Source organism: Streptomyces sp. NPDC058289, from assembly GCF_042880975.1.
GTDB classification, from domain to species: domain Bacteria; phylum Actinomycetota; class Actinomycetes; order Streptomycetales; family Streptomycetaceae; genus Streptomyces; species Streptomyces stoeckheimensis.
The window spans coordinates 1-51,138 of sequence record NZ_JBHVYI010000065.1; the positions used below are offsets into that span (position 1 = coordinate 1).

General features: G+C 70.9%; 45 protein-coding genes. 15 read left to right on the plus strand and 30 right to left on the minus strand.

Annotation, left to right across the window (positions count from 1 at the left end):
- Window positions 1-48: 48 nt before the first annotated feature.
- Both ACFVX6_RS28240 and ACFVX6_RS28245 read right to left on the minus strand, forming a co-directional pair.
- Entirely contained in the window at window positions 49-1,503 is a 1,455-nt protein-coding gene (locus ACFVX6_RS28240) for an alkaline phosphatase PhoX (protein ID WP_389696101.1), read from the minus strand.
- A gap of 166 nt (window positions 1,504-1,669) precedes the next feature.
- Window positions 1,670-3,214: a hypothetical protein gene (locus ACFVX6_RS28245; protein ID WP_389696102.1), complete on the minus strand. Its 1,545-nt coding sequence runs from the start codon at window positions 3,212-3,214 to the stop codon at window positions 1,670-1,672.
- 311 nt (window positions 3,215-3,525) lie between these two features.
- On the opposite strand from ACFVX6_RS28245, the gene ACFVX6_RS28250 reads away from it, so the two are divergent.
- The 3 genes from ACFVX6_RS28250 to ACFVX6_RS28260 all read left to right on the plus strand — a co-directional run bounded on the left by ACFVX6_RS28250 (window position 3,526) and on the right by ACFVX6_RS28260 (window position 6,338).
- On the plus strand, window positions 3,526-5,367 hold the full coding sequence (locus ACFVX6_RS28250) for an endonuclease/exonuclease/phosphatase family protein (protein ID WP_389696163.1): 1,842 nt from the start codon (window positions 3,526-3,528) through the stop codon (window positions 5,365-5,367).
- Window positions 5,368-5,426: 59 nt separating this feature from the next.
- The gene (locus tag ACFVX6_RS28255) at window positions 5,427-5,906 is read left to right on the plus strand and encodes a GNAT family N-acetyltransferase (protein WP_389696104.1); all 480 of its coding nucleotides are present in this window, start codon (window positions 5,427-5,429) and stop codon (window positions 5,904-5,906) included.
- A 177-nt stretch (window positions 5,907-6,083) separates the two neighbouring features.
- Window positions 6,084-6,338, plus strand: a complete 255-nt coding sequence (locus tag ACFVX6_RS28260; protein ID WP_266876878.1) for a hypothetical protein — start codon at window positions 6,084-6,086, stop codon at window positions 6,336-6,338.
- A 144-nt stretch (window positions 6,339-6,482) separates the two neighbouring features.
- On the opposite strand, the gene dapD is transcribed toward ACFVX6_RS28260, so the two are convergent.
- Together dapD and ACFVX6_RS28270 are read right to left on the minus strand one after the other, a co-directional pair.
- Window positions 6,483-7,463: a 2,3,4,5-tetrahydropyridine-2,6-dicarboxylate N-succinyltransferase gene (dapD, locus tag ACFVX6_RS28265; protein WP_112449505.1), complete on the minus strand. Its 981-nt coding sequence runs from the start codon at window positions 7,461-7,463 to the stop codon at window positions 6,483-6,485.
- Window positions 7,464-7,472: 9 nt separating this feature from the next.
- On the minus strand, window positions 7,473-8,795 hold the full coding sequence (locus ACFVX6_RS28270; RefSeq protein ID WP_389696165.1) for an MFS transporter: 1,323 nt from the start codon (window positions 8,793-8,795) through the stop codon (window positions 7,473-7,475).
- Between the two features lie 86 nt (window positions 8,796-8,881).
- Between ACFVX6_RS28270 and ACFVX6_RS28275 the strand changes: the two genes are divergently transcribed.
- Complete coding sequence (locus ACFVX6_RS28275; protein WP_389696107.1) at window positions 8,882-9,754, plus strand: winged helix-turn-helix transcriptional regulator; 873 nt, start codon at window positions 8,882-8,884, stop codon at window positions 9,752-9,754.
- 43 nt (window positions 9,755-9,797) lie between these two features.
- Here ACFVX6_RS28275 and ACFVX6_RS28280 read toward each other — a convergent pair whose 3' ends face one another.
- Window positions 9,798-10,346, minus strand: a complete 549-nt coding sequence (locus ACFVX6_RS28280; RefSeq protein WP_389696109.1) for a TetR/AcrR family transcriptional regulator — start codon at window positions 10,344-10,346, stop codon at window positions 9,798-9,800.
- Between the two features lie 190 nt (window positions 10,347-10,536).
- Between ACFVX6_RS28280 and ACFVX6_RS28285 the strand changes: the two genes are divergently transcribed.
- Window positions 10,537-12,198, plus strand: coding sequence for a hypothetical protein (locus ACFVX6_RS28285; protein ID WP_389696111.1), 1,662 nt, complete (start codon window positions 10,537-10,539; stop codon window positions 12,196-12,198).
- A gap of 49 nt (window positions 12,199-12,247) precedes the next feature.
- Here ACFVX6_RS28285 and ACFVX6_RS28290 read toward each other — a convergent pair whose 3' ends face one another.
- A complete protein-coding gene (locus ACFVX6_RS28290; protein ID WP_389696113.1) occupies window positions 12,248-12,571 on the minus strand; it encodes a DMT family transporter in 324 nt (107 codons plus the stop codon).
- Between the two features lie 610 nt (window positions 12,572-13,181).
- On the opposite strand from ACFVX6_RS28290, the gene ACFVX6_RS28295 reads away from it, so the two are divergent.
- Window positions 13,182-13,658, plus strand: a complete 477-nt coding sequence (locus ACFVX6_RS28295; protein ID WP_389696114.1) for a hypothetical protein — start codon at window positions 13,182-13,184, stop codon at window positions 13,656-13,658.
- Here the strand turns inward: ACFVX6_RS28295 and ACFVX6_RS28300 are convergent.
- From ACFVX6_RS28300 to ACFVX6_RS28345, 10 genes are all read right to left on the minus strand, one after another.
- Window positions 13,645-15,048 (minus strand): DUF3616 domain-containing protein, encoded by a 1,404-nt coding sequence (locus ACFVX6_RS28300; RefSeq protein ID WP_389696116.1) that lies wholly within the window; start codon window positions 15,046-15,048, stop codon window positions 13,645-13,647. The genes ACFVX6_RS28295 and ACFVX6_RS28300 overlap by 14 nt on opposite strands.
- Window positions 15,049-15,219: 171 nt before the next feature.
- Window positions 15,220-15,564: a metal-sulfur cluster assembly factor gene (locus ACFVX6_RS28305; protein WP_073913993.1), complete on the minus strand. Its 345-nt coding sequence runs from the start codon at window positions 15,562-15,564 to the stop codon at window positions 15,220-15,222.
- Complete coding sequence (gene sufU / locus ACFVX6_RS28310; RefSeq protein ID WP_327307360.1) at window positions 15,561-16,022, minus strand: Fe-S cluster assembly sulfur transfer protein SufU; 462 nt, start codon at window positions 16,020-16,022, stop codon at window positions 15,561-15,563. The genes ACFVX6_RS28305 and sufU overlap by 4 nt, the downstream gene beginning before the upstream one ends.
- 29 nt (window positions 16,023-16,051) lie before the next feature.
- The gene (locus tag ACFVX6_RS28315; RefSeq protein WP_327252118.1) at window positions 16,052-17,308 is read right to left on the minus strand and encodes a cysteine desulfurase; all 1,257 of its coding nucleotides are present in this window, start codon (window positions 17,306-17,308) and stop codon (window positions 16,052-16,054) included.
- Entirely contained in the window at window positions 17,305-18,072 is a 768-nt protein-coding gene (gene sufC, locus ACFVX6_RS28320; RefSeq protein WP_327252119.1) for a Fe-S cluster assembly ATPase SufC, read from the minus strand. The genes ACFVX6_RS28315 and sufC overlap by 4 nt, the downstream gene beginning before the upstream one ends.
- A gap of 7 nt (window positions 18,073-18,079) precedes the next feature.
- On the minus strand, window positions 18,080-18,397 hold the full coding sequence (locus ACFVX6_RS28325; RefSeq protein WP_389696119.1) for a bifunctional 3-phenylpropionate/cinnamic acid dioxygenase ferredoxin subunit: 318 nt from the start codon (window positions 18,395-18,397) through the stop codon (window positions 18,080-18,082).
- Window positions 18,397-19,575: a Fe-S cluster assembly protein SufD gene (gene sufD / locus ACFVX6_RS28330; protein WP_389696121.1), complete on the minus strand. Its 1,179-nt coding sequence runs from the start codon at window positions 19,573-19,575 to the stop codon at window positions 18,397-18,399. Before sufD ends, ACFVX6_RS28325 begins: the two co-directional genes overlap by 1 nt.
- Before the next feature lie 59 nt (window positions 19,576-19,634).
- A complete protein-coding gene (sufB, locus tag ACFVX6_RS28335) occupies window positions 19,635-21,050 on the minus strand; it encodes a Fe-S cluster assembly protein SufB (protein ID WP_389696123.1) in 1,416 nt (471 codons plus the stop codon).
- Entirely contained in the window at window positions 21,047-21,808 is a 762-nt protein-coding gene (locus ACFVX6_RS28340; protein WP_389696125.1) for a helix-turn-helix transcriptional regulator, read from the minus strand. Before ACFVX6_RS28340 ends, sufB begins: the two co-directional genes overlap by 4 nt.
- Before the next feature lie 119 nt (window positions 21,809-21,927).
- Window positions 21,928-22,719, minus strand: coding sequence for a formate/nitrite transporter family protein (locus ACFVX6_RS28345; RefSeq protein WP_389696127.1), 792 nt, complete (start codon window positions 22,717-22,719; stop codon window positions 21,928-21,930).
- 133 nt (window positions 22,720-22,852) lie between these two features.
- Here ACFVX6_RS28345 and ACFVX6_RS28350 point away from each other — a divergent pair, with 133 nt between their 5' ends.
- The 4 genes from ACFVX6_RS28350 (at window position 22,853) to ACFVX6_RS28365 (ending at window position 26,845) form a co-directional block, all read left to right on the plus strand.
- Window positions 22,853-23,779, plus strand: a complete 927-nt coding sequence (locus ACFVX6_RS28350) for an ABC transporter ATP-binding protein (protein WP_389696129.1) — start codon at window positions 22,853-22,855, stop codon at window positions 23,777-23,779.
- 88 nt (window positions 23,780-23,867) lie between these two features.
- Window positions 23,868-24,635, plus strand: coding sequence for an ABC transporter permease (locus ACFVX6_RS28355; RefSeq protein WP_389696131.1), 768 nt, complete (start codon window positions 23,868-23,870; stop codon window positions 24,633-24,635).
- Between the two features lie 79 nt (window positions 24,636-24,714).
- Window positions 24,715-25,851 carry a hypothetical protein gene (locus ACFVX6_RS28360; protein ID WP_389696133.1) on the plus strand — a complete coding sequence of 379 codons (1,137 nt, stop codon included), beginning with the start codon at window positions 24,715-24,717 and terminating at the stop codon, window positions 25,849-25,851.
- Window positions 25,852-25,855: 4 nt separating this feature from the next.
- A complete protein-coding gene (locus tag ACFVX6_RS28365) occupies window positions 25,856-26,845 on the plus strand; it encodes a heme A synthase (RefSeq protein ID WP_389696135.1) in 990 nt (329 codons plus the stop codon).
- A gap of 113 nt (window positions 26,846-26,958) precedes the next feature.
- Here the strand turns inward: ACFVX6_RS28365 and ACFVX6_RS28370 are convergent, their stop codons facing one another.
- The 3 genes from ACFVX6_RS28370 to ACFVX6_RS28380 form a co-directional block, all read right to left on the minus strand.
- Window positions 26,959-28,068 carry an amidohydrolase gene (locus ACFVX6_RS28370; protein WP_389696137.1) on the minus strand — a complete coding sequence of 370 codons (1,110 nt, stop codon included), beginning with the start codon at window positions 28,066-28,068 and terminating at the stop codon, window positions 26,959-26,961.
- 141 nt (window positions 28,069-28,209) lie between these two features.
- Window positions 28,210-28,560: a hypothetical protein gene (locus ACFVX6_RS28375; RefSeq protein ID WP_389696139.1), complete on the minus strand. Its 351-nt coding sequence runs from the start codon at window positions 28,558-28,560 to the stop codon at window positions 28,210-28,212.
- Window positions 28,561-28,613: 53 nt separating this feature from the next.
- A complete protein-coding gene (locus ACFVX6_RS28380; RefSeq protein ID WP_250742345.1) occupies window positions 28,614-29,561 on the minus strand; it encodes a heme o synthase in 948 nt (315 codons plus the stop codon).
- A 269-nt stretch (window positions 29,562-29,830) separates the two neighbouring features.
- Here ACFVX6_RS28380 and tkt point away from each other — a divergent pair, with 269 nt between their 5' ends.
- The 5 genes from tkt (at window position 29,831) to pgl (ending at window position 36,650) form a co-directional block, all read left to right on the plus strand.
- Window positions 29,831-31,933 (plus strand): transketolase, encoded by a 2,103-nt coding sequence (gene tkt / locus ACFVX6_RS28385; protein WP_389696141.1) that lies wholly within the window; start codon window positions 29,831-29,833, stop codon window positions 31,931-31,933.
- A gap of 35 nt (window positions 31,934-31,968) precedes the next feature.
- A complete protein-coding gene (tal, locus tag ACFVX6_RS28390) occupies window positions 31,969-33,087 on the plus strand; it encodes a transaldolase (protein ID WP_389696143.1) in 1,119 nt (372 codons plus the stop codon).
- 5 nt (window positions 33,088-33,092) lie between these two features.
- Window positions 33,093-34,622: a glucose-6-phosphate dehydrogenase gene (gene zwf, locus ACFVX6_RS28395; RefSeq protein WP_389696145.1), complete on the plus strand. Its 1,530-nt coding sequence runs from the start codon at window positions 33,093-33,095 to the stop codon at window positions 34,620-34,622.
- Window positions 34,619-35,662 (plus strand): glucose-6-phosphate dehydrogenase assembly protein OpcA, encoded by a 1,044-nt coding sequence (gene opcA / locus ACFVX6_RS28400; RefSeq protein WP_389696146.1) that lies wholly within the window; start codon window positions 34,619-34,621, stop codon window positions 35,660-35,662. The genes zwf and opcA overlap by 4 nt, the downstream gene beginning before the upstream one ends.
- A gap of 205 nt (window positions 35,663-35,867) precedes the next feature.
- A complete protein-coding gene (pgl, locus tag ACFVX6_RS28405) occupies window positions 35,868-36,650 on the plus strand; it encodes a 6-phosphogluconolactonase (protein ID WP_389696148.1) in 783 nt (260 codons plus the stop codon).
- Window positions 36,651-36,739: 89 nt separating this feature from the next.
- Here the strand turns inward: pgl and pgi are convergent, their stop codons facing one another.
- The 11 genes from pgi to uvrC all read right to left on the minus strand — a co-directional run bounded on the left by pgi (window position 36,740) and on the right by uvrC (window position 51,096).
- Window positions 36,740-38,443, minus strand: coding sequence for a glucose-6-phosphate isomerase (pgi, locus tag ACFVX6_RS28410; RefSeq protein WP_389696167.1), 1,704 nt, complete (start codon window positions 38,441-38,443; stop codon window positions 36,740-36,742).
- 156 nt (window positions 38,444-38,599) lie between these two features.
- Window positions 38,600-38,935 (minus strand): RNA polymerase-binding protein RbpA, encoded by a 336-nt coding sequence (locus ACFVX6_RS28415; protein WP_007263454.1) that lies wholly within the window; start codon window positions 38,933-38,935, stop codon window positions 38,600-38,602.
- 178 nt (window positions 38,936-39,113) lie between these two features.
- Window positions 39,114-39,344, minus strand: a complete 231-nt coding sequence (gene secG / locus ACFVX6_RS28420) for a preprotein translocase subunit SecG (RefSeq protein WP_266881680.1) — start codon at window positions 39,342-39,344, stop codon at window positions 39,114-39,116.
- Window positions 39,345-39,493: 149 nt separating this feature from the next.
- Window positions 39,494-40,282: a triose-phosphate isomerase gene (gene tpiA, locus ACFVX6_RS28425; protein ID WP_389696150.1), complete on the minus strand. Its 789-nt coding sequence runs from the start codon at window positions 40,280-40,282 to the stop codon at window positions 39,494-39,496.
- Between the two features lie 6 nt (window positions 40,283-40,288).
- The gene (locus ACFVX6_RS28430; protein ID WP_389696152.1) at window positions 40,289-41,500 is read right to left on the minus strand and encodes a phosphoglycerate kinase; all 1,212 of its coding nucleotides are present in this window, start codon (window positions 41,498-41,500) and stop codon (window positions 40,289-40,291) included.
- Between the two features lie 140 nt (window positions 41,501-41,640).
- Window positions 41,641-42,645, minus strand: coding sequence for a type I glyceraldehyde-3-phosphate dehydrogenase (gene gap / locus ACFVX6_RS28435; RefSeq protein WP_243338363.1), 1,005 nt, complete (start codon window positions 42,643-42,645; stop codon window positions 41,641-41,643).
- 208 nt (window positions 42,646-42,853) lie between these two features.
- Window positions 42,854-45,811, minus strand: coding sequence for a M14 family zinc carboxypeptidase (locus ACFVX6_RS28440; protein ID WP_389696154.1), 2,958 nt, complete (start codon window positions 45,809-45,811; stop codon window positions 42,854-42,856).
- A 197-nt stretch (window positions 45,812-46,008) separates the two neighbouring features.
- Window positions 46,009-47,010, minus strand: a complete 1,002-nt coding sequence (whiA, locus tag ACFVX6_RS28445) for a DNA-binding protein WhiA (protein ID WP_112449750.1) — start codon at window positions 47,008-47,010, stop codon at window positions 46,009-46,011.
- Entirely contained in the window at window positions 47,001-48,065 is a 1,065-nt protein-coding gene (gene yvcK, locus ACFVX6_RS28450; RefSeq protein WP_389696157.1) for a uridine diphosphate-N-acetylglucosamine-binding protein YvcK, read from the minus strand. The genes whiA and yvcK overlap by 10 nt, the downstream gene beginning before the upstream one ends.
- Window positions 48,062-49,057 carry an RNase adapter RapZ gene (rapZ, locus tag ACFVX6_RS28455; protein WP_389696159.1) on the minus strand — a complete coding sequence of 332 codons (996 nt, stop codon included), beginning with the start codon at window positions 49,055-49,057 and terminating at the stop codon, window positions 48,062-48,064. Before rapZ ends, yvcK begins: the two co-directional genes overlap by 4 nt.
- On the minus strand, window positions 49,054-51,096 hold the full coding sequence (uvrC, locus tag ACFVX6_RS28460) for an excinuclease ABC subunit UvrC (protein ID WP_389696161.1): 2,043 nt from the start codon (window positions 51,094-51,096) through the stop codon (window positions 49,054-49,056). The genes rapZ and uvrC overlap by 4 nt, the downstream gene beginning before the upstream one ends.
- Window positions 51,097-51,138: the final 42 nt, after the last annotated feature.

Consider the following 51,138-nt stretch of genomic DNA (forward strand, 5'->3'; position numbering starts at 1 on the left):
GGGCCCCCCCCCCCCCCCCCCCCTCTTCTCATGTCCGCCGCCCGCGGATCAGCGGCCGCGCCGCCACGGTCCCGTGACGGCCAGCATGATGCCGGGGTCCTGGAGGTTGGCGAACAGCGTCCGCCCGTCCGGCGAGAAGCAGACGCCCGTGAACTCCGAGTACTCCGGTTCCTCGGCCGTCCCGAGGTTCATCTCGTTGCGGGCCAGCGGGTACGTGCGCCCCGACTCGGTCGCGCCGAAGAGGTGCTGCAGCCCCGAGCCGTCCTCGGCGATGATCAGACCGCCGTACGGGGAGACCGTGATGTTGTCCGGGCCGTCGTACCCGCCGTCCACCGACGGGTCGGCGTTGACCCCGAGCAGGACCTGCAGCCGCACCGTGCGCCGCTTGGGGTCGTAGAACCACACCTGGCCGTCGTGGGCCGCGCCCGGGCTCTCCTCGCGGGCGTAGGAGGAGACGAAGTACGCCCCGCCGTCGGCCCACCACATGCCCTCCAGCTTGCGCGCGCGGGTCACGGCCGCCTCCCCGAACTGCTTGCGCACCGCCGCGGTGCGCGCGTCGCGGTCCGGGACCGGCACCCAGTCCACCCCGTAGGTGGTGCCGATCTTCGTCGCGCGCGAGAGGTCGTCGACGAACAGCCCGGCGCTGTCGAAGCACTTGGCGGCCGCCAGCACACCGGCGTCGTCGGCGAGCGTACGGAGCTTGCCGCGCCCGTGGCGGAAGCCGCTCGGCGGGGTCCAGCGGAAGAGCAGCCCGTTGGGGTTGGAGGCGTCCTCGGTGAGGTAGGCGTGGCCCGTCCGCGGGTCGATGACCACGGCCTCGTGGTCGTAGCGCCCGAACGCCTTGACCGGCTTCGGGCCGAGGTTGGCGCGGCGGTCGTGCGGGTCGACCTCGAAGACGTAGCCGTGGTCCTTGGTCATCCCGTTCTTGCCGGCGAGGTCCGAGTTCTCCTCGCAGGTCAGCCAGGTGTTCCAGGGGGTGGAGCCGCCCGCGCAGTTGGTCGACGTACCGGAGATGCCCACCCACTCGGCGACCTCGCCGCCGCGCCGGACCTCGACGACCGTGCAGCCACCGGCCGCGGCCGGGTCGTAGACGAGGCCCTCGGTGAGCGGGACGGGGTGCTTCCAGTTCGCGCGGGGGCCCTTCAGCTCGTGGTTGTTGACGAGGAGGGTGACGCCCCGGTGGCCCTCGAAGGCGGCCGTGCCGTCGTGGTTGGACGGGGTGATCTCGCCCGAGTCGAGCGTGGTGACACCGCTGTGGGTGATCACGCGGTACGTGAACCCGGCGGGGAGGGCCAGGATGCCTGCCGGGTCGGGGACGAGCGGGCCGTAGCCGGGACCGTGGCCGTGGCCGTGGCCCTGAGTCAGGTCGGCGTCCTGCTGTGCGCCGTCGTCCGCGGCGAGGGCCCCGGGGGCGGTGGCGAGTGCGCCGACCGTTCCGGTGAGGGCGACTCCCGCACCCGCGAGTGCGGTGCGGGTGGTGAAGTCTCTGCGGCTGAGCGGCATCGGGTCTCCAGGGGTGGGGAGGTGGTGCGCCTGTCGTGCGGTCGTCGGCGCACACGCTCCCGCCCGCACGTGAACGCCGACTGAACTACCCGGGAAAACGAACCGACCCCTTCACCGGTGTCCGCGTTGGCCGAGTACCTTGCGGGAACGGCTGGTTACCAACGCCTCAAACACCCCGGGAACGCGCCTTGAACGCAGCCTTCCGGGCCTCCTTGGCGGCCTTCTTGTCGGGGTGCAGCCGCCCCATCGCCTCCAGCACGTAAGCCGTCGCCGGGTGCTCCACCCGCCAGGCCTGCTCGAAGAACCCGGCGTGATGGGCGGTCAGCGACTCGATCAGGAGCGGCAGCTCCGCCTCCGCGCTCTCCCCGTCCTCGGCTCCCCCGGCTCCCCCGCCGCTCGCGCCGCCCGTCGCGAGCTGCGCCGCGATCGTGTCGACCGTCAGCCAGAACACCATCTCCTCGTCCGGCGCCGGTACGTCGGCCACCCCGCGCTCGGCCAGCCAGACCCGGGCGAGCCCGCCGAGCTCCGCGTCGTCCAGTACCGCGCGGACGGCCTGCTCGGCCTCCGCTCCGGTCGGAGCGAGGGCCTGTTGACAGCGCAGCCGGCGCAGCGGGGCGCCCGGGTCGGCGCCGCGGGCGGCGGCGAGCAGCTCCGTGACGGCTTCGGGTACGGGGCGGTCGGCCAGCCACTGTTCGATCTCGGCCTGGGCGGCGGCCTCGGAGTAGTGGGAGACCACGTCGAGCAGGACGTCAGCGCCCTTGCCGGCCAGTTCGCCGACGGCCGGGGCCTCGACGCCCGCCTCCAGCATGCGCGCCCGGATTCCGTAGAGCCCGAGGGGGGTCAGGCGCACCAGCCCGTACCGGGAGACGTCCTCCTCCTCGGGAGCCGCGCCGGGGCCCGCGGCCGCGAGGAACTCCTCGTCCTCGGCCTCTGCCATCAGCGCCTCGTCGACGGGGCGGAACTCGACCAGCCCGATCGGCTCCAGCTGCCGGAACTGGTCGTCGAGGCGCATCATCGCGTCCGAGACCTGCTCCAGTACGGCGTCGGTGGGGTCACCCATGTCGTCCGGCACCACCATCGAGGCGGCGAGCACCGGGAGCGGAACCGGGCCGTCGGCCGTGCCGCCTTCGGCCACGGCGAGCAGGTAGAGGTTGGCGAGGACCCCGTCGAGGAAGTCGGCCTCGCGGCGCGGGTTCCAGTCGAGCTGGTCGAAGTCGATCTCGCCGCCCGCGTCGAGGGCGTCGACGAGGTCGTCCAGGGCGGGTACCGCCGCGTCCGCGAGGACGGTGTCCAGGGCCGCCAGCCACAGGTCGAGCACGTCGCCCGGGGTTCCGCCGGTCACCAGTGCCAGGTCCTCGCCGGGTTCGGCGGTGCCGAACTCCCGGTCTCCTTCGGACGCTTCCCCGGAGGCGGAGCCGTCCTCCTCCGGTTCGGTGACGTCGACGAGGCCGGTGTCGACGGCCACCCGCCAGGCCTGGCTCGCGTGGGCCGCGGAGTCCTCGTCTGCGGGGTCGAGGCCCAGCAGGGCCACGGCCTCGGGCAGTTGCCCGGCGACGAGCTCGCCACCGGTGTCCACGCGGGTGTCCGGTCCGGCCCAGCGGGCGAGGCGCACGGCGCGGGCGAACAGCGGGGCGGCCAGGGCTTCGCGGGCCAGTTCCGCGTCGGGGAGCAGCCGTACCGGCGGCAGCGTGGGGTGCGAGTCTGCGGACATGGGGCGGTTCTCCTCGCGGGCACGGGTTGTTCGGGTACGGGTGGTTCGGGTTGTTCGGGTACGGGTGATTCGGGCGGTTCGGGTACGGGTGATTCGGGTGGTTCAGGTGCGGTTGGTCGGGTGGTTCGGGTACGGGTCGTACGGCGCCCCAGAGTAGACGCATTTCGGGCGCGCCCGGCGGCCCCTCCCCTTTGGTTCATCCCACAGTCAACCTCCGTATTCCCTGTAGGGCTTGACAACTTTGCCGGCCACGAAGGAAATTGACGCGCGTAGATATCTGCTTCCTCCTCCACACACCGGAGTTCCCGCCCATGCGCTCCTCGCATCCCCGTTCCGCCGCCGTCGCGGCCCTCGTCGCCACCGCGCTGGCCACCGGCCTGCTCGCGGGCACCGCCGACGCGGCCGAAGGCGCCGTGTCCGCCGATCCGATACGCATCCACGACATCCAGGGCACCACCCGGATATCCCCGCTGGTCGGCAAGCAGGTCGCCGATGTGGCGGGCGTCGTCACGGGGGTTCGTACGTACGGTTCGCGCGGCTTCTGGATCCAGGACCCGGATGCGGACGACGACGACGCCACCAGCGAGGGCGTGTTCGTCTTCACCAGCTCGGTCCCGACCGTCGCGGTCGGTGACGCCGTCACGGTCTCCGGCCTGGTCGGCGAGTACATCCCCGGTGGCGTCTCCTCCGGCAACCAGTCGGTCACCCAGATCTCCAAGCCCGTCGTGACCGTGGTCTCCTCGGGCAACGCACTGCCCGCGGCCACCGCCGTCAACGAGTACTCGGTCCCCTGCGCGTACGCCCCGGAGGGCGACCCGGCCGCCGCCGGCAGCATCAACGGCCTGGCCCTGGAGCCTTCGCGCTACGCCCTGGACTACTACGAGTCCCTCGAGGGCATGAACATCGCGATCGGCACCTCGCGCGTGGTCGGCGCCACCGACCCGTACGCCGAGCTGTGGGTCACGGTGAAGGGCTGGGAGAACACCGCCAAGCGCGGCGGCACGGTCTACGGTTCGTACGACTCCCAGAACACCGGCCGCCTCCAGATCCAGCAGCTCGCGCCCCTCGCGCAGCAGCCGTTCCCGGTGGCCAACGTCGGCGACAAGCTGACCGGCCCCACCGAAGGCCCGCTGGACTTCAACCAGTTCGGCGGCTACACCCTGGTGGCCCGCACCCTCGGCACGGTCAAGGCGGGCACCCTCGCCCCGGAGAAGACCAAGGCGCAGGCCTCGAACGAGCTCGCGGTGGCCACGTACAACGTGGAGAACCTCGACCCGTCCGACCCGCAGGAGAAGTTCGACAACCTGGCGAAGGCCGTCGTCGAGAACCTCGCCTCCCCCGACATCCTCGCCCTGGAGGAGATCCAGGACGACAACGGGGCCAAGAACGACGGCACGGTCTCGGCCGAGGCCACCCTGACGAAGTTCACCGAGGCCATCGCGGCCGCGGGCGGCCCGGCCTACCAGTGGCGGACCGTCAACCCGGAGGACAAGAAGGACGGCGGCGAGCCCGGCGGCAACATCCGTCAGGTGTTCCTCTTCAACCCGGCGCGGGTCTCCTTCACCGAGCGCGCCCCGGGCGACGCGGTGACGGCGACCGGTGTGGTGAAGGAGAACGGCAAGGCCGCCCTGACCCACTCCCCCGGCCGGATCGACCCGGCGAACCCGGCGTGGGTGGACAGCCGCAAGCCGCTGGCCGGCGAGTTCGTCTTCCGCGGCAAGACGGTCTTCGTGATCGCCAACCACTTCGGTTCGAAGGGCGGCGACGAGGGCCTGGCCTCCTCGCACCAGCCTCCGGTGCGCTCCTCCGAGGCCAAGCGGCTGCTGCAGGCGCAGGCCGTGAACGGCTTCGTGAAGGACATCCTGGCGGTGGAGAAGAAGGCCGCGGTCCTCGTGGTCGGCGACATCAACGACTTCGAGTTCTCCGACACGACCAAGGCGCTGGAGGACGGCGGGGCGCTGTACGCGGCGATCAAGTCCCTGCCGCGGCCGGAGCGGTACTCGTACGTCTACCAGGGCAACGCGCAGGTCCTCGACCAGATCCTGACGAGCCCGGGCATCAAGCAGTTCAGCTACGACAGCGTGCACATCAACGCGGAGTTCGCGAACCAGAACAGCGACCACGACCCGCAGGTCGTGCGCTTCCGCCCGTAACGGCGGCGTCGAAGGGGCCGGGCCGCACCGCCGCCCGGCCCCTTTGGCATGATCCCGGCATGATCTTCCGTACCGCAACGCGTCAGGACCTGCCCGCCGTACTCGCCCTGCTGGCTCAGGACGAAGACCCGGCCGGAGCCGGGGCCGAGGCCGGAGCCGGGGCCGTGCCCCCGCCCGTCGAGCCGGTCTCCGAGGCCCACGAGCGGGCCTTCGCCGCGATCGCGGAGGACCCGCGCAACGAGATGCTGGTCCTGGAGGCGGACGGGGACCTCGTCGGCTGCCTGCAGCTGACGTACGTCCCGGGTCTCGGCCAGGGCGGACGGGAACGGGCCCTCGTGGAGGCCGTACGGATCCGCGCGGACCGGCGCGGCGGGGGGCTCGGGGCCCGCCTGATGGAGCTGGCGGCGGACCGGGCCCGCGAGCGCGGCTGCGGCCTGATGCAGCTCACCAGCAACAAGCGGCGCACCGCCGCGCACCGCTTCTACGAGCGGCTGGGCTACGCCCGGAGCCACGAGGGCTTCAAGCTGTCGCTGCCCTAGCCGGGGCACCGTCCGGGGCCCTCATGGAGACCGGAGGCCGGACGGTCGGGAGCCGAGGTAGGGACCTTTGGCCCTGGCGTGACACTCAGCACATCCCTACCCATTCGGGCGGTTCTGGTGTTGAGTGTCCCCACGCCCGATCTTGTACCGCACTCCAGGACTCCTTTGGAGGACCGCGTGTTCCCCTCCATCTCCCTCGCTCAGGAAATCGGCATCGCCGTCCTGCTCGTGGCCGCCGCCGTCTGGCTGATCGGCCTCGGCCACATGCTGTGGGACAGCCGTTTCCACCACCCGGAACCAGGCGCCTTCGAAGGCCTCTCGGTCATCCCCGCCCAGCGCGGCACCTCCGTCCACCCGATGGAGTCGGTGGAACTGACCGAGGCGGAACAGCAGGCCTTCGCCGGCCTGGTCCGCACGATCCCCCTGCACTGACCGCCGCCCGCCGGACCCCCGGCCCGCGCGGTCCCCGCGTGCGCGAAGCCCCTCCCCCGCTCGGGGCGGGAGGGCGCTCACCACGCACGGCGCCCTCCCACCCCGACGGGTGGGAGGGCGCCTGCAGGACCGGACCGGGAACGGTCAGTTGTGGCTGTGCAGGACCTCGTTCAGGCCGCCCCAGGCCGCCTTGTACGGGCGGGCCTCGACGGCGCCGCTGACCGAGTTGCGGCGGAAGAGGATGTTGTTGGCGCCCGAGAGCTCCAGGGCCTTGACGATCTGGCCGTCCGGCAGGGTGACGCGGGTGCCCGCGGTCACGTACAGGCCGGCCTCGACGACGCACTCGTCGCCCAGCGCGATGCCGACGCCCGCCTCGGCGCCGATCAGGGTGCGCTCGCCGATCGAGATGATCTGCTTGCCGCCGCCCGACAGGGTGCCCATGGTGGACGCGCCGCCGCCGATGTCGGAGCCGTCGCCGACCACGACGCCCGCGGAGATCCGGCCCTCGACCATGGAGGTGCCCAGGGTGCCGGCGTTGAAGTTGACGAAACCCTCGTGCATGACGGTGGTGCCCTCGGCGAGGTGCGCGCCCAGGCGGACCCGGTCCGCGTCGGCGATGCGCACGCCCTTGGGAGCGACGTAATCCGTCATCCGCGGGAACTTGTCGATCGAGGTCACCTGGAGGTGCAGGCCCTCGGCGCGGGCGTTCAGGCGGACCGTCTCCACCTGGTCGATCGCGACCGGGCCGAGCGAGGTCCAGGCGACGTTGGCCAGCAGGCCGAAGACGCCGTCCAGGTTCTGGCCGTGCGGCTTGACCAGGCGGTGGCTGAGCAGGTGCAGGCGCAGGTACGCGTCGTGCGCGTCCAGCGGCTTGTCCTCCAGGGAGGCGATCACGGTGCGCACCGCTACGACCTCGACGCCGCGGACCGCGTCCTGGCGGATCGCCTTGGGCGCGGTGGCCCCCAGCAGCTCCACGGCCTGCTCGGCGGTGAGGCGCTCGGTGCCGGCCGGGCCGGGCTCGGCAACCAGCTGGGGGGCGGGGAACCAGGTGTCGAGGACGGTGCCGTCGGCGGTGATGGTGGCAAGTCCGGCGGCGACGGCGCCGGTGGTACGCGTAGCAGTCATGCCCGAAACCTAACCGGCGACGGCCCGCGGTCGCGAACCGGTCTCATGTGCCGGGCGCGGGTCGTGTCGCGCCGGGTCCTCCGCGGGCCCCGACGCGGGGGCCGCCGCGGGCTCCCGATCCGCGAGCGCCTCCCCCGCAGGTCGCAGCTCCCGCGGGCCCTGCGCCTCCCGCACCGACATCCACAGCACCGCCCCGCCCGCCCCCGCCGCCAGCACCGCGCACAGCGGCCACAGCAGCCCGGGCGCCGCGGCGTACAGGGCCCCGCCGAGCGGCCCGCCGAGTACGACGCCACTGGCCGACACCCCTGCGTACAGGCTCTGGTAGAGCCCGATGGCGTGCGGGGGCGCCTGGTCGGCGACGTAGGCGGTGGCCGGGGTCTTGTAGAGGATCTCCCCGAGGCTCAGCAGCATCATCATCGCCACGGCGGGCCCGATCCCGGTCCCGAGCAGGAGCGCCCCGTACCCGGCGCCGACGAGCAGCAGGCCGACGCCGATGACGCGCAGCGGCGGGCGGGTGCGCAGGGCGAGGGCGGCCGGGAGTTCCAGGAGGAGGATGACGGCGCCGTTGACGGCGATGATCAGCCCGTAGACGCCGGTGTCCAGGCCGTGGTGGGCGAGGTGGACCGGGAAGGTCGAGTACTGCTGGCGGTAGATCACGTCGACGACGAGGATCGCGGCCAGCAGGACGAGGACGGCGGGCCTGGCCCGGAGCTCCCCCCACACGCCGCGGCCCAGACCCCCGTCCGGGGCCGCGGCGGGGGTGTTCGCGGCGCCGCTCGCCGGGACGACCCGGGCGGTCCACAGGGCGAAGACGAGCGTGCCGATGCCGTCGGCGACGAAGAGCCAGTCGTAGGAGAGGCCGGTCGCGATCAGCGCGCCGAGCGGCGCTCCGAGGGTGAAGCCCCCGTTGGACACGCAGCGGACGACGGCGAAGGACTGGCGGCGCGCCCCTTCGGGGACCATCACCGCGACGAGGGCGGCGTTGGCCGAGCGGATCGCCCCGATGGCGTACTGGGCCGGCGGCAGGGCCGCGTAGAGCGCGGCGGTGGGCAGTGCCGGCAGGAGGACCAGGGCGCCGCCGGCGACGGCGGAGGCGATGAGCAGGACGCGGCGGTGGCCGTGGCGGTCCCCGAACCCGCCGCCGGTGAAGTTGCCGGCGACCAGGCCGATGCCGCCGATTCCGGTGATGAGGCCGGCCTCGGTGACGGAGAGTCCGCGCGGGCCGGTCAGGTACACGAAGACGAAGACGAAGGTGAAGCTGGACACGGCGTTGACGAAAACGCCCGGCGAGAGCAGCCACACCGCTCTGGGCACGTCCTTGAATCCTCGCAGCACCAGCCGACCCCCGAGTGAGTTCCCTTTGGGAACGGACTATGCCAGCATGACAACCTCGGGTCAACGGACATAAAGGAGTGCCCATGGCCCAGCGCACGCACCTCGACGACGCGGACTGCTCCATCGCCCAGGCCCTCGACGTCGTGGGCGACTGGTGGACGCTGCTGATCGTGCGCGACGCGGCACGCGGCGTGCACCGCTTCGACGAGTTCCAGCGCGAACTGGGCATGTCCCGCAAGGTGCTGACGGAACGGCTGAAGCTGCTCGTCGAGGCGGACGTGCTGACCCGCGAGCCGTACCAGGACCGCCCGGTGCGCTACGCATACCGGCTGACCCCGCGCGGACGCGGGCTGCTGCCGGTGCTGGTCGCCCTCCAGGACTGGGGCGACACCTGGATCCTGGGAGACGGAGAGATGACGGCGACGACGCACGAGACCTCGCGCGAGGCGGTACGGGTCCACGCCCTGCGCGGCACCCGGCTGCCGGAGCTGACACTGCCGGACCGTTTCGGCGAGCTCCGCGACCCGGTGGCGGACACGCCCTTCACCGTCCTGTACTGCTTCCCGGGCGCGTTCGCCCGGTCCGAGTCCTACCCGCCGGGGTGGGCCGGGATCCCCGGGGCACGGGGGTGCACCCTCGAATCGTGCACCTACCGGGACCAGCTCGGGGAGTTCACGGCGGCGGGTGCGACGGTGCACGGGGTGTCGACCCAGCGGCCGGACGAGCAGCGGGAGTTCGCGGAGGCGGAGGGGCTCCGCTTCCCCCTCCTCTCAGACGCGGAGCTCGGACTCGTGACGGCGCTGCGGCTGCCGACGTTCCGGGCGGGGGGCATCAGCCGGCTGAAGCGCCTGACGCTGGTCGTGGACCGCGACCGGACCGTCCGCGAGGTCTTCTACCCGGTCCGGGACATCGAAGCGAGCGTGGCGGCCGCCCTCGCGGCGGTCCGCGGCGCGTAGCCGGGGGCCGCACCCGTCCCCGGGGGCCGCCACCGGACCGCCTTCAGTCCCGCAGCACCCGCCCCAGGATCCCGCAGGCGTACGCCTCGTCGTACTCCGCCCCCGTCAGCAGGACCTGCAGGCTGATCCCGTCCATCACCGCCACCAGCGCCCGGGCCGTCGCCGGGTCCACCCGGTCCGACAGGGCCGTGGAGACGGCCTCGTACCATTCGGCCGCCACGGGGCGCAGCGCGGGGCGGCGCAGGGCGGCCAGGTAGAGCTCGTACTCCAGCTCCGCCCGCGCCCGGTCCGCCCCGAGGAACTCGCCCAGCAGGACGGCCAGGGCGTCCGCCAGGTCCGCGTCCGGATCGGCCAGCACCGCAGAGTCCGCGACCGTGCGGGCGAAGCCCTCGTTGGCCTGGCGCAGCGCCGCGACCAGCAGGTCGTCCAGGGTCTTGAAGTGGTACGTCGTGGAGCCGAGCGGTACGTCGGCCTCCGCGGCCACGCTGCGGTGGCTGAGCCCCGCGATGCCGCGCGCGCCCACCACTCGGATCGCCGCGGCGATGATCCTCTCCCGCCGGTCCGGGTCGTAGCGGCGCACCGAGCCGGCCATCAGCGGACGAGTCCCGTCACGGCGGCGGCGGCGGGTGACTGGCGAGGCATGCGTACGACAGTACACACGGCCGGAGGGCACGGCCGTACGCGGCATGGTCTGGCACCCGTACACCCCGTACAACCTTTCGCCCGCCCGGCACGTCTCCTCTCCGAACCTTGATCACTCGTCAACTCCTGGAAGGACACACATGAGGAAGCGCAGCCTGGCCGCCCTGTGTACGGCCACGGCGCTCGGGGTCGTCCTTGCGATTCCCACGGCCGCCCTGGCGGCCGACCCCCATCCGTCCGGCTTCAAGGCCTGGACCGACGGGACGCGGATCCACCTGGACTTCGGCAGCGCCCCGCTGCCGAAGCACCTCAAGGCGCAGATCCGCAAGGCCGGCAGCTCCACCCCGGTCGCGACGGTCACCTCGTTCGAATCCACGCCGGACGAGGACCCGTGCAGCCCGTCCTGCGAGGACGACACCGACCCCGAGACCGGCATCCGCTCCGCGCCCCTGCGCCTGGCGGACCTGGGCACGTACAGCGTGGACGTCGTGTACGACGGCACCCTGAGCGAGCCGATCGTGCACAAGGACAAGACCACCCTCACCTACGGCCTGATCCCCCGGGTCACCGCCCTCACCGTGGTCGGGAGGCCGGACGTCGAGCACCGGACGGTCACCATCAAGGCAGATGCCGTCGGCCGCGACCCCCGCAACGACACCGAGCAGCCGCTGCCCAACGGCAAGCTGATCCTGGACACGGCTGGGGCCTCCACCCCGCTGTTCACCGACGCCGCGGGGCACATCGAGACGCCGTTCACCTTCACCGGCGCCGAGAAGAACGAGGCGTCGAGCGGGACGGGGGTCCGTGTGACCCTGCGGCCGGAGAACGAGCAGGCGAACAGCCCGCTCGGCCAGTCGCGCGACATCCACACCACCCAGGGCCCGGCCTCCAGGATCACCCTGGACACCGCCAAGGTGAGCGCGCCGGACGGCTCCAAGGCTCCGGTGAGCGGCCGGCTCACCTTCAAGGGCGCCGACGGCACCATGAAGCCGGCGCCCGCCGGAACCTGGGTCCAGTCCAGGAACGGGGGCAGGACGCAGACCGGCGAGGACGGCCGGTTCACCGCACAGATCCCGGTGGACGGCAGGATCTCCGGGTTGGTCACCCTCACCGGCTCGGCCTGGCTGGCGAGCAGCTATGCGACCGTGGCCGTGGACCCCTCGACCAGCGCCGGTTTCCACGGGGGCCTGACCACCACCGTCACCCAGGACCGGAAGGTCTCCCTCACCGGCAGGCTGTCCGCGTACGACCTCCCTGCGCCCGCCAAGTTGAAGGTCCTGGTGGAGTTCCAGCGCAGCGGCTCTTCGGAGTGGATCACCAAGGCGACCCGGGAGGGCGCCGCCCCGGCCGGCGACAGCACGCGCGCCGTCACGGCGGCGCTGCCTTATCCCGGCCCCGGCTACTGGCGGATGCGGTACGTCGGAACCCCCGAGATCCCCGCAGGTCCGGCGGGGATGTCCAGTCTCGCGGCCCGGGTGAACACGGCGATCCCGGAGTTCAACGCCGCCCCGGAGCCGGTCAAGGCCGGCCGGCCGATCACCGTCACCGGCAAGCTCACCCACACCCGGTACTCCAACGAGACCACCTGGAGCGGGTACGGCAACCAGCCTGTCCGCATCTACTTCCGCGCGACCGGCACCACCACATGGGCGGCGGCGGGCACCACCACGACGGCGGCCGACGGCACGTTCAAGAAGGCCTTCACGGCCACCAAGGACGGGACCTGGCAGGCCCGCTACGACCAGGCCGCGTACGACCACTTCGCCGCCACCAGCCGCGAGGACCTCGTCGACGTGCAGTAGCCGCGAGGAACAGCACGCACTGATGCCCCGCCGGCATTCCGGCGGGGCATCAGTGCGTGGTCCCCCCAAGGTTCAGCAGCACGACCCCGGCGATCACCAGCGCGATGCCGCCGATCTTCGCGGCCGTCGCGGCCTCCCCCATGAAGACCATGCCGATCGCGGCGATCGCGGCCGTGCCGACACCGGCCCAGATCGCGTACGCCGTCCCGACCGACATCGACTTCAGGGTCTGTGCGAGCAGCGTGAAGGCGATCACGTAGCCCACCAGCGTGATCAGCGAGGGCCACAGCTTGGTGAAGCCTTCGCTGAACTTCATGGCGGTGGTACCGGCGACCTCGGCGACTATGGCCGCGGCCAGGAGGAGATAGGGCATGCGTACAACCGTACACAACGATGCGTACACCCGTACACAGATAGCGCGGACACCCGCACAACGCTCAGCGGCGGCATCGAGAAGCCGGTGCCCACGTCCCGGCGGGGTGCGGTCATTTCCGCGCGGCGACGGGACTTCCCCGGCGCCCGCGGTTACGGTGTGCGCCGCGACCGGGAACGGGAGGGCATCCGCATGGACGGGCACTGGACCCACTGGGGCGGTGGCTGGCCGGCGCCGAGCCCGCCGAGACCGGGCGTGATATCCCTGCGGCCCCTGAGTTCCGGCGACATACTCGGCGGCGCCTGCGCCGCCCTCGCCCGGTACTGGGTCCCGCTGGTCGGCGCCATGCTCCTCGGCCAGCTCGCCGCGCTGCTGCTGCTCGCCGCGGCCGCCCTGGCCGCCCTCGCGCTGCACGTCCGGCCCGTCGACGTCCTGCTTCCCGCCGCGGCCCTGGCGACCCTGCTGACCTGCGCCCTGGCCTCCGCCCTGACGGGCGCCGTGCTCCGCCCGGCAGTCCTCGGCCGCCCCGCCAACCGCCCGTACGCTGCTGCGCGCCGCCCGCCCCCGCTTCGGGGCCGTCCTCGGCACCCAGCTCCTGGTCCTCGGCGCCGTGGCCGGACCGGGCGCCGCCGTCCTGGCCGCCGGGCTGCCCCCGCTGGTGGCGGCGGCCACCCTGCCGGCCGCACTCGGACTCGGGGTCCTGTGCGCGCTCGCGCCCACGGTCGCCGCCTGCGAGGGCCTCGGCCCGCTCGGCGCCCTGCGCCGCTCGGCCCGCCTGGTGCGCGGGGCCTGGTGGCGCACGCTCGGCCTCACGGCACTCGCCGCCGCGCTCGCGCTCGCAGCGGCGTACGCCGTCCAGTTGCCCTTCGCCTTCGCCGGGGCGCTCAGCCTGATCCCGGCGCTGGACGGCGGCTTCGTGCACGCGGTCCTGACCGCACTGGGCGCGATGGTCGCCCAGACGCTGCTGCTCTGCTTCCCGCAGCTCAGCGCCGGCCTGCTCTACACGGACCGGCGGATCCGCCGCGAGGACCTGGCGGCGGAGCTCACCGGGCAGTCCGCGCAATCCGGGGAGTTCAGTTCAGCGTGAACCAGGCCGCGCGGGACTTCTTCCACTCCGGGTGGGTGAGGTCCTTGGCCTCGGTGCCGTCGCCGTACAGGTCGGCGGAGCCGCTGTCGGTGATCAGCTGCACCCGCGCGCCCGCGACCGACACGTCGGGAACCGCCACGATGGCCTCCCAGCCGCCCGGGTCGGTGGTCGGCAGGTCGGCCCGCTTGACGGGGGCGTGGCCCGCGATGCCGTCCCACTGGTAGAGCGCGTACGGGTCGGAGTTGTCGTCCGCGGCCCAGGAGCCGGCCAGGATCAGGTACTGGTCGGCGGCGTTCTTGCGGATGTCGCGGATGGCGAGCCCGCCGAGGTCGAGCTCGATGCCCGCGCCGAAGGTGGCCTTGGTCCCGCTGGAGATCACCTTGTCGAAGTTGGTCACCGGCACGACCAGCGCCTTGCCGCCGATCACCGCGGGGGCGAGCGGGGCGCGGAAGCCCAGGTAGGCGGTGGTGGTGGAACCGGGGGCGAACTCCAGCCCCTCCACGTTGAACCCGTCGATGCTCTTCGGGATCTTGCCGGCCGCCGTGCCCGCCGCGAAGCCGTAGCGGTTCCCGTTGGCCGTGTCCCAGGCGATCAGGTCCTCGCGCAGGCCCTTGTAGGCGGAGCCGAAGACGATCTCGGTGTCGGCGCCCGTGCCGGTGAGCCGGGTGGTGAAGACGGTGTTGCGCTCGGCCTTGTACTTGCCGTCCTTGTTGTTGCCGAGCGAGCCCGTCCAGTAGACGGTGTCGCCGACGCGGGCGGCGGCCTCGATGTCGGCTTCCTTCTTGATGCCGAGCGCGGGGCCGAGGTCCCAGGACTTCACGGGGGCGCCCGAGCGGGACCGGTCGTACAGGCGCAGCACGTTGGTCTCGTCGTCGGCCACCAGCGCGTAGCCGCCGCCGACGTCCACGGCGGCCGAGGAGTCGGCGGAGCCCGTGAGGTAGCGGGTGGAGAAGGAGCTGGTGCCCACCCGGGCCGAAGCGGCGTAGGAGAGGGTGGCCGTGGCCGTCTTGCCGCCGCGGCCGGTCACCCGGAGGGTCAGGTCGGTGTAGCCCTGGGCCCGCGGGCGGACGGTCAGCTCGCGGTCGCCGTGGCCGGTCCGGTCGATGCGCACGTCGCCGGGCCCGGCGACCGACGGGTTGCTGGAGGAGAGGACGTCGACCTTGAGGAAGGCGGCGGGTATTCCCTCCTGCGCGATGTCCACGGTGACGCCCGGGTCGCCGATCGCGCCGACGGCCCCGGAGAGGTGACCGGCGGAGAGGGCGATGGTCGGTTCGGCGGCGGCTTCCTGGGCGGCGTGGGCGGGCGCGGCCAGTCCTGCGGCGAGCAGGGCGGCGGCCCCGGCGGCTCCCACGGCACCGAGGCGGCGTGCCGGTGAAGGGCGAACGGTCAACGGAGGTCCTCTCGTCTGCGCCGTCACGTCGTGACGGCCGTCGAGAAGATTCGGCCACCGTGGCCAACTCCCGGTGCACGCGGCCCGTCCTCCGGGAAAACAGACGACCCCCGGCACACCCGTGCCGGGGGTCGTTCGTTCACTCGGCCGTCGGACGGCCGTCGTTCTGGGTCAGACGTTGAACCCGAGCGCGCGCAGCTGCTCGCGGCCGTCGTCCGTGATCTTGTCCGGGCCCCACGGCGGCATCCAGACCCAGTTGATGCGCAGTTCGCTGACGATGCCGTCCGTAGCCGACTTCGCCTGGTCCTCGATGACGTCCGTCAGCGGGCAGGCCGCCGAGGTGAGGGTCATGTCGAGGGTCGCGATGTTCGCGTCGTCGACGTGGATGCCGTAGATCAGGCCCAGGTTGACGACGTCGATGCCCAGCTCGGGGTCGACCACGTCGTAGAGGGCCTCGCGGACCTCTTCCTCGGTGGCCGGCTTGATGGACGCCTCGGGCGTCGCGTTCTCGGTCATGCCGTCTTCCTCTCGGCGTCGCCCAGTGCCTGGGCGGTCGCGTCCTTCCACGCCATCCAGCTCAGCAGAGCACACTTCACCCGGGCCGGGTACTTGGAGACGCCGGCGAACGCGACCGCGTCCTCCAGCACCTCCTCCATGGCCTCGTCGGGCTCCATCTTGCCCTTGGACTGCATCAGCTCCAGGAAGACTTCCTGGATCTTCCGCGCCTCGCCCAGCTCCTTGCCGACGAGCAGCTCGTTCAGTATCGACGCGCCGGCCTGGCTGATGGAGCAGCCCTGGCCCTCGTACGAGATGTCCGTGAGGGTCTCGCCGTCGTACTTCACGCGCAGGGTGATCTCATCACCGCACGTCGGATTGACGTGGTGCACCTCGGCGTCGCCGTCGCGCAGGCCTCGCCCGCGCGGGTGCTTGTAGTGGTCCAGGATCAGTTCCTGGTACAGGGATTCCAGCTTCACTGCGCCCTCGTCGCCTTCGTCGCTTCGTCTTATCCGAAGAAGTTCCGTACGTGCTCCAGCCCGTCGATCAGTGCGTCGACCTCGGCCGGAGAGGAGTACAGATAGAAAGACGCTCGCGTCGTCGCCGGAATTCCGTACCGGAGGCAGACCGGGCGGGCGCAGTGGTGTCCCACGCGGACCGCGATGCCCTGCTCGTCCAGTACCTGGCCGACGTCGTGCGGGTGGATGTCGCCGAGGACGAAGGAGATCGCGGCGCCGCGGTCCTCGGCCGTGGTCGGGCCGATGATGCGCAGGTCCGGGACCTCCGCGAGGCGCTTGATCGCGTACTCGGTGATCGCGTGCTCGTGCGCGGCGATCTTGTCCATGCCGATCGCGGTCAGGTAGTCCACGGCCGCACCGAGGCCGACGGCCTGGGCGATCGGGGGCGTACCGGCCTCGAACTTGTGGGGCGCCGGGGCGTAGGTCGAGGAGTGCATCGAGACGGTTTCGATCATCTCGCCGCCGCCCAGGAAGGGCGGCAGGTCCTCGAGCAGCTCCTGGCGGCCCCAGAGGACGCCGATGCCGGTCGGGCCGCACATCTTGTGACCGGTGAAGGCCACGAAGTCGGCGCCGAGCGCCTGTACGTCGAGCGGCATGTGCGGAGCGGCCTGCGAGGCGTCGATCAGCACCAGCGCGCCGACCTCCTGCGCACGCCGGACGATCGCCTCGGTCGGGTTGACCGTGCCCATGATGTTGGAGACCAGCGTGAAGGAGACGATCTTCGTCTTCTCCGTGATGACCTCTTCGATGTTGGACAGGTCGAGCCGGCCGTCGTCGGTGAGGCCGAACCACTTCAGCTTCGCGCCGGTGCGCTGCGAGAGCAGCTGCCACGGCACGATGTTGGAGTGGTGCTCCATCTCCGTGATGGCGATCTCGGTCTCGCGGTCGACCCGGTAGGGCTCGTCCGCCCAGCCGAGCATGTTCGCGACCAGGTTGAGCGACTCCGAGGCGTTCTTGGTGAAGATCACCTCGTTGCGGCTCGGAGCGTTGATGAAGGCGGCGACCTTGTCGCGAGCGCCCTCGTACAGCGCCGTGGCCTCCTCGGCGAGCACGTGCACGCCGCGGTGGACGTTGGCGTTGTGCTGCTCGTAGTACTCGTTCAGCGCGTCGAGCACCTGGCGCGGCTTCTGCGAAGTCGCCGCGTTGTCCAGGTAAACGATCTTCTTCCCGTCGTGGACCACACGATCCAGAAGGGGGAAGTCCTTGCGGATCGCCTCGATGTCGAGGAGGCCAGGCAACTGTGTCACGCGGTCGCGCCACCCTTCGTGCTGTACGACTCGTAGCCTTCGGCCTCCAGCTTGTCGGCGAGCTCGGCGCCACCGGACTCGGCGATGCGGCCCTCGGAGAAGACGTGGACGAAGTCGGGCTTGATGTAGCGGAGGATCCGCGTGTAGTGCGTGATCAGCAGCGTGCCGACCTCGCCGGTCGCGTGGACGCGGTTGACGCCCTCGGAGACCTGACGCAGGGCGTCCACGTCGAGGCCGGAGTCGGTCTCGTCGAGGATCGCGATCTTCGGCTTCAGGAGCTCCAGCTGGAGGATCTCGTGACGCTTCTTCTCACCACCGGAGAAGCCCTCGTTGACGTTGCGCTCGGCGAAGGCCGGGTCCATCTGGAGCTGCTCCATCGCGGACTTGACCTCCTTCACCCAGGTACGCAGCTTCGGCGCCTCGCCGCGGATGGCGGTGGCCGAGGTGCGCAGGAAGTTGGAGACCGAGACGCCGGGGATCTCGACCGGGTACTGCATGGCCAGGAACAGGCCGGCGCGGGCGCGCTCGTCGACGGACATCTCCAGGACGTCTTCGCCGTCGAGGGTCACGGTTCCACCGGTGATGGTGTACTTCGGGTGACCGGCCAGCGAGTACGCGAGGGTGGACTTGCCGGAGCCGTTCGGACCCATGATGGCGTGCGTCTCACCCTGCTTGATGGTGAGGTCGACGCCCTTGAGGATCTCGCGGGCGCCCTGCTCGGCCTCGACGGAGACGTGCAGGTCGTGGATTTCAAGCGTTGCCATGGATACCTCAGGACTCCTGGGTGAGGGAGACGAGCACGTCGTCTCCTTCGATCTTTACGGGGTATACGGGGACGGGGCGCGTCGCGGGCAGACCGGACGGCTTGCCTGTGCGCAGGTCGAAGGCCGAGCCGTGCAGCCAGCACTCGATCATGCAGTCTTCGACCTCGCCCTCCGAGAGGGAGACGTTCGCGTGCGAGCAGATGTCGTTGATCGCGAACACCTCGCCCTCGGCGCGGACGATGGACACCGGCGTGCCGTCGAGTTCGACCCGCTTGGGGGCGTTCTCCTCCAGCTCGCTCAGCGCACAGGCCTTGACGTAACTCATCAGACGGAACCCTGCAGCTCGGTTTCGATCTTCGAGAGCAGGCGCTCCTCGATGTCGTCGACACCGATCTGCTGGACGAGCTCGGCGAAGAAGCCGCGCACGACCAGGCGGCGGGCCTCGTCGGCCGGGATGCCGCGGGACTGCAGGTAGAAGAGCTGCTCGTCGTCGAAGCGGCCGGTCGCGGAGGCGTGGCCGGCGCCGACGATCTCGCCGGTCTCGATCTCCAGGTTCGGCACCGAGTCGACCCGCGCGCCGTCCGTGAGGACGAGGTTGCGGTTCATCTCGTAGGTGTCGGTGCCCTCGGCGGTCTTCTCGATGAGCACGTCACCGATCCAGACGGCGTGGGCGTCCTGGCCCTGGAGCGCGCCCTTGTAGACCACGTTCGACTTGCAGTGCGGGGCCTTGTGGTCGACCAGGAGGCGGTGCTCCTGGTGCTGACCGGCGTCCGTGAAGTACAGGCCGAAGAGCTCGGCCTCGCCGCCGGGACCGGCGTAGTTCACGCGCGGGTGCAGGCGTACGAGGTCGCCGCCGAAGGTGACCACGATCGACTTGAAGGTCGCGTCGCGGCCGATCAGGGCGTTGTGCTGGGAGCAGTGGACGGCGGTGTCGTCCCAGTCCTGCACGGAGACCACGGTGAGCTTGGCGCCGTCGCCGACGAGGAAGTCCACGTTGGCCGCGCGCACGCCGTCGCCGGTGTGGTCGATGACGATGACGGCCTCGGCGAAGGCCTTCACGTCGAAGACGGTGTGACCGAAGGTGGTGCCGCCCTCGCCGTGCAGCGTGACGCGCACGGGCTCGGTGAGGACCGCTTCCTTGGGCACGGTCACGACCGTGGCCTTGGCGAAGGACGAGAACGCCTGGGCGGCGACCCGGTCCACCGGGATGCCGGCCTTGCCGATGCGCGCGTCGCCGCGCTCCACCGACTCGATCGTGACCACGTCGGGCGCGTCGATCTGGGCCTTCATGGTGCCGTTGGCGACCGCGGTGCCGTCGTGCAGACCCTTGAGGCGGGCGAGCGGCGTGAAGCGCCACTCCTCCTCGCGGCCGTTGGGCACGGGGAAGTCCGCCACGTCGAAGGACGGGGGGGCACTCATCCGGGTGGCGACGGTGGACTCGGCGGCCACCGCGATCGCGCCGGCGGTGGTGGAACCCGCCGGAATGTTCTGAGCCTCAGCCATGGCTGTCGTGTTGCTCTCTTCCTTAAAGAATCTGCTGCGGGACGTCTGGCGGGCCGGGACTAACCGACCGAGCCTTCCATCTGCAGCTCGATCAGCCGGTTCAGCTCCAGCGCGTACTCCATCGGCAGCTCACGGGCGATCGGCTCGACGAAGCCGCGCACGATCATCGCCATGGCCTCGAACTCCGTCAGACCGCGGCTCATCAGGTAGAAGAGCTGGTCGTCGGAGACCTTGGAGACGGTCGCCTCGTGGCCCATGGACACGTCGTCCTCGCGGACGTCCACGTAGGGGTAGGTGTCCGAGCGGGAGATGGTGTCGACCAGGAGCGCGTCGCACAGCACGTTGGACTTGGAGCCGTGGGCGCCTTCGCCGATCTCGACCAGACCTCGGTACGAGGTGCGGCCGCCACCACGGGCCACCGACTTCGAGACGATGTTGGAGGAGGTGTTCGGCGCCATGTGGACCATCTTGGAGCCGGCGTCCTGGTGCTGGCCCTCGCCCGCGAAGGCGATGGAGAGGGTCTCGCCCTTGGCGTGCTCGCCCATCAGGTAGACGGCCGGGTACTTCATGGTGACCTTGGAACCGATGTTGCCGTCGATCCACTCCATGGTCGCGCCCTCGTACGCCACGGCGCGCTTGGTGACCAGGTTGTAGACGTTGTTCGACCAGTTCTGGATCGTCGTGTAGCGGCAGCGGCCGCCCTTCTTCACGATGATCTCGACCACGGCGCTGTGCAGCGAGTCCGAGGAGTAGATCGGGGCGGTGCAGCCCTCGACGTAGTGGACGTAGGCGTCCTCGTCGACGATGATCAGCGTCCGCTCGAACTGGCCCATGTTCTCCGTGTTGATACGGAAGTAGGCCTGGAGCGGGATGTCGACCTTGACGCCCTTGGGGACGTAGATGAACGAGCCGCCCGACCACACGGCGGTGTTCAGCGAGGCGAACTTGTTGTCGCCGACCGGGATGACCGTGCCGAAGTACTCCTGGAAGAGCTCCGGGTGCGTCTTCAGCGCGGTGTCCGTGTCGAGGAAGATGACGCCCTGCTCCTCCAGGTCCTCACGGATCTGGTGGTAGACGACCTCGGACTCGTACTGGGCCGCGACACCGGCGACGAGGCGCTGCTTCTCCGCCTCCGGGATGCCGAGCCTGTCGTACGTGTTCTTGATGTCCTCCGGCAGGTCCTCCCACGAAGCAGCCTGCTTCTCGGTGGAACGCACGAAGTACTTGATGTTGTCGAAGTCGATGCCCGAGAGGTCGGAACCCCAGTTGGGCATGGGCTTCTTGCCGAACAGCTTGAGGCCCTTGAGACGGAGGTTCAGCATCCACTCCGGCTCGGACTTCTTCGCCGAGATGTCGCGGACGACCTCCTCGGACAGGCCCCGCTTGGCGACCGCACCGGCCGCGTCGGAGTCGACCCATCCGTATTCGTAGGTGCCCAGGCCATCGAGCTCAGGGTGAGCAGTCTCCGTGGTCATGCGGGGTTCCTCCCGGCCGTACTTGCAGATACTGATGTGTCGGTCTGTGTGGCGCCCGTGGCAGCGGCGCCGTTTCCGCTGCGCGGAATGAACGTCGTGCACACCCCGTCGCCGTGGGCGATCGTGGCGAGACGCTGCACATGCGTCCCGAGCAATCGGGAGAAGACCTCGGTCTCCGCCTCGCAGAGCTGCGGGAACTGCTCGGCGACGTGTGCGACCGGGCAGTGGTGCTGGCAGAGCTGTTCACCGCTGTGCGGACCGGGAGCGCTCTTTGCCGTAGCAGCGTACCCGTCTCCGGTCAACGCCCTGGCAAGGGCCTCGGTGCGCTCCGCCGGGTCGGCCGCTTCCACGGCTTCGCGGTAGGTCTCGGCCTGCGCCGTGAGCCTGGCCTTCGCGAAGGCGGCCACGGCCGCCTCGCCCTGCTCCCCGCCCCCGGCGACCTGCGCGATCCAGCGCATGGCGTCGGCGGCGAGCGAGTCGTAGGACTGGTCGAAGGCGTCACGACCGCAGTCGGTCAGCGCGAAGACCTTGGCGGGCCGCCCTCGGGTCCGCGCACCGTACACACGCTGCTCACGGGGTTCGACCACGTCGTCGGCGACGAGCGTGTCGAGGTGGCGGCGAACGGCGGCCTGGGTGAGGCCGAGGCGCTGGGCGAGGTCGGCGACGGTGGAGGGACCGTGGTCCAGGATCGACCGCGCGACCCGGTTGCGGGTTGACCGCTCCCCGGTCGCGAGTTCGCCCTGGGGGGCCTCGCTCATCCGTTCGCCGTATTTCACAACGCCATTGTTGCGTAATTAGTCGGGCCCCGACAAGCCGTGATGGAGGCCACCTCTGGTGGCCTCCATCACTAAGGGTTACCTTATTTATCCACGGAGCGTTATACGGAGGTCGACGCTCCGCCTTCGCGCAGGGCCCCGCCGGTGAACCAATAGACGGCTCCCACCAGCAATCCCCCGCCCACGACGTTCCCCGGCACGGTGAACATCAGATTCCGGAAAAGATCACCGAGTCCGGCTGAGCCATCCAGGATCGCGAGGCTGAAAACAGCCATGTTCGCTACACAGTGTTCGAATCCGACGGCGACGAAAACAGCCACCGGCAGCCACAGGACGAAAATCTTGGCGGCATCGCCGCGGGCCCGGGTGAACATCCAGATGGCCAGGCAGACGAGCATGTTGCAGAGCACCGCGCGCCAGAACAGCTGTCCGCCGCTCAGCGCCGTCTTCCCGTGCACCATCTCGGTGAGCATGGACCGCGCCAAGGGCGAGGAGGCCACGCCCGAGGCGTGCACCATGGCCCCGAAGGCGAAGGCTCCGACCAGGTTCCCGGCCAGGGAGAGCGTCCAGGACAGGATCAGGTCCCTGGGACCGGTCCGCCCGGACAGCGCGCCGACCAGCATGACCATCACATTGCTGGTGAAGAGCTGGGCGCCGGCGAACATCACGATGGTCAGGGCGATCGGGAAGACCGCACCCTCCAGCAGTTTCACGGCCGGCGAACCCTTGGCCACGAACGGCGAGATCGCGACCAGGAGCAGCACCTCGCCGACGGCGATGTAGGCGCCCGCGAGCATCGCCGAGACGAAGTAGCGCGGCGGATGCCCGAGGTCATGGGCCTTGTGCTCGGCCTGCCCCGAGGTGGCTTCGACGTTCTGAGCGATGCTGTTCACCATTCGACGTTAGACCCCGGCCCTGCTCCCGAGCGGACGAAAAAGTCACGAATGCGCAGGTCGGTGACCCTTCGGGGGCGGGACCTACGGCCCCACCCCGGTCACCTCCCGTGGCTCCGTAGACTCACTCCCCATGAGCAACGACCCCGCCGTGGAAATCCGCGGACTGGTGAAGCGGTACGGCCCCAAAACCGCGGTGGACGGCCTGGACCTCACCGTCCGGAGGGCCTCGGTCACCGCAGTCCTTGGTCCCAACGGCGCGGGCAAAACGACCACTGTGGAAACCTGCGAGGGCTACCGCCGCCCCGACGCCGGATCCGTCCGCGTCCTCGGCCTCGACCCCGTCGCGCAGGCCGAGTCCCTGCGCCCGCGCATCGGCGTGATGCTGCAGTCCGGCGGCGTCTACTCCGGCGCCCGGGCCGTCGAGATGCTGCGCCACATGGCCAAGCTCTACGCCGACCCCCTGGACGTCCCCACCCTGGTGGAACGCCTCGGCCTCGGCGGCTGCGGCCGCACCGCCTACCGCCGGCTCTCCGGCGGCCAGCAGCAGCGCCTGGCCCTCGCCATGGCCGTCGTCGGCCGCCCCGAGCTGGTCTTCCTGGACGAGCCGACCGCCGGCCTCGACCCGCAGGCCCGCCGCGCGACCTGGGAACTCGTACGGGAACTGCGCGCAGACGGGGTCTCCGTCGTGCTCACCACCCACCACATGGACGAGGCCGAGCAGCTCGCGGACGAGGTCGCCATCGTCGACGCCGGCAAGGTCATCGCCCACGGCACCCCCGAGGCGCTGTGCCGCGGCGGCGCCGAGAACACCCTGCGCTTCACGGGCCGGCCCGCCCTCGACCTCGCCTCGCTGCTGAAGGCCCTGCCCGACGGCACCCAGGCCGCCGAGCTCCTCCCCGGCGTCTACCGGGTCACCGGCGACGTCGACCCCCAGCTCCTGGCCACCGTCGCCTCCTGGTGCGCCCAGCACGGGGTGATGCCCGACAGCCTCTCGGTGGAGCGGCACACCCTCGAAGACGTTTTTCTGGAGCTCACCGGTAAGGAGCTGCGTTCATGACGCCGATCGCCACCGCCCCTCGCCGGGGGTCCGGGGGTTGTCCCCCGGAAATGCACAGCCTGGAGCTGACCGGTAAGGAGCTGCGCGCATGAGCGCCGGTACGTTCACCCCCCGCCCGGGGGCCGCGCCCGTGTCCCGCATGATCCTGGCGCAGACCGCGCTGGAGACCCGGATGCTGCTGCGCAACGGGGAGCAGCTCCTGCTGACCGTGATCATCCCGGCGTTGCTGCTGACCCTCTTCTCCGCCGTCGACATCGTCGACACCGGCGCCGGGAAGTCGGTGGACTTCCTCGCCCCCGGGATCCTGGCGCTGGCCGTGCTGTCCACCGCCTTCACCGGCCAGGCCATCGCCACCGGCTTCGACCGGCGCTACGGGGTCCTCAAGCGGCTCGGGGCCTCCCCGCTGCCGCGCTGGGCGCTGATGGCCGCCAAGACGCTGTCCGTGCTGGTCACCGAGGTGCTGCAGATCGCACTGCTGACGGTGATCGCCTTCGCCCTGGGCTGGTCCCCGCACGGGAACCCGCTGTCCGTCGCCGTGCTGATCCTGCTCGGGACCGCCGCCTTCTCCGGGCTCGGCCTGCTGATGGCCGGCACCCTGCGGGCGGAGGCCACCCTGGCCGCCGCCAACCTGGTCTTCCTGCTGCTCCTGGTCGGTGGCGGGGTGATCGTGCCGATGGAGAAGTTCCCCGGCGCGGTCCAGTCCGTCCTCGGCCTGCTCCCGATCTCCGCACTCTCCGACGGGCTGCGCGAGGTGCTCCAGAACGGGGCAGCGCTGCCCTGGGGCGACGCTGCGATCCTGGCCGCCTGGGCGGTACTCGGCCTGGGGGCCGCGGCGCGCTGGTTCCGCTGGGAGTGAATCCCTTCCCCCGAGCGTTGCCCCGGCAGGAGGATGGTCGCCTCCACAGGGGAGCGCACCACAGACGCCGGGGGGCGGCATGGCGCAGCGGGAAGCCGTTCTGCGGCTGGACGAACAGTGGGCACGGATCCGGTCGGGCGCGGCGCACGCGGAGCCCGCGGAGGCCGACGCCCTGCTGGCCGAACTGATCGGAGCCCTGCGCGAGCCGGCCCGCACCGACGCCGAGTGCGCGGCCCGGCTTGGTCTGCGCCTCGGTGACCTGGCGGCCCGCCGGTTCGCCGACGGGGACCGGGCCGGGGCCCTGGCCGCCATCGAGGAGGGGCTGCGGTTCTCGCAGCAGGCGGCCGGGCACGCAGCCGAGTACGCCCGCTGGTACGCCCGGGGCCTGATCAACCGGGGGGTCTGGCTGTCCTGGCCCCTCAGCGACGGGGAGCGGCTGCCCAGGCATCCGCTGGGCCCCGGCTCCGAGAGCGGCCCGAGCGCCATGGAGCAGGCCGCCGGCGAGCGGGCCCGGGACCTGACGCGCGGCGCGGTGGAGGTCTGGGCGGCCTTGGACCAGGAGGATCCGGTCAATCAGCGGGGCCTCGCGCAGGCGAAGGTGTTCCTCGGCGACCGGCTCGCGGAGCTGGGCCTGGCCGAGGAGTCCGTGGCCTGGGCGGTCGACGCGGAGGGCTCCTTCCGGCGGCTGCTGCTCGCCGATCCCGGCTCCGACGAGTCGCAGGAGGCCGAGGAGGCCCTGGACCACATCGGCCGCCAGCTCGAACTGCGGCTGCGCTTCCTGTCCTTCGCCTCCCTGTCCGGTCTGCGCACGCGCGGGCTGCTGCCCGAACGGCTGCTGCCCCAGGCGGTGGTGGCCGCCCGGGTCCAGGGCGTGCCCGAGGCGGAGATCGCCGCCCGGCTGGGCCTGGAGGCCGACCAGGTCCACACGATGCTGGAGGTGACCCCCTGGGTCGCGGTGTGGCGCGTCGAGGTCCGCGGCCACGACGGACTGTGGAACGTACAGCCACATCCCTGGCACAGCGGGGCGGAAGTGAGAAATAGGACAGCCGAGGATGTAGGGGCCGAATTGGTACGCGGCTTCGCGGCCTCGGCCGACTACCCGGGCGAGGCCGCGCATTGGCGGGTCCTCGTGTGGTGGCATGCGGAAGGCGACCCGGCCGGGGCCCGGTTCCGCCTGGCCTTCGGCCCCGACGGAGCAGCCGCCACCCCCTCGTGAAACTTTGCACAAGTGTCCGCGTACGATAAACGCCGTGTTGACCCCCCTCGCATATCTCGCCCGCCGCTGGACGCCGTCACCCCGGACCGTCCAGCGGGCCGCGTTCGCAGCGGTGATCATGAGCGTCGTCATCGTCGTCACCGGCGGCGCGGTGCGGCTGACCGGATCCGGTCTCGGCTGCGACACCTGGCCCAAGTGCACCGGCGACAGCCTGATCGTGACCCAGGAACAGGGCTTCCACGGCGCCATCGAGTTCGGCAACCGCATGCTGACGTACGTGCTCTGCGCGGCCGTTGGCTGGGCGATCACCGCCGCCCGCTGCGCCACGCCGTGGCGCCGCTCGCTGACCCGGCTCGGCTGGCTCCAGTTCGCCATCGTGATGGGCAACGCGGTCCTGGGCGGCATCACCGTCCTGACGGGCCTCAACCCCTACAGCGTGGCCGGGCACTTCATGCTCGCCACCTCGCTGATCACCGTGACGACGATCACCTGGCAGCGCACCCGCGAGGGTGACGGCCCGGCCCGGCCGCGCGTGCCCGCTCCGGTTCGCAAGCTCTCCTGGGCGCTGCTCGCGGCCACCGTCGTGCTGATCGCGGCGGGCACGGTGGTCACCGGTTCCGGCCCGCACGCCGGCGACAGCAGCGAGATCAGGCGGATGCCGTTCGACTGGTCGGCCACCGCCCACGTCCACGCGGTCTCCGCCTGGGTGGTGTGCGCGCTCGCCGTCGCGATGTGGCTGGTGCTGCGCGTGGTCGACGCCCCCTTGGACACCCGGGCGCGCGCCCGGGACCTGCTGATCGTGCTGCTCGCCCAAGGCGCCGTCGGCTACGTCCAGTACTTCACCGACGTGCCCGAGGCCCTCGTGGCGGCCCACATGCTCGGCTCCTGCCTGGTGTGGATCTCGGTGGTCCGGGTGGCGCTGAGCCTGCGCGAGCGTCCGTCCGAGCAGGCCGGGATCCCCGCGCAGAGCGACGCCCGGCTCGCCGCGGTCTGACCCTCCGGGCGCCCTCCGGGCGTCGGTCCCGCTTGTCGGCCGCGGCCGCCGGGCGCGCTCGGCGGGCCCGACCGTCGGGCCCGCCCGTCGGCCCCGCCCGTCGGGCCCACCCGTCAGCCCCGTTCGTCCAGCCGGTAGACCCGGCGCGCGTTGCCCGCCGCGACCATCGCCGCCACCCGCTCCGCGTCCCGCCAGGACCAGGAGCCGTCGGCGACCCAGCCGCCGAGCACCCGGCCGAGCGCCTCCCGGAAGACCAGCGCGCCCACCGCGTGCAGCTCGGGCAGTTGGCGTCCGCCGCCGGAGAACATCAGCTTTCCGAAGGGCGCGGTCTCCAGGCACTCCGCCAGCACGGCGGCCGCCCGCGCCCCCGTGGCCCCCAGCGCCGCGCCGAGGTCGGCGTGGACGTGCGGGAAGGCCGCGGCCAGCCGAGCGGCCTGCCGGTGGTGGGGGTACCCGCCGATCAGGACCAGCCGCGCGCCCAGGCCCTCGGTCGCCCGTACGAACCCGGTCAGCCGCTCCGGTGCCCCCGACTCCCCGCCCGTGTGCAGCTGGAGCGGCAGCCCCGAGGACACCGCGCTCCACGCCAGGTGCCGCAGGAGTACGGGGTCCCGTACGGCCCCGCCCTTGGCGCGCCCGGCCAGCCAGCGCCCGGCCGCGCCCCGCACCTCGCCCGGACCGGGCGGCTCGGGCGCGGCTTCGAGTGCCGCCGCCCAGGCGCGACCCCCCTCCCCGGCTCCGCAGGTGAAGGCCACGGCTCCGGCGGCGGCGTGATGGACCGCCCCCGCGAGGTTGGCCAGGAAGGCGGCCACGGTCCCGGAGGTGTCCGCCGCCTCTTCGGCCAGCAGCTCCGGCCGCACCAGCTCGAAGGCCTCCGCGCCGCCCGCCAGGGCGAGTTCCTTGGGCCCCGTGAGGTCCCCGGACACGCCGGTGTCCACGAGCCGGGCGCCGACCCCGCAGCCGCGCAGCAGTCGGCGGGCCGACTCGGCGGCGCCCAGCTCGCGCCGCCGGGCGAGGTAGTGGACGGGGGCGCAGTGCGGTTCGAGCCCGAGCAGCGGCGGGCACCAGCGGCGCACGGCGAAGCCGGTCTGGGTGTCGAAGAAGGTGGTGCCGGCGGCGGGCGGGCCGGCCGAGGGGAGCAGCTGGGCCTCGAAGGTGGCGAGGCCGAGCTCCGTGCGGAGCACTCCCTGGCAGTACTGGTCCACCAGGGGCGGCGTTTCGATCATCCGGGCATCCCGTTGCGGACGTGAGGAAGGGGCTTCCACACGTCCTAACGGGTGAGCGGGGTGTGAGGTGTTGCTCGCGCTGTTGACCGAGCGGATGACGCGGAAACGATCAAGCCAATGATCAAGCCAAGATCGACCGGTTCAGGCCGCGGGATTCGCGGTTCCGCCGAGCTGCATTCCGGCCATCCGGGACCACTCGTACGGCCCCGTCCGCACCCGCGCGGCGAACTCGCCGTCGAACTCCTCGTGGAGGGTCAGCCCGGCCTTCTCGGCCGCGAGCTGCGCGGTGTCGTACGCCGGGGCCACCAGGTCGCCCCACTCGCCGTCGGTGCCGACGAGGACGATCCGGGTGCCCGCCTGGCCGATGTGCGCGAGGTGGCCCTCGGCGCCGCCGTGCTGCTTGGCGAACGCGCCGATCTGCTTGGCCAGCTTCGCGGCCGTACGGTCCTGCTTCTTGTCCGCCGTGGCGGCGGTCTCCTCGGTGTCTGCCATGAAAGGCATGCTACCGGCCGGTAACGAACGGAGGAAGGTTCACCGGAGAAGGATCAACGGAGGAAGGGATCCACCGCGACGGCGACGAACAGCAGCGACACGTAGGTGATCGACCAGTGGAACAGCCGCATCTCCTTGAGCTTCGCGCCCGTCACGCCCGACTTGGCGCGGGCGTTGAGCCCGTGCGCCTCCCACAGCCACCAGCCGCCGGCCACCAGGGCGACCGAGGTGTAGAACCAGCCGGTGTACCCCAGCGGGGTGAGCAGCAGCGAGACCGCCACCATCACCCAGCTGTAGAGGACGATCTGCTTGGCCACGGCCTTGTTGCCCGCCACGACCGGCAGCATCGGCACGCCGACCCGCGCGTAGTCGTCCTTCACCTTCATCGACAGCGGCCAGTAGTGCGGCGGCGTCCAGAAGAAGATGACGAGGAAGAGGATGACGGCGGCCCACGAGACCTCGTTCTTCACGGCCGACCAGCCGATGAGCACCGGCATGCAGCCGGCGATGCCGCCCCAGACGATGTTCTGCGAGGTGCGCCGCTTCAGCAGCATCGTGTAGACGACGACATAGAAGAGGAGCGCGCCGAGCGCGAGCGCGGCCGACAGCCAGTTGATCAGCAGCCCGAAGAACAGCGTGGACGCGATCCCGAGGGTGATGCCGAAGACCAGGCACTCGCGCGGGCTGACCATGCCGGTCACCAGCGGGCGTCCCGAGGTCCGGTCCATCAGCGCGTCGATGTCGCGGTCGATGTACATGTTCAGCGCGTTGGCGCCGCCCGCGGACAGGTAACCGCCGAAGCAGGTGGCGAGGACCAGCCACAGCGAAGGCACGCCCTGCTCGGCGAGGAACATCACCGGCACGGTCGTGATGAGCAGAAGCTCGATGATCCGCGGCTTGGTCAGTGCCACGAAAGCCATGGCCCGGGCCCCGAACGGCCGGTGGTTGGGGCTCGTCCCGAGCACCCCCGCTGGACGGGATTCGACGGCCGTCACGCACACCCCTGACAGAGAATCCAGCAAGCTCCGACGTGAACCTTTTAAACATGAAGGTCCCGTAAAGGCTTGCGCGTACCACGCCACTCTAGACGTAGCCATTGGCTCGTCCCGCGCGGGGGTCGCCCCGTGTTGGTCCGATCGGCGCTCAGACGTCACGAGCGGACCGCGGGTACTCGAATAGCTGCACGCTGTGGCGGGGGTAGGCTCGGAATCGCGCCGGTGCACCGTTCGTCACCGGGAACCAGACATGTGGAGAGGAGCCCTGACCCACGGTGAGCACCAAGCCGACGACCACAGAGCTCGACTGGACCGAACTGGACCAGCGTGCTGTCGACACCGCCCGGATCCTGGCCGCCGACGCGGTCCAGAAGGTCGGTAACGGCCACCCCGGCACGGCGATGAGCCTGGCCCCCGCCGCGTACACCCTCTTCCAGAAGGTGATGCGGCACGACCCGGCGGACCCGGAGTGGGTCGGCCGCGACCGTTTCGTGCTCTCCGCGGGTCACTCCTCGCTGACCCTCTACACCCAGCTGTACCTCGGCGGGTTCGGGCTCGAGCTGGACGACCTGAAGGCCTTCCGCACCTGGGGTTCGAAGACCCCGGGCCACCCGGAGTACGGCCACACCGCGGGCGTCGAGACCACCACCGGCCCGCTGGGCCAGGGCATCGCCAACGCGGTGGGCATGGCGATGGCCGCCCGCTACGAGCGCGGCCTGTTCGACCCCGAGGCTCCCACGGGCGCCTCCCCGTTCGACCACATGGTCTACGCGATCGCGGGCGACGGCTGCCTCCAGGAGGGCATCTCCCACGAGGCGTCCGCGCTGGCCGGCCACCAGAAGCTCGGCAACCTGGTGCTGCTGTGGGACGACAACCACATCTCCATCGAGGGCGACACGGAGACGGCCGTCTCCGAGGACACCCTCAAGCGCTACGAGGCGTACGGCTGGCACGTCCAGCGCGTCGCGCAGCAGGAGAACGGCGACCTCGACCCGAAGGCGCTGTTCGCCGCCCTGCAGGCCGCCAAGGCCGAGACGGAGCGCCCCTCCTTCATCGCGGCCCGCTCGATCATCGCCTGGCCGGCCCCGCACGCCCAGGGCACCGAGGCCTCGCACGGCTCGGCCCTCGGCAACGACGAGGTCGCCGCCACCAAGCGCGTGCTCGGCTTCGACCCGGAGCAGACCTTCGAGGTCTCCGACGAGGTCATCGCGCACACCCGCGCTCTCGGCGACCGCGGCCGCGAGGCCCGCGCCGCGTGGGAGAAGGAGTTCTCCGCCTGGCGCACCGCCAACCCGGAGCGCGCCGCCGAGTTCGACCGCATCAACGCCAACGAGCTGCCCGCGGGCTGGGAGGACAAGCTCCCCGTCTTCGAGGCCGGCAAGGGCGTCGCCACCCGCGCCGCCTCGGGCAAGGTCCTCGAAGCGCTCGGCGCGGTCATCCCGGAGCTGTGGGGCGGCTCGGCCGACCTGGCCGGCTCCAACAACACCACCATCGACAAGAACTCCTCGTTCCTGCCGGTGGGCAACCCGCTGCCGGAGGCCGACCCGTACGGCCGCACCATCCACTTCGGCATCCGCGAGCACGCCATGGCCGCGGCCATGAACGGCATCGCCCTGCACGGCCACACCCGCATCTACGGCGGCACCTTCCTGGTGTTCTCCGACTACATGCGCAACGCCGTGCGCCTCTCCGCGCTGATGCACGTGCCCGTCACCTACGTGTGGACGCACGACTCCATCGGCCTCGGCGAGGACGGCCCGACCCACCAGCCGGTCGAGCACGTCGCCGCGCTGCGCGCCATCCCGGGCCTGAACGTGGTCCGCCCGGCCGACGCGAACGAGACCGCCGTCGCCTGGCGCGAGATCCTCAAGCGCCACACCAAGGTCTTCGGCAAGGGCGCCCCGCACGGACTGGCGCTGACCCGCCAGGGCGTGCCGACCTACGAGCGCAACGAGGACGCCGCCAAGGGCGGGTACGTGCTCTTCGAGGCCACGGGCCCCCAGGGCGAGGCCGCTGACGCCCAGGTCGTCCTCATCGGCACCGGTTCCGAGGTCCAGCTCGCCGTCGCCGCGCGCGAGGCGCTGCAGGCCGAGGGCGTCCCGGCCCGGGTCGTCTCGATGCCGTCCGTCGAGTGGTTCGAGGAGCAGACCCAGGAGTACAAGGACAGCGTCCTGCCGCCTTCGGTCAAGGCGCGTGTCGCGGTCGAGGCCGGCATCGGCCTGACCTGGCACCGCTACGTCGGCGACGCGGGCCGGATCGTCTCGCTGGAGCACTTCGGCGCCTCGGCCGACGGCGCCGTCCTCTACCGCGAGTTCGGTCTCACCGCCGAAGCCGTGACCGCCGCCGCACGCGAGTCGCTCGCCGCCGCCGCGCGCTGACTCCCGCACCCAGACCAGTAGGAGATGCAATTCCCATGACAGACGCACTGAAGCGCCTTTCCGACGAGGGCGTCGCGATCTGGCTGGACGACCTGTCCCGCAAGCGGATCACGTCCGGCAACCTGGCCGAGCTCATCGACCAGCAGCACGTGGTGGGTGTCACCACCAACCCGGCGATCTTCCAGAAGGCGATCAGCGGCGGCGACGGGTACGGGCAGCAGCTCGCCGACCTGGCCGCCCGCAAGGTCACCGTCGAAGAGGCGATCCGCATGATCACCACGGCGGACGTCCGCGACGCCGCCGACATCCTGCGCCCGGTCTACGACGCGACCGAGGGCCAGGACGGCCGGGTCTCGATCGAGGTCGACCCGCGCCTGGCCCACAACACCCCGGCGACCATCGCCGAGGCCAAGCAGCTCGCGTGGCTGGTGGACCGTCCGAACACGCTCATCAAGATCCCGGCGACCAAGGCCGGCCTGCCGGCGATCACCGAGGTCATCGGCAAGGGCATCAGCGTCAACGTCACGCTGATCTTCTCGCTGGAGCGCTACCGCGAGGTCATGGACGCGTACCTGGCGGGCCTGGAGAAGGCGAAGGCCGCGGGCCTGGACCTCTCCAAGATCCACTCGGTCGCCTCCTTCTTCGTGTCCCGCGTGGACTCCGAGATCGACAAGCGCCTGGACTCCGTCGGCACCGACGAGGCCAAGGCCCTCAAGGGCAAGGCGGCGCTCGCGAACGCCCGTCTGGCCTACGAGGCCTACGAAGAGGTCTTCTCCACCGAGCGCTGGGCCGCCCTGGACAAGGCGCACGCCAACAAGCAGCGTCCGCTCTGGGCCTCGACCGGCGTCAAGGACCCGGCCTACAAGGACACCCTGTACGTGGTGGACCTGGTCGCCCCCGGCACCGTGAACACCATGCCCGAGGGCACCCTCGAGGCCACCGCCGACCACGGCGTGGTCGAGGGCGACACCATCAGCGGCACGTACGAGCAGTCGCGCGCCGAGCTCGCCGCGGTCGCGAAGCTGGGCATTTCGTACGACGATGTGGTGCAGCTGCTCGAAGAAGAGGGCGTCGAGAAGTTCGCGGTGTCCTGGAACGACCTGCTGAAGTCGACCGAGGCGGAGCTTGAGCGCCTCGCCCCCACGGAGGCCTGAACACTTTGTCTGTAAACGGAGCGAACCCGCTTCGTGACGCACAGGACCGGCGGCTCCCGCGCATCGCGGGGCCGTCCGGCCTGGTCATTTTCGGCGTTACGGGTGACCTGTCGCGCAAGAAGCTGATGCCTGCCGTCTACGACCTCGCCAACCGCGGGCTGCTCCCGCCGGGCTTCTCCCTGATCGGCTTCGCCCGACGGGAGTGGCAGGACGAGGACTTCGCGCAGGAGGTTCACGACGCGGTCAAGGAGCACGCGCGCACCCCCTTCCGCGAAGAGGTCTGGCAGCAGCTGGTACAGGGCTGCCGCTTCGTCCAGGGCGACTTCGACGACGACCAGGCGTTCGAGACGCTGAAGTCGACGATCGAGGAGCTGGACAAGGCGCAGGGCACCGGCGGCAACTTCGCCTTCTACCTGTCCGTCCCGCCGAAGTTCTTCCCCAAGGTCGTCGCCCAGCTCAAGAAGCACGGGCTGGCGGACCAGAAGGAGGGCTCCTGGCGGCGCGCGGTCATCGAGAAGCCGTTCGGGCACGACCTGACCAGTGCACAGGAGCTCAACCAGCTCGTGCACGACGTCTTCCCGCCCAACGAGGTCTTCCGGATCGACCACTACCTGGGCAAGGAGACCGTCCAGAACATCCTGGCGCTCCGCTTCGCCAACACGATGTTCGAGCCGATCTGGAACCGGTCGTACGTGGACCACGTACAGATCACCATGGCCGAGGACATCGGCATCGGCGGTCGGGCCGGCTACTACGACGGCATCGGCGCGGCCCGCGACGTCATCCAGAACCACCTGCTCCAGCTGCTGGCTCTCACGGCGATGGAGGAGCCCGGCTCCTTCCACCCCAAGGCGCTGGTCGCCGAGAAGCTCAAGGTGCTGACCGCCGTGGAGCTGCCCGAGGACCTGGGCAAGCACACCGTGCGCGGCCAGTACTCGGCGGCGTGGCAGGGCGGCGAGAAGGTCGTCGGGTACCTCGAAGAGGACGGCATCGACCCCAAGTCGAAGACCGACACCTACGCGGCCATCCGCCTGGAGATCAACAACCGCCGCTGGGCGGGCGTCCCGTTCTACCTGCGGACGGGCAAGCGCCTGGGCCGCCGGGTGACCGAGATCGCGGTCGTCTTCAAGCGGGCCCCGTACCTTCCGTTCGAGTCGGGCGCGACCGAGGAGCTGGGGCAGAACGCCCTGGTCATCCGGGTCCAGCCGGACGAGGGCGTGACGGTGCGCTTCGGTTCCAAGGTTCCGGGCACCTCCATGGAGGTCCGGGACGTGACGATGGACTTCGCCTACGGCGAGTCCTTCACGGAGTCGAGCCCCGAGGCCTACGAGCGGCTGATCCTCGACGTGCTGCTGGGTGACGCGAACCTGTTCCCGCGCCACCAGGAGGTCGAGCTGTCCTGGAACATCCTCGACCCGATCGAGCGGTACTGGGACACGCACGGCAAGCCCGCGCAGTACCCGTCGGGCACCTGGGGACCGGTCGAGGCGGACGAGATGCTCGCACGAGACGGACGGAGCTGGCGCCGGCCATGAAGATCGACCTCACGGAGACCAACTCCAGCAAGATCAACGCCTCGTTGGTGCAGGCGCGCCGGGACATCGGCACGCCTGCCATCGGGATGGTGCTCACGCTGGTGATCGTGACCGACGAGGAGAACGCGTACGACGCGCTCAAGTCGGCGAACGACGCGTCCCGCGAACACCCTTCGCGGATCGTCGTCGTCATCAAGCGGGTCAGCCGCTCGCCGCGCAGTCGCCAGGGCGCCCGTCTCGACGCGGAAGTCCGCGTGGGGACGGACTCCGGCACCGGCGAAACGGTTGTCCTGCGCCTGCACGGCGAACTGGTCGACCACGCCCAGTCGGTGGTTCTCCCGCTCCTCCTCCCGGACGCGCCCGTCGTCGTCTGGTGGCCGGAGGGTGCTCCGCAGGACCTGGCGGGCGACCCCCTGGGGTCGCTCGGCCAGCGCCGGATCACGGACACCTACTCCTGCGAGGATCCGATCGAGGCGCTCGGCAGCCGGGCGACGGCGTACGCACCCGGGGACACGGACCTGTCCTGGACCCGGATCACCCCGTGGCGCTCCATGCTGGCGGCGGCGCTCGACCAGCAGGTCCACTCGGTGTCCTCGGCGACGGTCGAGGGCGAGGACGACAACCCGAGCTGCGAGCTGCTGGCTATGTGGCTCGCGGACCGGCTCCAGGTCCCCGTCAAGCGCACCTCCTCGGCGGGCCCCGGGCTCACCGCGGTGCGCCTGGAGACCAAGGACGGCGAGATCGTCCTGGACCGGGCGGACGGGGCACTGGCCACGCTGTGCATGCCGGGGCAGCCCGACCGGGCGGTGGCGCTGAAGCGCCGCGACACGGCCGAGCTGCTGGCGGAGGAGCTCCGCCGCCTGGACCCGGACAACACCTACGAGGCCTCGCTGAAGTTCGGCGTGGCCCGCCTGGCCCCCACGGCAGAGCCGGCGTCGGCGAAGCCGGCTCCCGCGAAGGCGGAGGCCCCGGCCAAGGCTGAGGCTCCGGCGGCGAAGCACGCTCCGGCGAAGCCGGCCAAGAAGGCCGCGGCGAAGTAGCACACACGGACCGCTGCGCGGGGCCGTCCCCTACCCGCCCTTCCACCGTTCCCCTGGGCTCCGCCCCGGACCCCGCGCAGCGCTCGTATGGGGTCCGGGGCGGAGCCCCGGTTTCGGGAAGGGGCGGGGTGGGGGAAGGCCCGCGCAGCGGCATCCGGACCCGCACCCGAACTCAGAACTACCGACAAGGCGGCAGCACATGGGTATGACGACTCCCCAGGTCGTCGTCCACCGGGACAAGGAGCTGATGGCCCAGGCCGCGGCCGCCCGGCTGATCACGAAGATCGTGGACGCACAGGCGGCCCGCGGCACCGCGTCCGTGGTCCTCACCGGCGGCCGCAACGGCAACGGCCTGCTCGCCGCGCTGGCCGCGGCCCCCGCCCGCGACGCCATCGACTGGTCGCGGATCGACCTGTGGTGGGGGGACGAGCGCTACGTGCCCGGCGACGACCCCGAGCGCAACCACGTGCAGGCCCGCGAGGCCCTGCTGGACGCCGTCCCGGTGGACCCCGCGCGGGTCCACGCCATGCCCGCCTCCGACGGCCCGTACGGGGACGACGTGGACGCTGCGGCCGCCTCCTACGCGGAGGAGCTCCGGAAGGCCTCCGGCCCCGAGGACCACGGCCCGGTACCCCGCTTCGACGTCCTGATGCTGGGCGTGGGTCCGGACACGCACGTGGCCTCCCTCTTCCCCGAGCACCCGGCGTCCCGCGAGAGCGAGCGCACCGTCGTCGGCGTCCACGGCGCGCCCAAGCCTCCGCCGACCCGCATCTCGCTCACCCTCCCGGCGATCCGGGCGGCCCGCGAGGTCTGGCTGCTGGCGGCCGGCGAGGACAAGGCCGGAGCGGTGGCGATCGCGCTGGGCGGAGCGGGCGAGGTCCAGGCGCCGGCGGCCGCCGCGTACGGCCGCTCCCGCACCCTGTGGCTCCTCGACCGCGCGGCGGCCGTGAAGCTCCCGGCGGCCATGTACCCCCCGTCCTCCGCCTGATCCCGTAGAACCCGTAGAACCCTGGAACACGACAGGGCCCGCCCTCCCCACGGAGAGCGGGCCCTGTCAGCGTCTGTCGGTGGTTACCGTCAGCGCCCCCGCAGCGAGCGGTACGCGGACACCAGCGCGCGCGTCGACGCGTCCAGGCCCGGTACCTCCGTGCCGTCGGTGAGCACCGGCTCGATCCGCTTGGCCAGTACCTTGCCGAGCTCCACGCCCCACTGGTCGAAGGAGTCGATGTTCCACACCGCGCCCTGGACGAACACCTTGTGCTCGTAGAGCGCGATCAGCTGACCCAGGACCGCCGGAGTGAGCTCGGTCGCCAGGATCGTCGTCGTCGGGTGGTTGCCCGCGAAGGTCTTGTGCGGGACCAGCGGTTCGGCGACGCCCTCCGCCCTGACCTCGTCCGCCGTCTTGCCGAAGGCCAGTGCCTGCGTCTGCGCGAAGAAGTTCGCCATCAGCAGGTCGTGCTGGGCCGCCAGCGCCGGCGACAGTTCGCCCACCGGCCGCGCGAAGCCGATGAAGTCCGCCGGGATCACCCGGGTGCCCTGGTGGATCAACTGGTAGTAGGCGTGCTGGCCGTTGGTGCCGGGCGTGCCCCACACCACCGGCCCGGTCTGCCAGTCCACCGGGTTGCCCTCGCGGTCCACCGACTTGCCGTTGGACTCCATGTCCAGCTGCTGCAAGTACGCGGTGAACCGGGAGAGGTAGTGGCTGTACGGGAGCACCGCGTGCGACTGCGCGTCGAAGAAGGCCCCGTACCAGATCCCCAACAGGCCCAGCAGCAGCGGGGCGTTCTCCTCGGCGGGCGCCGTGCGGAAGTGCTCGTCCATGGCGTGGAATCCGCCGAGCAGTTCCCGGAACGCGTCCGGACCGATCGCGATCATCAGGGACAGCCCGATCGCGGAGTCGAAGGAGTAGCGCCCGCCGACCCAGTCCCAGAACTCGAACATGTTGGCCGTGTCGATGCCGAACCCGGCGACCTTCTCCTCGTTGGTGGAGAGCGCCACGAAGTGCCGTGCCACGGCCGCCTCGTCGCCGCCGACACCCGCGAGCAGCCATTCCCGCGCCGAGGTGGCGTTGGTGATGGTCTCGATCGTCGTGAAGGTCTTCGACGCGATGATGAACAGGGTCTCGGCCGGGTCCAGGTCCCGTACGGCCTCGTGCAGGTCGGCGCCGTCCACGTTGGAGACGAAACGGACCGTCAGGTCGCGGTCCGAGAAGGCGCGCAGCGCCTCGTACGCCATCGCCGGACCGAGGTCGGAGCCGCCGATGCCCACGTTGACGACGTTCTTGATGCGCTTGCCGGTGTGGCCGGTCCACTCCCCCGACCGGACCCGGTCGGCGAAGGCCGCCATCTTGCCGAGGACCGCGTGGACGCCGGGAACCACGTTCTCCCCGTCCACCTCGACGACCGCGTCGGCCGGTGCGCGCAGCGCGGTGTGCAGGACCGCCCGGTCCTCGGTCGTGTTGATCTTCTCGCCGCGGAACATGGCCTCGCGCAGCTCGGCCACGCCGGTCGCCGCGGCCAGTTCGCGCAGCAGTGTCAGCGTCTCGTCGTTCACGAGGTGCTTCGAGTAGTCGATGTGCAGGTCTCCGACCCGCAAGGTGTAGCCGCTGCCCCGGCCCGGATCCGCCTCGAACAGCTCCCGCAGATGCGTCTGCCCCAGCTCGTCCCGGTGCTTGCCGAGTGCGGCCCACTCGGGCGTCCGGTTAAGCCTCGTACGGCCCTCCCGTCGCCCACCACCACCCTCGCTCGACGCGCTGCGCGCGGCGGCCTGGTTTGCGTTCATCTCGGACATCAACCCACTTCCTGTCCTGTCGTGCCCCGCCGGTTCCAACCTAAGGGATGGCAAGCGGCACAACCGACACAAAGCGGCCCGGCCTGCAGGAGAGAAGACTCCTGCGGGCCGGGCCGGATGCCACGTCGGTCGTTCGGTGGGAACGCGTCAGATCTCGCCGCGCAGTTTGGCGAGCGCCTCGGCGAGGATCGCCTCGCCGTCCGCGTCGGTCCGCCGCTCCCGTACGTACGCCAGGTGCGTCTTGTACGGCTCGGTGCGCGGCGGCGCGGGCGGATTGTCCCGGTCCTGGCCGGCCGGGAACCCGCAGCGCGGGCAGTCCCAGGTATCCGGCACCTGCGCGTCGCTGGCGAAGCTCGGCTGCGTCTCGTGCCCGTTCGAGCACCAGAAGGAGATGCGCAGGCGGGGCGCGGACTCGCCGCGCTCGGCCTCACCCATCGGCCCCGCTCCGACCCGACTACCACGGATCGCGTTGCCACTTGCCACGGTCGTAACTCCCTGCGTGATGGTGCCGCGAAACGTGAGTGGATTCCGTCGCGGGCGCCCAAGTCTACGTAAGGCCCAACGCCCGTCCAGGAGTGGAGTTACCCATTCCAGACAAGAACGCCGGACCTCATGATAGGCCGGGGGGAGCCGACCGGACCGGCGGAATGGCCAGAACGGTTCAGCTGCTCGCCTTCATGAGCAGACCGAGGGCGACGATGCACGCGAACCAGAGCAGGCCGATCACCACGGTGATGCGGTCGAGGTTGCGCTCCGCGACCGAGGAGCCGCCGACCGACGACTGCATACCGCCGCCGAACATGTCGGAAAGACCGCCGCCCTTGCCCTTGTGCATCAGCACGAGCAGCATCAGCAGGGCGCTGAAGACGACCAAGGCGATCTCGAACCCCAAAATCACGGCTGATTCCTACTTTCTGGGCTTACTGACTTTCCGGCTTTCCCGCAGTGCCGATCACGAGCACGGGGGCCGGCAGCTGGTTCAGCCTGCCGGCCCCCGCAAGGGTACGACGGATCCGCCCTACCGCATACTCACGATGACCGTCACTGGTCGCGGAAACGGACGATCTTGACGAACTCGTCCGCGTCCAGCGCCGCGCCGCCGATCAGGGCGCCGTCGACGTCGGGCTGGGCCATGATCGCGGCGATGTTGCCGGACTTGACCGAGCCGCCGTACTGGATGCGGACCTTGTCGGCCAGCTCCTGCGAGTACAGCTCCGCGAGACGGCCTCGGATGGCACCGCAGACCTCCTGCGCGTCCTCGGGGGTGGCGACTTCGCCGGTCCCGATGGCCCAGACGGGCTCGTACGCGATCACGATGGACTCGACCTGCTCGGCCGGGATGTCCTTGAGGCCGCCGTCGAGCTGGCTCAGCGTGTACGGGACCTGCCGGCCGGCCTTGCGGATGTCCAGGCCCTCGCCGACGCACAGGATCGGCGTGATCCCGTGCTTGTAGGCGGCCTTGACCTTGGCGTTGCAGATCTCGTCGCTCTCGCCGTGGTACTGGCGGCGCTCGCTGTGGCCGACGGCCACGAACGTGCACTTCAGCTTCGAGAGCATCGGGCCGGAGATCTCGCCGGTGTAGGCGCCCGAGTCGTGCGCCGAGATGTCCTGGGCGCCGTACTTGATCTTCAGCTTGTCGCCGTCGACCAGGGTCTGGACCGAACGGAGGTCGACGAAGGGCGGCAGGACCGCGACCTCGACGAAGTCGTAGTCCTTGTCGGCCAGGGCGAAGGCGAGCTTCTGGACGTGGGCGATGGCCTCGAGGTGGTTGAGGTTCATCTTCCAGTTGCCCGCCATCAGCGGGGTACGGCCGGCGGTGTTCTCAGTCATCAGGGTTCAGACCTCCAGTGCGGCGAGGCCGGGGAGCGTCTTGCCCTCGAGGTACTCGAGGGAGGCGCCGCCACCGGTCGAAATGTGGCCGAAAGCGTTCTCGTCGAAGCCCAGCGTGCGCACGGCCGCGGCCGAGTCGCCACCGCCGACGACGGTGAAGGCGCTGCTGTCGACGAGGGCCTGCGCGATGGCGCTGGTGCCGCCGGCGTAGTCGGGGTGCTCGAAGACGCCCACGGGACCGTTCCAGAACACGGTCTCCGCGTCGGCGATCTTCGTGGCGTACAGCTCGCGGGTCTTGGGACCGATGTCCAGACCCTCCTGGTCGGCGGGGATCTTGTCCGCGTCGACGGTGATGAAGTCGGCCGGGGCCTTGGTCTTCAGGTCCGGGAAGTCCTTGGAGGCGAGGATGTCGACCGGGAGGACCAGCTCGACACCGTTCTTCTCAGCGCGCTCCATGTACTCCTTGACGACGTCCACCTGGTCCTTCTGGAGCAGGGAGATGCCGACCTCGTAGCCCTTGGCGTAGAGGAAGGTGTACGCCATGCCGCCGCCGATGAGGAGGCGGTCGGCCTTGCCGAGCAGCTCGTCGATGACGGCGAGCTTGTCGGAGACCTTGGCGCCGCCGAGGATGACCACGTACGGGCGCTTGACCTCGGCGGTCAGCTTCTTCAGGACGCCGACCTCGGTGGCGATGAGGTAGCCGGCCGCGTGCGGGAGGCGCGCGGGGAGGTCGAAGACCGAGGCGTGCTTGCGGTGGACAGCGCCGAAGCCGTCACCGACGTAGATGTCGGCCAGTTCGGCGAGCTGGTCCGCGAAGGCGCCGCGCTCGGCGTCGTCCTTCGCGGTCTCACCGGCGTTGAAGCGCAGGTTCTCGATGACGGCGACCTGGCCGTCGGCGAGGCCGGCGACGGTCTCCTTTGCGGAGGCGCCGACGGTGTCGGTGGCGAACGCGACGTCCGCACCGAGCAGTTCGCCGAGGCGGGCGGCGGCGGGCGCCAACGAGAAGGCCGGGTCCGGGGCGCCCTTGGGGCGGCCCAGGTGCGAGGCCACGATCACGCGGGCGCCGGCCTCGGCGAGCTTCGCGATGGTCGGCTGCACGGCGCGGATGCGGCCGTCGTCGGTGATCTCGCCGTTCGAGAGCGGCACGTTGAGGTCGGCGCGGACGAAGACCCGCTTGCCGGATACGCCCTCGGTGAGAAGTTCGTCGATCGTCTTCATGCTGTTTTCTACTCCTTTTCCCAGCCCAGGACTTTACCCGTGCGGGGCGAGAGGGGTACGAGGCAAGCAACAGGGCCCGTACAGCGCTTCATCGCGCTGCCCGAGCCCCGGTGCTCACATCGTGGTGCCTGCCTTGGTGCTTAGAGCTGACCGCCGACGAACACGGTCAGGTCGACGAGGCGGTTGGAGTAGCCCCACTCGTTGTCGTACCAGCCGATGACCTTGACGCTCTTGCCCTGGACCATGGTCAGGGAGGAGTCGAAGGTGCAGGAGTACGGCCAGTTCACGATGTCGGAAGAGACGATCGCGTCCTCGGTGTAGTCCAGGATGCCCTTCAGCTGGCCCTGAGAGGCCTTCTGGAAGGCCGAGTTGACCTCGTCCTTGGTGACTTCGCGCTCGAGCTCGATGACGAGGTCGGTCACGGAACCGGTGGGGACCGGGACGCGCATCGCGATGCCGTCGAGCTTGCCCGCCAGCTCCGGGATGACCAGCGCGGTGGCCTTGGCGGCACCGGTGGTGGTCGGGATGATGTTCTCGGCGGCGGCGCGCGCCCGGCGCAGGTCCGAGTGCGGGAAGTCCAGGATGCGCTGGTCGTTCGTGTACGCGTGGACCGTCGTCATCATGCCCTTGACGATGCCGAAGTTCTCGAGGAGGACCTTGGCCATCGGCGCCACACAGTTGGTGGTGCAGGAGGCGTTGGAGATGACGTGGTGGTTGGCCGCGTCGTACTTCTCCTGGTTGACGCCCATCACGATCGTGATGTCCTCGTCCTTGGCCGGAGCCGAGATGAGGACCTTCTTCGCGCCGGCCGCGATGTGCTTGGCGGCGTCGGCCTTCTTCGTGAAGATGCCGGTCGACTCGATGACGATGTCGGCGCCCAGCTCACCCCAGGGGAGGTTCGCGGGGTCGCGCTCGGCAAAGGTCTTGAAGGTGTTGCCGCCGACGGTGATGGTGTCGTCGGTGTGGCTGACCTCGGCCTTGAGACGGCCCAGGATCGTGTCGTACTTGAGGAGGTGAACCAGGGTTGCGTTGTCAGTCAGGTCGTTGACACCGACGATCTCGATGTCCGCTCCCTGCTCCAGGAGCGCCCGGAAGTAGTTGCGGCCAATTCGGCCAAAACCATTGATGCCTACGCGGATCGTCACGAACCGATCTCCTCGTTGGTGCGCCGGCCTGTCCGCCAGCGAGCTGTATGGGATGTCCCCGACCGCTTACGACACTACCTCTCCGTGAGCTTCGGAGTGACATCGACCATCCTGTGACACGCCCCGAAGCCCCGCACTCCAGGACGAGTACGGGACCTCGGGGACTTTGTGCCCGGTCACTCACGGTGAGCGCGGTCAGGGCCTCTGATCAGTGGTTCAGCGAGCGGAGCGCCTTACCGACGAGTACGGCGCGATCGGCCGCCGCCGGCACGTGCTCCAGGCCGAAGCCCAGGAGCACGGTGTCACGCGTAGTGACGGAGGCGTAGGACTTGAACAGCTCGCCCGACCGGGACCAATCGCCCGGAACATCAGGGCTTCCGGCAGGTGCGCCCTGGGCGGTCCAGACGCCGAGCGAGGACTCGAAGCCCTCGACCGCCTGGTCGGTGCCGCCGATCGACACGCGCGCCTCGTCCGCGAAGACCCCGCGGCCGCCCGAGCCCGGGTCGGTGACGTAGGCGAGGGAGACCTCGACGGTCTTGCCCGCGTACGCGCTCAGGTCGAAGGAGACCTGCTTCCAGCCGCCGGAGGATCCGGTGAAGGAGTTCCAGGTGCCGCTGGTGCCCTGCGGGGTGCAGCCGCCGGCGTCGAGGGTGAGGTAGCGGCGCAGGAACGGGTGGCCGTTGATGAAGAACCCGGCCCCGCACTCCTCGGGCACGGTGGTGGTGGTCAGGCCGTTCGCCTCGGGCAGCGTGGTCCAGTCGTCGCCGCCCGCGGTACGGGACTCCAGGACCGCGTGGTCGTAGCCCTCCTCGGTGTTCCAGTTCAGCGCCATCTTGAGCTTCGGCTGGTCGGCCGCGGTGACCCCGGTGAGGTCGATGGTGCGGGTGAGGCGCTTCCAGTCGTCGTCCGCGTGGGTGGCCGAGGCCATCGACGCGCCGGCGTACGGGGCGTACGGGTTCACGACTCCGGCGTACTGGCCCGACTGCGCGCTCTTGAACTGCGGGAACTGCGCCGCGGGCAGGGTGTCGGAGGTGACCGTGTAGGAGCCGGGACGGTCGAGCGGGTTGCCCGTGGCGTCGCCGAGGGCGCCCTTGGCCCCGGTCAGGGAGCCGGCTCCGGTGAAACCGGTGGGGCCGGTGACCGCCGCGCGGCCGTAGGCGCCGAGGAAGTACTGGCTGAAGTCGTTGGTCACGGCGCGGCCGACCTGGGCGTTGCCGCCCGCCAGCTCGCCGGCCTCGATCAGCTTGCCGCCCTCGTTGAGGAAGTCGCGTACCGCCAGCTGGGTGTCGCCGCCCGGAGACTTGGCCCCGGTGTAGTGGACGGCCGTACGGAAGTGGGAGAGGGCTCCGAGGTGGTGCGGGGCGCCCTGGACGGCCACGTCCCAGACCGCCGCGCTCTTGCCGTTGGCGCGCAGGGCGTCGACGTAGGCCTGCGCGTGCTGCGCCGGGGCGCCCTCCTCGGCGATCACCAGCACGTCGGCGCGCGGCCGCTCGGCCACCGTGTACGTGAAGTGCTCGCTGGAGACCTGCTTGCCGCGGTCGCGGCCGGTGAACCAGACCTCGACCTTGTCGCCGGGCTTGGCGCCGTCGACCTCGGCCCGGTACTCGTCGAACCAGTTGTTGTCGTCGCCGCCGTAGACCTCACCGCCCTTCCAGGCCTCGAGGTCCTCGTCGTGGGTGCGGCCCCCGTTGATCCGGTAGTTCAGCTCCTTGTCCTTCAGCGCCTTGCGGGCCGTGACGGCGACCTCCTGGTCCTCGCCGCGGGCCGCGTAGGAGGTGGTGAAGGGGTCCAGGGTGAAGTCCGCGGCTGTCAGGCCCAGGGAGGACTTCGGCCGGTCCGGGTGTTCGGCGCTCTCTGCGACGGAGAGCGCGAAGGGGATGTTCTTGGCGAACTCGCCTTGGATGAGCTTCTCGTCGTCCGGGAAGTTGAAGCCGGAGGCGCAGTCCTCGGGCTTCCACTGGTCGTTCGGGTCGATCGCGGAGGCCGTCTGGCAGGTGGTCATCTCCGGCGTGAACATCATGATGCCGTTGGCGTTGGCCGCCTGGCTGTCCGCTTCGCCGTTGGTGGTGTAGAGCTCGGAGGAGACCTGCGGGTAGTAGCCGGGGACGGCCGGGTTCTCCGGCGTGCCGGCGAGCGCCTTGTAGGCGACGTCGTCGGGGGTGGGAGTGGCCACCTGCCAGCCCACCCCGTACAGGATCAGCTCGGCGGCGGAGTGGTAGTTGACGGCGTAGTCGAAGCCGATGCGCTTCTGGAACGTGTCCAGGGCGACGGTCTCGGGCTCGGAGGCGGCCTTGGTGCCGCGGTAGGTCTCGCTCGACTCGTTGGGCGAGGAGCCCTCGTTGTCGTAGCCCCACTTGTAGGCGAAGTTGCGGTTGAGGTCGACGCCGTCGCCCGCGGTGATCGTGCCGTCGGCGTTGTTGTCGCGCAGGTTCTTGCGCCACAGCCGCTGGCCGTCGGGGGCGAAGGTGTAGTCGTAGCCGTCGGGGTTGGCGGAGAGCAGGAACCACAGCTCGGTGGAGTCCACCAGCTTGGTGATCCGCGGGTCCTTGCCGTAGTTGTCCAGGGTGTGGTGCATCAGCCGCCGGGTCATTTCGGGGGTGATCCACTCACGGGCGTGCTGGTTCGACATGAACAGCGTGGAGGGCTTGCCGCCGTCCCTGCTCTTCTTGGCGTTCTTGGTGACCTTCAGGGCGAGGATGTCCTTGCCCTGAACGGTCTTGCCGATGGAGACGACCTTGGTGAGGCCCGGGTTCTCCTGGGCGGTGCGCAGGATCTCCTCCTGGAGCCCGCCCTTGCCGCTGTACGGGCGGAAGACCCCGTCACCGGCCGCCAGCGAGCGCGCCGCGGCCTTGGCCGGGACCTTGCGTTCGGCGAGCGTGATCCCCTGAGCCGCCAGTTCCTTGGCCTGACCGCCGGTGAGGAAGAGCTCGACCTTGGCGGTCCCGGTCTCCGGGGCGCGTTCGGAGAGCTCGTGCGCGTCCTGGCCGGCCGCGAGGACCAGCGGGACCTGCTCCTTGGTGATGTCGGCGTCGTAGACCCGCACCTCGTCGGCGGCGGACCGGCCCGCCGCACCGGGCTGGGCCTGGGCCGCTGCGGGTAGTGCGGCCAGTGTGGTGCCGAAGACGAATGCGCTTGCGGCGAGGATCGATCTCGCGCGGTGCCTCATGTGCCCCCCTGGGCGTCGTCTGCCACGAAAGCTCCCGTCTGCCACGAAAGCTTCGGACGACAGGCTCACGATCAGCCCATGCTCATGTCAATGGGGCCTACCGAAAAGGGGCCCGCACGAGTGATCGTGCGGACCCCTTTCGGCAGCAGTGCCGTACGCCGACCGGACCTGCGTCCGGCCTGGCGGCCCGTGCGGCCTCAGCCGGCCATGTTGTCGGCCAGCTCCTCGCTGTCGCTCAGGTCGAGGTTCGACTCGGTGCCCGGGATCCCGAGGTCCTGGGCCCGCTTGTCGGCCATCGCCAGCAGGCGGCGGATCCGGCCCGCGACCGCGTCCTTGGTCAGCGGCGGGTCGGCGAGGGCACCCAGCTCCTCCAGGGAGGCCTGCTTGTGCTCCATGCGCAGCCGGCCGGCGGCCGCGAGGTGCTCGGGGACCTCCTCGGCGAGGATCTCCAGGGCGCGCTGGACCCGCGCTCCGGCGGCCACCGCGGCCCGCGCCGAGCGGCGCAGGTTGGCGTCGTCGAAGTTGGCCAGGCGGTTGGCGGTGGCGCGCACCTCGCGCCGCATCCGCCGCTCCTCCCAGGCCAGCACCGAGTCGTGGGCGCCGAGCCGGGTCAGCAGGGCGCCGATGGCGTCCCCGTCCCGTACGACGACCCGGTCCACGCCGCGGACCTCGCGGGCCTTCGCGGCGATGGAGAGCCGGCGGGCGGCGCCGACCAGGGCCAGGGCGGCCTCCGGACCGGGGCAGGTGACCTCCAGGGAGGAGGAGCGCCCCGGCTCGGTCAGGGAGCCGTGGGCCAGGAAGGCCCCGCGCCAGGCCGCCTCGGCGTCACAGGTGGCCCCGGAGACCACTTGCGGGGGCAGACCCCGGATCGGACGGCCGCGGCCGTCCACGAGGCCGGTCTGGCGGGCGAGCTGGTCGCCGCCGGCGACCACCCGGACCACGTACCGGTTGCCCCGGCGCAAGCCTCCCGGAGCCATGATCACCAGATCCGAGGAGTGCCCGAAGATCTCCAGAATGTCCTTGCGCAGGCGGCGGGCCGCGATCCCCGCGTCCAGTTCCGCCTCGATGACGATCCGGCCGCTCACCAGGTGCAGCCCGCCCGCGAACCGAAGGATCGCCGAGACCTCCGCCTTCCTGCAGCAGGTGCGGGTGACAGGCAGGCGGGCGATCTCATCCTTCACCGCGGGCGTCATCGCCATGGGCCGATCCTTCCATGCATCCGAAAAATACGGTCGTACGCGGCGGCCAGCAGCTCCGGATCGTGCTTCGGAGAGCCGTCCAGCCTGGCGACCGGCGCCAGCTCGACCGCGGCGCCGAACCGTTTTGCGGCATCGGCGAGGGACTCGCGATCGGGCACGGCAGCCTGATCGGCAAGCACCACGTCCAGGGCGAGTTTAGGGGCGTGTCGGGCCAAAACCTCCAAATGACGCTGCGGAGAGAAGCCCTCTGTTTCGCCGGGTTGTGGTGCGAGGTTCAGCGAGAGCACCCTTCGGGCCTTCGTCTCGACCAGCGCGTCGAGCAGTTCGGGCACCAGCAGGTGCGGAATCACCGAGGAGAACCAGGACCCCGGACCGAGTACGACCCAGTCCGCGTCGAGCACCGCCGCGACCGCTTCGGGCACCGCCGGCGGGTCGCTCGGCACCACCTGCACGGAGAGCACCTCGCCGGGGGTCAGCGCCACGGTGGCCTGTCCCCGCACGGTGTCCACGTCCTCGGGGCGGGCCGGATCGTGCCCCTTGACCAGGGCCTGGAGCTCGAGGGGGACCGCCGACATCGGCAGCACCCGGCCCTGGGCGCCGAGCAGCTTGCCGACGAGGTCCAGGGCCTGGACCGGGTCGCCGAGCTGTTCCCACAGGGCCACGATCAGCAGATTGCCGACGGCGTGCTCGTGCAGGTCGCCCTGGGACTGGAAGCGGTGCTGGATGACCCGCGACCAGGTCTGGCCCCAGTCGTCGTCACCGCACAGCGCTGCCAGCGCCTTGCGCAGGTCCCCGGGCGGCAGGACGCCGAGCTCCTCGCGCAGCCTGCCGCTGGAGCCGCCGTCGTCGGCGACGGTGACGACGGCGGTCAGCTCGCCCGTGATCCGGCGCAGGGCGGTCAGCGAGGCCGAGAGGCCCATGCCGCCGCCGAGCGCCACGACCTTGGGTGCGGCATGGGCCTCGCCCCTGCGCAGGCCCGTACGGCCCGTCCCGCCCTCGACCTTGCCGGTGGTGAGCCGGCGCAGGCGGCGGAGCCGCATGGTACGTCCGGTCACTCGCGCCCCATGTCCCTGTGGACGACGACGGTCTCGACCCCTTCGGAGGCGAGGCGTGCGGCGAGCTTCTCCGACATGGCGACACTGCGGTGCTTGCCGCCGGTACAGCCGACCGCGATGGTCACGTACCGCTTGCCCTCGCGGCGGTAGCCGGTGGCGATCAGCTGGAGCAGTTCGGTGTAGCGGTCCAGGAACTCCTTGGCTCCGGGCTGGCTGAAGACGTAGCCCGACACCTCCTCGTTCAGACCGGTGAAGGGGCGCAGCTCCGGGACCCAGTGCGGGTTGGGGATGAAGCGGCAGTCGACGACGAGGTCGGCGTCGACGGGGAGGCCGTACTTGAAACCGAAGGACATGACGGTGGCCCGCAGCTCGGGCTCCTCGTCGCCGGCGAACCGGGCGTCCATCTTGGCGCGCAGCTCGTGCACGTTCAGGCTGGAGGTGTCGATGACCAGGTCGGCGTCGCCGCGCAGCTCGCGCAGCAGGTCGCGCTCGGCGGCGATGCCGTCGACGATGCGGCCGTCGCCCTGGAGCGGGTGCGGGCGGCGGACCCCCTCGAAGCGGCGGACGAGGGCCTCGTCCGAGGACTCCAGGAAGACGATCCGCCGGGTGACCCCGCGGGCCTCCAGGTCGGCGAGGGATTCGCGCAGCGCGTCGAAGAACTGGCGGCCTCTGACGTCGACGACGACGGCGATGCGCGCCACGTTGCCCTGCGAGCGGGCGCCGAGTTCCACCATGGTGGTGATCAGCGCGGGCGGGAGGTTGTCGACGACGAACCAGCCGAGGTCCTCCAGGCACTTGGCCGCCGTACTGCGGCCGGCCCCGGACATTCCGGAGATGATCACCAGCTCGGGGATGGCCGCCTCGGCGGTATCTCCGGGCTCCACTGTCGTGCCCGTACTCACCTGTGCTCCGTCTCGGTCGTACTCGGATGCGATGTCGTGCCCGGAATCCTGCTCGGATCCTCGGTCGTGCCGGGTTTCGCGCTCGGTCATTGCTCGGTCCCCCGATCGGATGCTGCTCCCGCGGACGCGGGGGTCTCATCCTCAATGATCTCCCCGGTCGCCGTATTGACGGCGGGACCGGCGGGAACCGCCTGGGCGAGGGCCACGGCCACGGTCTCGGCCGTCTTGCGGCCTATGCCCGGGACCTCGCAGATCTGATCGATTGTCGCCTGTCTGAGCTTTTTCACCGAACCGAAGTGTTTGATCAAGGCCAGCCTGCGGCTCTCGCCGAGCCCGGGGACCTCGTCGAGGGGCCCGGCCTTCAGGCGCTTGCCCCGCTTGTTGCGCTGGTACTGGATGGCGAACCGGTGGGCTTCGTCACGGACCCGCTGGAGCAGGTACAGGCCCTCGCTGCTGCGGGGCAGCACCACCGGGTCGTCCTCGCCGGGCAGCCAGACCTCTTCCAGGCGCTTGGCGAGGCCGCACACGGCGACGTCGTCGATCCCCAGCTCTTCCAGGGCGCGCTTGGCGGCGGCCACCTGGGGCTGCCCGCCGTCGACCACGACGAGCTGCGGCGGGTAGGCGAAGCGCTTGGGGCGCCCGTCGTCCTCGGCCGCGTCCTGATCGACTTCGCCGCCCACGACGCCCGGGGCGCCCGCGGCGTCCTCGGGCGACCACTCCCCCGTCTTCAGCTTCTCCTGGAGGTAGCGGCGAAAGCGCCGGGAGACCACCTCGTGCATGGAGCGGACGTCGTCCTGCCCCTCGAAGGACTTGATCTGGAAGCGCCGGTACTCGCCCTTGCGCGCCAGCCCGTCCTCGAAGACCACCATCGAGGCGACGACGTCGTCGCCCTGGAGGTGGGAGATGTCGAAGCACTCGATGCGCAGCGGCGCGCCGTCCAGCTCCAGCGCCTCGGCGATCTCCTCCAGGGCCCGCGAGCGGGTGGTGAGGTCGGCGGCGCGCTTGGTCTTGTGCAGGGCGAGGGACTGCTGCGCGTTGCGGTGGACGGTCTCCATCAGCGCCTTCTTGTCCCCGCGCTGCGGGATGCGCAGGCTCACCTGCGAGCCGCGCCGCTCGGCGAGCCACTGGCTCAGGGCCGGGGTGTCCTCGGGGAGCGCCGGGACCAGCACCTCCTTGGGGACGGCCTCGCCCTTCTCCTCCCCGTACAGCTGCTGGAGGGCGTGCTCGACGAGCCCGGCGGTGTCGACGGCCTCCACCTTGTCGGTGACCCAGCCGCGCTGGCCGCGGACCCGGCCGCCGCGGACGTGGAAGATCTGCACGGCCGCTTCGAGCTCGTCCTCGGCGACCGCGAACAGGTCGGCGTCGGTGGCGTCGGCGAGCACGACCGCGTTCTTCTCCATCGCGCGGCGCAGGGCCCCTATGTCGTCGCGCAGCCTGGCGGCCTTCTCGTACTCCATCTCCTCCGCGGCCTCGTGCATCTGCTGTTCGAGGCGGGTGAGGTAGGTGCCGGTGCGGCCGGCCATGAAGTCGCAGAAGTCCTCGGCGAGTTCGCGGTGCTCCTCGGGGGTGACCCGGCCGACGCAGGGCGCGGAGCACTTGCCGATGTAGCCGAGCAGACAGGGGCGGCCGATCTGGGCGGACCGCTTGAACACCCCGGCGGAGCAGGTGCGGACGGGGAAGACCCGGAGCATCAGGTCGACGGTCTCGCGGATGGCCCAGGCGTGCCCGTACGGGCCGAAGTAGCGCACGCCCTTCTTCTTGGGTCCGCGCATGACCTGGACCCGCGGGTAGTCCTCGTTCATGGTGACGGCGAGGGAGGGGTAGCTCTTGTCGTCCCGGTACTTGACGTTGAACCGGGGGTCGAACTCCTTGATCCAGGAGTATTCGAGCTGGAGCGCCTCGACCTCGGTGGAGACCACGGTCCACTCGACGGAGGCGGCCGTGGTCACCATGGTGGCGGTACGGGGGTGCAGCCCGGCGAGGTCCTGGAAGTAGCTGGCCAGCCGTTGGCGCAGGCTCTTGGCCTTCCCGACGTAGATCACCCGGCGGTGCTCGTCGCGGAACTTGTAGACCCCCGGGGAGTCGGGGATCTGTCCCGGCTCGGGGCGGTAGCTGGAAGGGTCGGCCATGCCAACCACCCTACTGTCGCCCGCCGACAACCGGGCCGAGGC

Bases quoted from the DNA above. Each gene is read 5' to 3' on its own strand.
- ACFVX6_RS28280 (WP_389696109.1), bottom strand. From the start codon at position 10,346: ATGGCCGGCTCGGTGCGCCGCTACGACCCGGACCGGCGGGAGAGGATC.
- opcA (WP_389696146.1), top strand. From the start codon at position 34,619: ATGAAGATCGACCTCACGGAGACCAACTCCAGCAAGATCAACGCCTCG.
- ACFVX6_RS28360 (WP_389696133.1), top strand. From the start codon at position 24,715: ATGGCGCAGCGGGAAGCCGTTCTGCGGCTGGACGAACAGTGGGCACGG.
- ACFVX6_RS28240 (WP_389696101.1), bottom strand. From the start codon at position 1,503: ATGCCGCTCAGCCGCAGAGACTTCACCACCCGCACCGCACTCGCGGGT.
- tal (WP_389696143.1), top strand. From the start codon at position 31,969: ATGACAGACGCACTGAAGCGCCTTTCCGACGAGGGCGTCGCGATCTGG.
- ACFVX6_RS28325 (WP_389696119.1), bottom strand. From the start codon at position 18,397: ATGAGTTACGTCAAGGCCTGTGCGCTGAGCGAGCTGGAGGAGAACGCC.
- ACFVX6_RS28440 (WP_389696154.1), bottom strand. From the start codon at position 45,811: ATGAGGCACCGCGCGAGATCGATCCTCGCCGCAAGCGCATTCGTCTTC.
- ACFVX6_RS28305 (WP_073913993.1), bottom strand. From the start codon at position 15,564: ATGACCGAGAACGCGACGCCCGAGGCGTCCATCAAGCCGGCCACCGAG.
- tpiA (WP_389696150.1), bottom strand. From the start codon at position 40,282: ATGACTGAGAACACCGCCGGCCGTACCCCGCTGATGGCGGGCAACTGG.
- ACFVX6_RS28245 (WP_389696102.1), bottom strand. From the start codon at position 3,214: ATGTCCGCAGACTCGCACCCCACGCTGCCGCCGGTACGGCTGCTCCCC.
- whiA (WP_112449750.1), bottom strand. From the start codon at position 47,010: ATGGCGATGACGCCCGCGGTGAAGGATGAGATCGCCCGCCTGCCTGTC.
- sufD (WP_389696121.1), bottom strand. From the start codon at position 19,575: ATGGCTGAGGCTCAGAACATTCCGGCGGGTTCCACCACCGCCGGCGCG.
- ACFVX6_RS28375 (WP_389696139.1), bottom strand. From the start codon at position 28,560: ATGGCAGACACCGAGGAGACCGCCGCCACGGCGGACAAGAAGCAGGAC.
- ACFVX6_RS28355 (WP_389696131.1), top strand. From the start codon at position 23,868: ATGAGCGCCGGTACGTTCACCCCCCGCCCGGGGGCCGCGCCCGTGTCC.
- dapD (WP_112449505.1), bottom strand. From the start codon at position 7,463: ATGACTGCTACGCGTACCACCGGCGCCGTCGCCGCCGGACTTGCCACC.
- ACFVX6_RS28275 (WP_389696107.1), top strand. From the start codon at position 8,882: ATGGCCCAGCGCACGCACCTCGACGACGCGGACTGCTCCATCGCCCAG.
- ACFVX6_RS28250 (WP_389696163.1), top strand. From the start codon at position 3,526: ATGCGCTCCTCGCATCCCCGTTCCGCCGCCGTCGCGGCCCTCGTCGCC.
- sufB (WP_389696123.1), bottom strand. From the start codon at position 21,050: ATGACCACGGAGACTGCTCACCCTGAGCTCGATGGCCTGGGCACCTAC.
- uvrC (WP_389696161.1), bottom strand. From the start codon at position 51,096: ATGGCCGACCCTTCCAGCTACCGCCCCGAGCCGGGACAGATCCCCGAC.
- pgi (WP_389696167.1), bottom strand. From the start codon at position 38,443: ATGAACGCAAACCAGGCCGCCGCGCGCAGCGCGTCGAGCGAGGGTGGT.
- ACFVX6_RS28370 (WP_389696137.1), bottom strand. From the start codon at position 28,068: ATGATCGAAACGCCGCCCCTGGTGGACCAGTACTGCCAGGGAGTGCTC.
- rapZ (WP_389696159.1), bottom strand. From the start codon at position 49,057: ATGACCGAGCGCGAAACCCGGCACGACCGAGGATCCGAGCAGGATTCC.
- ACFVX6_RS28430 (WP_389696152.1), bottom strand. From the start codon at position 41,500: ATGAAGACGATCGACGAACTTCTCACCGAGGGCGTATCCGGCAAGCGG.
- ACFVX6_RS28285 (WP_389696111.1), top strand. From the start codon at position 10,537: ATGAGGAAGCGCAGCCTGGCCGCCCTGTGTACGGCCACGGCGCTCGGG.
- ACFVX6_RS28340 (WP_389696125.1), bottom strand. From the start codon at position 21,808: ATGAGCGAGGCCCCCCAGGGCGAACTCGCGACCGGGGAGCGGTCAACC.
- ACFVX6_RS28290 (WP_389696113.1), bottom strand. From the start codon at position 12,571: ATGCCCTATCTCCTCCTGGCCGCGGCCATAGTCGCCGAGGTCGCCGGT.
- sufC (WP_327252119.1), bottom strand. From the start codon at position 18,072: ATGGCAACGCTTGAAATCCACGACCTGCACGTCTCCGTCGAGGCCGAG.
- pgl (WP_389696148.1), top strand. From the start codon at position 35,868: ATGACGACTCCCCAGGTCGTCGTCCACCGGGACAAGGAGCTGATGGCC.
- ACFVX6_RS28255 (WP_389696104.1), top strand. From the start codon at position 5,427: ATGATCTTCCGTACCGCAACGCGTCAGGACCTGCCCGCCGTACTCGCC.
- ACFVX6_RS28350 (WP_389696129.1), top strand. From the start codon at position 22,853: ATGAGCAACGACCCCGCCGTGGAAATCCGCGGACTGGTGAAGCGGTAC.